Below are 56,325 nucleotides of genomic sequence, written 5' to 3' on the forward strand. Positions count from 1 at the left end.
CTTTCGAAGGCCAAAAAGGGAGCCTTTGATTTTAGGGTGGAGGCCATTCCTGCGGGCTTTAAAATGAGTCGCTTGGAATTCTGTAACACCTTCTTCTGTGGGGCATGCGATCAACCGGCGCATTCCCACAAAACAAAGCAATAAGGCCACCCCAGTTGGCGGCCTTTTCACTTATTCTTGCGATGCCATTTCGCCTCTTGGCACTCTTCGGACCTGCGGGAGCGGTCTGATGATGTCGGCTCATCGGTATCACCCGGACCTCGCAACTGCGCGCACAAGTCCGAAAATGCATCTGTCGAGCAACGTAGTTAGCGGGGCGGGTCAGTAGTTTGGTGGAACCAATAGACCCACCCCTGTACTCGCGCCGTCACTTCATTCCTTGCAAGTCTTATCAGCCATCAAGGCTGCTTGTGCTGACGCCTGTGTCGGATGTGCCGTACCGATGGCCTTCATGTTGCCGCCAGCGGCAGGCTGGGCATTGACAACGTGACACTTCATCGTCGCGGCATCTTGAGCCACGTAGAACGAGGAAGCGCCTGATGGTGGCGCTTGACCGGTAGTTTTGTCTTGCTGCGCGAATGAAGGCGCAGTGAATGCGATAACAGCAACCGTCGCCAAAAGAACTTTCGTCATGGTGTCTACCTCCTGGTTAGAGACAGGGGGCAAATAGAGCCAGGCGATAAGAGGTTCCTGCGATACTGGATTTATTTCATATGCGAGTTGGAGTTGCTTTCGTGCGGCTTCGGTTAGCTTTTCCGATGTGAGCAATATTGACCAGCCCCGCATTGACGTATTGGGCTAGACTGGGTCCATCGCCGTCCGAATAGGCAGTTATCGGCGACAGAGAGATCGGTAATGCTCCCGCCTAATACAGGGAAGGCATGATGTCATCTGTCCAGCCAAATCCGCTATACAGCCGCGCGGAGATCGGAATTCTTCCGTGCTCCAGGTGTGGCAAGCCTATGCGGTTGGCTTGCATCGAACCTGCTCAACCCGGTCATGAAGTCCGCACCTTCCAGTGCCCGGAATGCAAGACGACTGGAAGTTTTGCAGTTGCGATCTAGCCGCCACTCTAGTCGGTGTTTGAGACCAGTTGTGTCCGGCTCGCCTGCTGACCGTTCCATCAGCTTATCGGCAGCCGGGTGCTCCCATCCTGGCTGCGAAAAGCTTCCATTGTGCGGCACTTTTACTTCGAACGTCGGAGGCTGAATGGTAAGCTAGGTGTCCCACCGCGCGGGACGAAACGGGACATGCCAGAAAATACCAACCACGCAATATTCGATCCTAAGGAGTTTCTCGCCAAGGTAGGCGAAGGGAAGACCATCCTCGCATTTCGCAAGGATGAGATCGTCTTTGCGCAGGGCGACGTGGCAGATACGGTTTTCTATATCCAGAAAGGTCGGGTCAAGGTTGTTGTCATATCCGAGCAAGGCAAGGAAGCCGTGGTCGGCATTTTGGAGCCCGGCCAGTTCTTTGGCGAAGGCTGCATGAACGGCCATTCGCTGCGTATCGCGACGACGACAGCGATGGAGGAATGCCTGGTGACCGCGATAACGAAGACCGCCATGGTCGCGGCATTGCACGATGAACCCAAATTTTCCGAATTGTTCATGGCCTATCTGCTGACCCGCAACAGCCGGATTGAAGAGGACCTGATCGACCAGCTCTTCAACTCCAGTGAAAAGCGGTTGGCGCGCCTGCTGCTCCTGCTGGCGAATTTCGGCAAGGAGGGCAGCCCTCAACCGATCAGTCCAAATATCAGCCAGGAGACATTGGCCGAAATGATTGGAACGACGCGATCCCGCGTCAGCTTCTTCATGAACAGATTCCGCAAGCTCGGCTTCATCAGCTACAACGGAAAAATCGAGGTCAACAGTTCATTGCTGAACGCGGTCTTGTACGACAAGCCCGAGATCAAGCGCGAATTGTAAAACGATAAAACTGCGCCTCAAGCGTCGCGGGCCAACGCCAACCGCCGCGTCGTTAGGGGCGACTAAACTCTTCAGAGCCAATTGCATAGACGCGCCGGCATCGCTCCGGCCCTTCCTGTATCTGGACAAGGGCACACCTGCTGAACATGGCGCCGCCCTCAAGCACACCATCGTGCAAGGCTGGCTGGAGATCCACGAGAGCGGGACGTACGTGAAGATTCTCCCGGCCGGAAACGACCTGTTCGCCTGAAAAGAAAAAGGACCGCGTCAAGCGAATGAGGATCCTTTAAAGCACCTTGCGCGTTGAGGTCCCATCGAGGGGCTGAACCTGAAGGTGGGTTATGAGCGACGTTCCTCGGGATATTCAAAGAAAGTTCGAACGGCGGTGGGCCGCCAGATTTGCGCGGCCAGTGGAAGCGCGCCGGCCCGAAAGGCATCAGTCTAAAAAGCCGGATCAGCGCCTCGCCGCTCAACCCAGAGAAAAACCCGCCGAATTGAACCGGCGGCCTTGAGGCGTGCGAGCGCGGGGCCGTAAGCCGCACCGTTGCACCGCTTGCCAGCTGGCAGCTGTTAGTCGAGCGGTCGAGAAAGCGCCGCAGATGAAACCTCTTTGCATTCGCCACTCAGTTGGGCGTGGGCCAGCCGTCAGACTACACGCGGCAGTCGCGCCCAAATCGTTAACTTCTTTTCGAGAGTGATCAAAATTGACCAGCCTTGGAACGTCGGCTGTTCCAACCTCCGGCCATCACCGCCCTGTAACGGCGTCTGCCGGTGACTGAGGGCGTTCGGGCTCCCCGCCCAGAGACAAAGGGAGCGTGGCATGATCGAACAACCCCATCTCGATTCATATTCAATCCCAGCACGCGTCAGTCTTGGCATTGCTATTTTCGGCGGCACACTGCTTATCGCGGTGATGCTTACGGGTGCCTTCATCGTGCATTGAGGCCGCCTCAGTTGTTTTCCGTGATCTTGCCCTTGCCGTCAAAGGCTTTGCATTTGACCGGATAGATTTTGTGGCCCGGCTTCACCGACTGCACTACGGCCGGGAAGCCCGTTCCATTGCAGGCCGGGCAGATACGCTCTTTGATCTTCGGCCGCATTTGAAGCCTTTCCGGCCGCCTCCAGTTGGGGGCCACTATTTGTCAGGCGCGATCACCGGAGGCAGGGGCTGCGTAGGCAGGATGTTCGTCCGCCGCTCACGCGACATCGCGAGAGCCAACGCCAAGACGCCTACGGTTATGATGATCGCCCGACGCATGCGAGCATCTTGGTCTCTCCGGACAATATGCACAATCTGACTGAAGTCGAAGGTCGCCTCAGTTGGTGGCTACTTCCGTTTTGCTTAAGTCGCTTGTTGGCCCTTTGCTGGCTTCACTTAGGCATCCGTCGATGTCTGCTTTAGAGGGCAACTCGAACCTCGCTAATCCCGCATGCGGGTACCAGATTTATGAGTACACGCCCTTAGTTCTCTGCGAGCATTGTTATTGGGCAGAACTATTTTTGTCGGCGGATCGACTGTCTTTTACGCGTTCTCAATCAGCATGCGGACCCGCTGGCGTTCTACGCCGGCTCTCTCGTGGCCGAGAGTCAAGAAGATCGGGGAGCTGAGACAATTGGGGATGCGGCTCGGTGGCTGGTTCGTTTTGGACTCTAGCCCGGCGCCGGCCGCTGATCACAAGGCCAATCAGGCCGACCACCACCAACGCGGCTCCTGCGATCATCAGCCAATGCGGCAATTGTAATGATAACACCAAGTCTCTTGCCATGACTCACTCCAAGACATCGTACTCAAATGCCACGCCCGCTGGGTCGTTTTCCGCGAACCATTTCTCCGCGGCTTCGATCGTCGCGAAGACCTTGATGTGGTCCTCTAAGTGAGAATGTTTGCCCGTATTTCACCGGATTCTGCTGCAAAAGCGAAGGACGGCAATATTGCGGATACCGGGGCTAGATTTGATCAAGATCAGTATTGGCTCGTCTAATTGCCTTCTGGCACGCCTGCCAAGCTTAGGCCCTCGTAGACGATCTCGCGCTGGTTCAGGAAGGTCGGGTTTTCACTGCGCCGCTCGTTGCGAAATCTAGCGACGGTAAAGTTTGGGTCGAGCCGGAGGCCGGCATTCCGCGCCTCCCGCGCCTCCGCAGCGCGGCCGCTCAGCGCTGAGGCCGCTGCCAAGAAGAAATAGGGCATGGCGACGTTTGGATTTATCTCGACTGATTTACGCAGCCGGTCCAGGGCTGATCCGAGCCGGCCGAGGAACAGGTCGGCGATCCCGAGCAGTGCGTGCCAGCGATCCAGTCCCGGATCGCGCGGGCTCAGCCGCATTGCGTTTGTGAGATCGGCTTCTGCCTCTTCAGCACGCCCGAGTAGCACCTTCAAGAAGCCTGCGTCGGCATGGGCCCACGCCAGATTGCGATCCAGCGTGATGGCGAACTCAAGCTCGCGCAGCGATCGTTCTGTCGCGCCCGAAACATGCAGGAGATTGGCGTGGACGAAATGGGCTAGCGCGTTTCCCGGAGCAAGCGTCAGTGCCTCAGTGATGGCCATCTGGGCGATACGTAACTGTTCGTCTCGGTTGGTCGAGGCGAAGGTGCGAAGGTCGTTCCCATGATAGAAGGCGAGACCGACCAACGCCTCGACATTGTGATTATCCAACCGAAGCGCCGCGTCAAACAGATCACACGCCGCGCGGTCGCGGCGCAGCGACAAGGGTTGGTTGAGGATCGCCCAGCCGCGCATGGCCAGGTCCACAGCATCCATGTTGTTCGGCCGTTCGCGCTCCGCCCGGCGGCCTTCTGCGGCGACGAGCTCGATACCGACGGTCCGGGCGAGGCGCGTGGTGATCTCGTCCTGCATGTCGAAGATGTCGGCGCGCGGCTTGTCGAAACGCTCGGCCCAGAGGTGTGCGCCGGTTTCCGTGTCGATGAGCTGCGCGTTGACGCGGATGCGGTCGCCGCCGCCCTGCACGCTGCCCTCCATCACGTAGCGCACACCAAGTTCGCGGCCGATTACGCGGACGTCCACTGGCTTGCTTTTGAAGGTGAAGGCAGTGTTGCGAGCTATGACGAAGGCGCCAGGAATGCGCGACAGATCGGTTGTGAGGCTTTCAGTGACGCCGTCGACGAAGTAATCCTGCTCGCTGTTGCCATCGAGGTTGATGAAGGGCAGGACAACGATAGACAGCCGAGGCGCGACGGTCGTGTGCGGCACCGCTGCTGCGGGATGCGCGGGTGAAAGCGCATAGACCTGCACTAGATCGGCGATGTTCTTCAGTTGCTGCTGACCGAGATCCCGTGCGGCGATATCGATTTTGCCACGCACCTGGTCATAGGCCGCACTAGACAGGCAAATGCCACCAGGCTCGGCAATGCCCTCCAATCGCGCCGCCACATTGACGCCATCGCCCATAAGGTCGCCATCGTCCTCCACGACCACGTCCCCGAGATTGATGCCGATGCGGAACTCGATCCGCCTATCCGGTGCCAGGCCGGCATTGCTTTCAGTCATAGCCCGTTGCGTATCGACCGCCGAACGAACTGCATCCACAACCGAGGCGAACTCGGCCAGCAAGCCATCTCCAGTGGTCTTGACGATGCGTCCGCGATGGGCGGCAATCACAGGATCGATCAGGTCCTTGCGAATGGCCCGGAGCCGCTCGAGCGTGCCTTCCTCGTCAGCTCCCACAAGCCTACTGTAGCCAACTGCATCGGCCGCGAGGATCGTCGTCAGCCGTCGGTTTGGCCGCTCGCTCGCCAAGTCTTCCTCCTGGATCGGTCGAGGCCAGTCTACGCGTTTGGCAGCAGGTGCCAAGGGATTCGACGATGAGGGCGCAATCGAGATCTCCGTTTATGTCCCTTTCTTAAGTGCCGCGCTGGCTATTGGAGTCCGATGTCGGGGGTGAAGCGGCGTCACGTTGCACGCTCCGATTTTCGGGTTTGACCTATAGCGGAAGTGGCTCAAAGTTTACCGGACACGGTTTAGCCGCGCGGGACCGAATTTGAGCCGCTTTGTCGGCCGGGAGATATTCGAGATTTCGCTGTGAAGCGCCCACTTAAGCGCCGCATCGCAATCTGTAGGAACCTATCGTCTGCTCGGTACTTGTTTACTCACCAATCCCCACTTTAGGAGTTTTCATGATTTGCCGTTTTGCTGCCGCCGCTGTTGCTGTCGCCGTCTTATTTCCCATTGCAACCGAGGCCCAGGGTGTGCCGGGAGGCGTCGAGCGGGGTGCGCGGGATGGTGAGCGAGCAGCAGGGCCGGTCGGTGCGGTTGTCGGTGGAGCAGTCGGCGGCGTGGTAGGCGGCGTAGCGGGAATCCTTGGTGTTGATCAGCGTCCTCGCTTTCATTCCTACGTTGTCGAACAGAGAGGCCCCTCATACCAGTATCGCGAAGATCTAAGAGTTGGGGCGGTTCTTCCAGAAGAGGGCGTGACCTACTACGATGTGCCGCCCGAGTATGGCGCCCGTGAGTATCGCTATACGGTGGTGAATGGTCGCACCGTATTGGTCGAACCGCGAACACGCCGGATCGTCGAGATTGTCGAATAACAATCATGGGCCGTCTTTCGAGACGGCCTTTTCGTTGGTCGACAATAAGGACCGCCGGGGCTCGCTGCTCGTGTACGTAGGCCATGCGAATGCCGCGCTCGAACGCGCATTCGTCAAATCATTCCGTGACAACCGAAGCTGGGCCAGCAGATGATGCCTGTGATCAGGCAGCCGTTCAAAGCACGTACAAGTGAAGAGCTTGTGGCCTTGCTCGGCACGGTGGCCGCTGCGATCCTGACTGTCATCATAGTTGCGATGCTCTATTTCGGGCGCGAAATCTTCGTGCCAATCGCATTGGCAATTCTTCTCAGCTTTGTCTTGGCACCGGCCGTCTTGATATTGCAGCGCATCCATGTGCCGCGCGGATTGGCAGTCGTGAGTGTAGCTCTGCTTGCCTTCGCACTCATTTTTGCGATGGGGAGCCTTCTCGCTACGCAATTGACGCTGCTCGCCGGAGATCTCCCGCGTTATCAATCGACGATCAGCGAAAAGATCCAGTCGTTTCGGGATACAAGAGCCGGGAGAGGGACGCTTGAACGTGCCTCCGACATGTTGAAAGATCTCAGTAAGGAGATCGATAGGCCGAAGGAGTCCGCGACCGCGCGGGGGCTGAACTCCTCAATAGTCAATCCCGGTGCATCGCAAGCCCCCGTCCCGGTGGAAGTCCGCCAGCCCGATCCCGGTGCGCTGGAGAACCTGCGGACTTTGATCTCGCCGCTCATTCATCCTCTCGCAACAACCGGCATCATCATCATCTTCGTGATCTTTATACTTCTTCAACGCGAGGATCTCCGTAATCGGCTCATTCGGCTGGCTGGCTCCCACGACCTGCAACGAACCACAGCGGCGCTGGACGACGCGGCGCTACGCCTTAGCCGGCTGTTCCTGACCCAGCTCATTCTGAACAGCGCGTTTGGCGCGGTGATTGGGTTGGGCTTATGGCTCATAGGCACACCAAGCGCGATCCTGTGGGGCATTTTGGCCGCAGTCCTTCGTTTCGTGCCTTATATCGGCGCCGTTATCGCGGCCGCGTTCCCGCTTGCTCTGGCAGTAGCCGTCGATCCTGGCTGGTCCATGCTGCTATGGACGCTCGCGCTCTTTTTTACTGTCGAGCCGGTCGTCGGCCATGTCATCGAGCCGATGGTCTATGGCCATAGTACAGGGCTTTCCCCAGTAGCCGTGGTTGTGGCGGCGACGTTCTGGACCGCACTTTGGGGACCCATTGGGCTCGTCCTCGCGACGCCTTTGACGGTATGCCTTGTCGTGCTTGGGCGCCATGTAGAACGCTTGGAGTTTCTTGACGTCATGTTCGGGGACCGCCCGGCCCTTTCTCCACCCGAAATCTTCTATCAGCGCATGCTGGCCGGAGACCCGGCAGAGGCTGCCGAGAAAGCCGAACAATTCCTAAAAGAACGTTCTTTGGCGTCATACTATGACGAGGTCGCCTTGAGGGGTTTGCAGCTGGCGCAAATTGATGCCGCGCGCGGAGCGCTCGACCCGGAGCGTCTCACGAAGATTCGAGATGCCGTCGCGGAGTTTGCCGGCGACGTTGCCGATCAAGATGACAGAGCGCCGGCGAAGGTTAATGTAACCACCGATGCAGAAGCCTCGTCCGCGGTAGAAAGCGTCGCGGAAAATGCGGCCCACGAAAACCTACCCATTATTAGCAAGGAAAACCTTCCGTCCGATTGGCTCGGTGAGTACCCCGTTCTTTGCCTAGCTGGACGCAGTCTCATCGATGAATCGGCTGCGATAATGCTCGCTCAGCTTTCGACTGCACACGGTCTCACAGCACGGGTCGAAGGCGCGGACGCGCTCTCTAACGCAAACGTCTTCCGACTTGATGGTACAGGTGTTGTGATCGTCTGCCTGGTCTACCTCGATTCGAGCGGACCAGCGCATATGCGGTATTCGGTTCGGCGCCTAAGGCGGAAGCTCCCGAAGGCCCTTATAATCCTGGGCTGTTGGGTCAAGGACATCGATCCAGACGCGCTGGAAGCGTTGCGCGACAACGCCAAAGCCGATCTCGTAGCTGCGAGCCTGGGTGAGACTGTCAAGCTTTGCATCGGGGCTACGGGGGTGACGGACCATAACATCGCAGGCTCCACGCAGGAAAACCCACTACCGCCGCCGCTTGAGATAATCGCTTGAGATCGAAAAAGATAAGGCCTCAGTTGGGGACTTTGACATTATGCGCGGTGAAAAAACCGACGCGGGTGAGCAGCGCAAGGCTGCTATTGATGCTGTGGACTGTTCCTCCACCCGGCACGTGAGTGCAATGGATTTAGAGAGCTGATAGGCCCCTCACGATCTGGAGGAACTCCCCATGGAAATGAACACGACAATCGGTCTGGATATTGCGAAGTCGGTCTTTCAAGAAAGCGGATCAATGGGGTCGGCGATTGCACTCAGTCGCCCGATGGTCACTTCCACCAAGCAGAAGGCTGCGGTGACGCCGTGCGATCAATCCTCCATGCGCGGTCGCTTCGAGCACGGCGAAAAGTTGTACGCAGCGCCTTCCCGGCCTGATCAGCCACCCTTCTAGCCGTCTTCCAGACTGCGAGCGATTCGACCTTATCCATCATAGCTCGCCAATACCGATATCCCCACGCAAATGATGGGATCGACAGCAGCTTCTTTTTATTCAACTGAAACAGCCGTTCCACGAGGGTAAGCTTCAAGACTTCCGCAACAATAAAAATGACAGCTCCTGCGAAAAAATGCCCGGTCCCGATCAAGTAGCCGCTCAAAGGTTTTGCTGGCTCAAGGATGATGATCGGTACCAAAATAAAGGACAAGCGAAGGATACGGCGGCAACGAAGCAACCCAAAGCCGCGCGCGTTGCAGCAGCCTCTGTCTGGCCATCCAAACGGTGATCGGCCGTGTGACATAGGAAAAGACGGCGTCCGCGACGAAGTAGACGAACGCGACCATGAAAATCGGTGTGTTCCAAGCGCGGGTCATGACACCTCCGGCGGGTCAAAGCGGGCCTGGAGGATGTGTTCCTGGAAGCCGGCTAGAAAATTGGGGAACCGGGCGCAAGTCCTTGGGGGTGTTGAGCGAAGCCACCAAACAGACCATCGCGCGCATTAGGCACTTAGCAGTCGTTCCGCCACGTTGAACGGCGCCAAGCCCCGGCTTCCCCTTCGACCCGCAGCTGAGCCCTAGCGACAAATTGTGCATGGGACGGAGAGGCGGCCGCTCCGACGGTCATTCCCTTGGTTGCAGGGACCGTACTTCGAGCGTCGTCGGGGGCACTCGAAAACTCGGTCATCGTGACCTCCTCCAGGAATGAGGATGGTCATTCTCAATCGAGCAACCTTCCAAAACTATCGGCTTGTGATCACGCAATTGCGCAGCGTTAAAATAAGCAGACAGACCAAAGAGCAGATGTACAGCGGGGCGAGATGAATGCAGTCGCTGCACGCGCTGGAAGACTTCAAAGCTGCAATTTAGGCGCATCTATCCTGCGATCGGTCCAAATAATAATCCGGGGCCTGTTAGCGGTTTTACGTGCCGAAACGTCGTCCATGTAGCGGCCTGCTTGCGTTGTTTAGTCAAATCATTCGCCCCGGGAAATACGAGCCTTCTCATGGCCGTTGGAACCAGCAAAACTATTAATCCGCTCAGCGAAACTCCCGGATTGGATGATCGTACATGTTGTGGGCAGTGCGTGTTCTTCCGTTTTGGAGTTTTAGTCATGCATAAACTGCTGCCTCTGATGTCGGCATTGCTGCTCGTGCCAACCTCTGCGCCGGCGGCGCCGCTCGATTCTCCCGGTACCGTCTATATCGATGGATTGCCATGCAACCTTGCTTGCCAGGCTTACATGGCATGGTCTCGTCAGCTTCTTTCCCAGCCAGTTCCTATCACGCAGAAATCGGTAAACTCAGACACTAAGTCCAAGGCCCAAGAAAGCTCACGAGCCAAAGTCGCGCCCAAATCGTCTCGCATCGCCAAAAGAACTGCGCCAGCGCTCGCGCCAATGCCGACTGCTGGTGCCGCTCCAACGGCCACTAACGGGGCGCCGCCAGGTTCTCATCCCAGCGACACTGGAGATATCACGTCGTCATCGCTTGCAACGGCCAAAGCAGGTCAAGACATTCCGTCCGAGAACGAGAAGGTGTTGTCTCCCTCGGCTATCGCGGAGACAGCGACTGTCCCTGCCGAAGAACCGGCAAAAGAGTCTGCTAATAAAGCGACCGCGAACAAAAATGATCAACCCATGAGTTCGACCGAACCTCAGGGATATAGCGACAATTACGTCGCGATTCTGTTGGTTCAACCTGAAATCAAAACGGTATCCGATCTTAGAAACAATATCATTGCGATCGACGACACGCCGTCGAATTATTCCGTCGAGGAAGTGAGGAGTGCGATCGTAGCAGCGGCAGGTGTCGACATTCAGATGAGTGAAGAAAGCAAAATGGCGGTAATTCGCGTGGTAGACGGAGACGTGCGAGCCGCTGTGGTCACGATACTCAATGAAACTGCAGCTGAGGCATGGAGAGCCAAATTTCCAGGGTTTAATGTCTTCCGAATATCGCTGCCACCCGCAGCGGAGAAGGCAAAACGAGGATAAGCCAGTCGCAATATTAACTGCCGCTCTGCAGGCCTAAGGATAGACCGCGACCTAGCCCGACAAGCTAGCGCTCGTCGAGCCAGTATTTGGCCCAGCAACTCGCCTCCCTGAGCGGCTGTTCAGCCGAAGTGACTTGCAGCAAAGAAAAGGCCGCCCGAAAGCGGCCAAATCTCAGTCATCTCGATTGCTTACTTTTTGAGGGCGTCCGCGGCATTCCGCGCCGCATCCTTCATATCTCCCGCTGCGTTGTGGACGGAGCCCTTGGCCTTATCAATCTTGCCCTCGGCTTCCAAATCCTTGTCGCCGCTGAGCTTGCCAGCGCCTTCTTTGATGGCGCCTTTTACCTTGTCGGCTGCACCCTTCACATGTTCGCGATCCATGATCGTGTTCCTCTTGTCTAGGATACGGGCCAACGAAAGTGTTGTGCAGCAGTTCCTACGAGAATATGCGTCTGTCTTGCGCAGGGTGACTTCTCAGTTCTGGCCTATCGCGCCAGCCAGCGTGCTGCAACGACATCTCCGAAGCTGAAGGCGGACCGGAAGTAGCTGGCTGACTTTATAAAAGACGCGATTGACCCTATCCGTTCAGGCTTTCGAATATTCGGGCGTAATCAGCTTTTCCAGAGGCGCGCTGAGCGTGCAGACCAAGCCATCCGGTTTGAAGTTTAGTACCACTTCGCCCCCGAAATCGTTCTTCAACAGTCTTTCGATCAAGCGCGTTCCGAACCCTCTTTTCGACTGCTCGGGCTCGACGACGCGAGGTCCGCCCTTCTCAACCCATTCGAACTGAAAGCTGGAATTTGATGCGCTAGCGTTTGTCTTCCACAGAATCGTCACTTTGCCTTCACTGCTGGAAAGCGCGCCGTATTTCGCGGCGTTCGTAGCAAGTTCGTGTATCGCAAGTGCGATTGCCAAGGCAGGTTTTGGCGGCAAGAGCATTTCGGGCCCGCTGACATCAATGCGGTCTTGACTGGGTCGATGAGGGGCTAGGGCTCCCTCGATTACGTCCTTGATCGGCGCACTGGTCCAACTCGTTTGAACCAGAATATCGTGCGCATGGCTCAGCGTAATAAGCCGCGCCGTGAATGCTTCTCGGGCCGCCTCCATGTCGTTGCCGCGAATAGTCTGATTTGCGATAGCCGCCACCATCGCGAGAGAGTTTTTGATGCGGTGTTGCAATTCGGCGGTTAGGAACTTCTGTTGCTCTTGGAATTCGGCAAGTTCGGTAATGTCCCGCGAGATTGAAAGAATTTGCGATGGTTTCCCATCTTCGCCGATAATGGGCGACACATGAACTTCCCAAAATCTCGGATTTCCTTTTGCTGTGTTCGCCGCTCCCCTGAACCGGGCGGTGCCACCTGCTTTCGCGGTCTCGACCGCGGCCCGTGCATCCGCGTTTCCAGCGCCAGCCCAGAAGTCAGGCCAGGGACAGCCTTTAAGCTTCCCGAAGTCCTCGACTTCCATTACCCGCTTGCCGCCCTCGCTCATGAACTGCAAATGGCCGTCCAAGTCCAAAATCTTGATGCAGTCGCCGCTGCCCTCGAGGACACCGCGCAGAAGATCATCATTGTCAGCCAAGCCAGCGCCAGCCGCGCGTAACTCTGCTTTTAGCGCTCTGACGGGCGAGGTGGGTCGTTTTGACATCGGGACTAGACGCTACTTCCTTGGTTTGCTTCGGGACATTGAGCACGGGAACATTTCACCAGCTATTGCAATCGGCTCTGAAGCAGTTGGTTCCGGGCCCGACACTCCTATAAGGAGTCGCTGGTCACCTCGCGCAACATGCTAACGATTTCTCGCGCGCTGTACGGTTTTCGAAGAAAGCGGCTGCCAGAGGGTAGATCGTCAGCGCCCAGGTTCGCTCTCCCAGATGTCGCAACGATCTTAATGGGCGGCCATCGACCCCTAACGGCCGCGGCCAACTTCAGACCGTCCATGGAACCAGGCATATGGACATCCGTGAAAATAACTGTGATGTCGGGGCGGTGCTCAAGAATTTCGATAGCCTCGTCAGCGTCTTTCGCCTCGACGACTTCGAAGCCGCCGGATCTGATCATATCCGTCGCATCCATGCGGATGAGGAATTCGTCCTCGACAATCAGGACCACGGTTGGTCGCTTCTGGGAATACGCCAAATCAAGTACTACTCCTGAGCAATGAAGCGTTGGCGGGATCATTGGTTCCTCACCGCGCCCCTCTTAAACGGCGGGGACGTCACGGCGCTCTGACTTCGGCGTTTGACCCAGAGCGGACGTGAGACGGTCAATCTCACTGCCTGCTAATGACCCGAAGCGATTCTTGTTCGCTAGGCGGCGACGTTTCCGGCTAATATCACCTAGTCAGAAAGAGATTGAATTCGTCGAAGAAGCGAGCGCTGGCAGGTTCGTGCTTCAGAAAGAGGTGGTTTCGCCCGGGAAGTGCAACAAAATGAGCCCCAGGGATTGCGGCCGCCATTTGACGGCCCGCATCGATGGGAGCCATAAGATCTCCGCGTACATGCATGACGAGAGTTGGAACGCGCACCTGCGGAAGCAATTCGCGCACATCGAAGTCCGCTACGACTTCAAAGTATCGAGCTGCGCATTCGGGTGATGTGGTCTTCCGTTGAAGATCATTGAACCAATCAGCCTGTTCCTTTGTGCCTTCGGGAATGAACTGCGACGTGAACATTTGACGGAATGCCGGATCATCCATGCCCCAGCCAAGGCGGATCAAGGTCCCCATCGCTTTCCGCTTCTCAAGCTCCTCCGGCGATCGCTTGTTGCGGCCCAATGCAAAACCGCCATATAGGATCAGGTGAGAAAGGCGCTCTGGATGTCGAACAGCGTAAGCGATGGATATCGCACAGCCTTGGGAGACGCCAACAAGCGGAAAACGCTTAATCCCAAGGGTATCGACTACGGTTTCTAAATCACTGACCCATGCATCCAGAGAAAGCTCATCGACATCCCAGTCGGACAGGCCGTTGCCTCGAGCGTCGTATCGAGCCAGCGAATGATTTCTCGCCAATCCCTCCAGCACATGATGCCAGATTGGACTTTCCCAGTCGTATTCAAGGTGATTCATCCAGTTCGCCGCTTTAACTAAGGGGGGACCATGCCCTACGGTTGCATAGGCAAGTCGTACGCCATCGGGTGCTCGGCAATATTTGATTTCCTGCGTCATGCTGACTGAACTGAAGTTGACCGAATAGACCTCGACGGGCTTCGCGATATTTTTTAGGTTTCGAAGTCCCAGCTTCGCGCAGGTGAACGAGAGTTTTTCGAGCAAGTGATCGTGCGCTTGGCGCGAAATGTAGATTCCACCCGGTTCGGCTATACTTTCAAGCCGCGCGGCAATGTTCACGCCATCGCCGTAAATATCATCGTCGTCGCTGATGATGTCGCCGAGGTTTATACCAATTCGAAACTCGATCCGCTTGTCGACGCTTGCCGTTGCGTTCCGCTCGCTCATCCCGCGTTGGACCTCAACGGCGCATCGGACTGCGTCAACCACGGATGCAAATTCAACCAGCATGCCGTCCCCCGTGGTCTTGACAATACGTCCCCGATGTTCCTCGATTTTGGGATCGACTAGCGCTTTCCGGTGCCCCTTCAATAGCGCGAGCGTGCCTTCCTCGTCGACGCCCATGAGACGGCTGTAGCCAGCCACGTCGGCAGCTAAAATTGCTGCGAGTCTACGCTCCATGATATGTCCTCCAATAGCAGTCCTCTAATTTCATAAGCCGTTGAAAATGTCCTTCTTCCGCTCCGAAGCAGAGGCTCCATGGCGAAGAACTCCGCTACGCCGTGCCAAACTTCGATGCATCAAACGCGACATGGGCCGTTCGCTTTCAAAAGATAGGGCGGACCAACCTCTACTGATCCGCAATTGTAACCTTCGAGTCACTCAATGTCAGCAGGTCGGTCCCCGGCCATAACCGACGCACCACCAGTTCTAACCGATGCCGCCTTATGGCCCTTGGCAGGACTTCAGGACCTTGTTTGGACTTAAGAGGAACCGTTACTCAAGCTAACTATTGGTCCGTTGCGACTTCATTCTGGAACGGTGCAACATGGACAAGGATCGGATCGTCGGCCCGGCGAAGGATTTTGCCGGTAGGGTCGAGAGCGCTGTCGGCAACATCCCTGGCGACCCGAAAACGGAGGCAGCGGGCCAACTCCGCGATGGGAAGGGCACTGCGCAGAACCTGTACGGCCAGGCTAAAGACGCGGCGCGCCAAGCCTCAGACGCCGCCGTCGGCTATGCGAAGGACACTTACGAAAATAGCGGCGATGCATTCCGCGACGGCACGCAGGCAATTGCGAATAAAGTGGAGGAAAATCCACTTGGCGCGATGCTGGTCGCAAGCGCGGTAGGCTTTGCGCTTGGCCTGTTGTTGACGCGACAGCCACAGCGCTCGCCGCCTCGGACGCGCTATCTCGGCTAGATAACCCAGACAAACCGGCGCACCATCTAGCGCCTTGGGATACAGACCATGAGCGATGATGATAGCCCGAAGCCACCTTATATCTACGACGGCTTGGATCCCGTTCCAGAGACGAAATCCACGTTCGCCGAAGTTTCAGAGGTCGTGAAAGATACTGCCAACCGAGTGAGTGGCGCGATAGAGGCTGGTCGTCGCCCGGGAATGCCGTTGAGTATACTAAGTAATATCGCCCGCGAAGCGCCCCTTGGTTCGCTGTTGATTGCTTTCTTGATTGGAGTTGCTGTAGCCCGGCGTCGATAAGCGTGCTCCGATTTGAGGTGTTTGCATGCGTGCGACTATCTCGACGTGAGCACAAGCAGGGTCTACCGTTCTAAAAGCGAGTTGCAGCTTCGACGTAGGGTGGGAATTGATTCACGTTGGTCTCTGTGACGTCATCGCTTTCGTCACTCAGCTTGTCAGTAGATACTGAAAAACGTTCGAGTTGAGCGAAACCATAGGCGGTTCAAATCGCGAGATCGCCGGCGTTGCTGCCTCACGCAATCACAATCCGACCGATACGAGGATGATTGTGACGGGGGTCGAATGTGTACGATTGACCACCCAGAAAAGCTTCTCACTAGACACTGAAATCAATCGGAGCGGAATGGCGTCGAACTCCGATGTCTCCTCATAGCCGGTGCCACAACGAGCGGGATGTTTATGCAGCGGCAAAGCGTGGGCCAAAGCTCGGCAGGCCCCGATTCTTCCTCGCGGCCCTCGGCTGCCGGTCAATCGCGTCGCGAAAGCCTTTCAAATCCCCGATAAGAGAATGTCGACGCTCCGCATGTGGATTGGAACGGGTTTGATCGCGCTCAAAACCGCGCGTCGGATCCTGCGTCAGAGTGTCCGGCATCGCCCACGCAGCAGAACGCCAGTCTGAAGCGAGCGACAAACTATCCCTTGAAATTGCCCGAACGGGACACATTTACCATCCAGTGGGCATCCATATGGATGGTTGAGGTATTATTATGCCGAGTAACGTCCGCGACTTGCGACCCAGGATACCTGACACGGAGAAAATCACGGTCAATCTTGGCTATGTCGATCTTGGCCACGTCGATCTGATGGTGCGGGAAGGGTTCTATTCGAACCGGACCGATTTCATACGGACAGCGATCCGCAACCAACTCGAGCGACACGCGGACGTCCTGAGGCAATCAACGGTTCGGAAGAATCTGGACTTGGGGCTTAGGAATTTCAGCCGCGAAGATCTCGAAGCGGCGCAGCGCGCTGGTGAGACGCTCCATATCAACGTGCTTGGCTTGGCGACTATCGCTGAGAACGTCACGCCCGAACTCGCCCGCGCCACGATTGCTTCAGTTTCGGTGTTGGGGGCTTTCCATGCCACTCCAGCGGTCAAGGCCGCGCTCGTCGACAGAATAAGGTGATGAGATGCTAAATCAGCAAATAATTCGCGAGGCGACGCGTCTCACACGTGCGGGCCAACTGGTCGAGGCTACCGCGCTGCTGCAGCGTATGCTTGGCGACGAGAGCGCCCCACAACCGCTCAGCAGCGCCGCCCATGCCACACCCACCAGGCTCGAACCGCCAACCATCGAGTTGAATGCCAACGTCGTCGAGGAGCGCGACAGCGGACCCACGCAGGCTTACCCGGGTGTTCCGCGAGCCAATAGCCGGGCGCGCTTCGACAGCATAAAAGAACCATTGCGGCTTCGTCTGCGGGAGCCCGCCGGGCGTGCTCCGCGATCCGCGTGGGATATCGCGCCCAATGGCGCAAGCTTCATCGAAGGCACGTTCAAAAGCGCCGAGGGAAGCCGGACCTACAAACTGTTCATCCCAAGCCGTTATGAAGGACAGGCAACTCCCCTGGTGGTGATGCTTCACGGCTGTACCCAGTCGCCCGAGGATTTCGCGACCGGCACGAGGATGAATTTCCTGGCGGAAGAGCAGAATTGCTTCGTGGTCTATCCGGAGCAGTCCAGTGGGGCCAATCAGTCGAAATGCTGGAACTGGTTTCGTACAGGCGACCAACGGCGGGGCGGCGGCGAACCTTCGCTGATCGCCGGTATTACCCGCCAAATCATGCGGGACTATTCAATTGACCCGAAGCGCGTTTACGTTGGGGGGTTGTCCGCTGGCGGGGCCGCTGCCGCTGTCATGGGAGCGACGCACGCCGACTTGTACGCGGCAGTCGGGATACATTCCGGTCTTGCCTGCGGAGCCGCCAGCGATCTTCCCTCCGCGTTCCTCGCCATGCGGCAGGGAGGGAGGGCGGAAGCAACAACGGATGATGGACTTTCTGTACCGACCATCGTTTTTCATGGCGATCGCGACGCCACAGTACACCCGATCAATGGTGACCGAATTCTACAACAGGCAACCAAGGCCACCAATCTCACAACGAACGTGATTCGTGGAAGAGTGCCCAATGGGCATGGTTATACCCGCACTATCCTTACCGATGCGGTCGGACGGACAATTGCTGAGCATTGGAACGTTCACGGTAGCGGGCACGCCTGGTCGGGAGGGAGCCCCGCCGGCTCCCACACCGATCCTCGAGGACCTGACGCCACGAGGGAAATGCTGCGTTTCTTCCTGGAGCATTCACTCGCGGGTTAGCGGGATTCACTCGGGCGTTGGTGACGATTGCGTTCGATTAACCAAGTGACATCGTGAATGTGAAGCGGTTTCCGCCAGCGTCGATGTCATGCTAAGAGCGCAGTCATCCGCTTCCGCGATTTGGGAAGTGATATAAAGGCCCAGCCCGAGTCCCAGTCTGCTCGCGCGGGCTGACGCGGGTGATGTCGTACGAGATGGACGGCGCGAAGCGCGCTGGCAAACTTGCGATCGTGCTGGAGGAGCCGCTGCCGGTCCATATTGTCCACGCGCCGCGGAAGCTGGTACCGATCAAGCAGCGTGCATTGTTGAATTGGATGACGCCGCGCCTGAAAGCGCGCCTTGCGATGACCTAGTTGCAGCTCCGATCAGGGGACGCGCTTTCGGCTGGGACGATCGTTATTGAGCTAGGCTCCGATGCTCTCAGCGTGACAACTTCTGCTCATGCCCTCAGCGGACGTCGCACCGGTCTCGGCTCGCGTGAGCTTCTGACCAAAGACGACTTCGCCGTACCATCGCTAATGCTAAATCGGCTACTTCGGGCGAAAATGAAGGACGCGCCCTCGCGGCTCACTCGTGTTAGAACGCCGACTCTGGTAGCTTAATAGTCGCGATCTTCGCCTCCTTGGGACCAGCCGAGCTTACGAAATGACGCAGCCGGTCCTTCAGATCAAAGAGCTCGTCAAGAGGCACGTTGAGGAAGCAGTAGAATTCGCCCAGCATCTGTTCGGTTCGCCTGCGAAGCGCAGCGCCTTTAGGCGTTAAGTCAACGAGCACGCGCCGTTCGTCTTCTGCCTGCCGCCGCCGCGTCACCAATCCCTTGGCCTCAAGACGTTTCAGCATCGGCGAGAGGGAGCCGAGATCCATTTGCAGCGCGGAAGCCAAGTCTCCGACGCCCCGCGCCCCGCGTTCCCAAAGCACAACGAGGACCAGATATTGCGGATAGGTGACGCCGAGCTTCTTGAGGAACGGTACGAATAGGCGCGTCATGTGGTTGCTTGCAGCATAGAGCGCAAAGCAAAGGTGGTTGTCGAGCCCCGGCATCTCAACTGGCGCAATGGAACGCTGGTTGCCTTGGTTCTTAGCGTCGCGCCGCGCGTTCATCGTTTGTGTCTTCATCCTGCCTGCCCATTCAAAACAAATCATCCCTTAGGCGGAATCCTAACGTTAGCAGTTGCATCAGCCAAGTCTCACCGGCCGCAATATTATAGCGCTTGACTATATAGCATCCAGTACGTTTGACTCTCATTACTTTGTGTGCAAAATATATGCACCTCATCAATATGGGGTGCCTCCGGCAAACGTATTTCGTCACCGGATTTGCAAATGAAAACAAAACCAGAGGGGAGGAATGCCATGTCCGACATGGATCGCCGTGCGTTCGTTGGAACTGCTGCCATCGGTGGTGTTGCGGCCGCGGTTTTTGCCGCTTCACCGGCAGAAGCCGTGGGACAGAGTGGCTATTTTGTGATCGCGGAGATCGTGTCCAAGAAGGACAAGGCGGACGATCTACGAACGCTCCTCGTGCCCTTCGCCGAAAGGTCGGCCAAGGAGCCTGGCTGCGTCGTCTATACGCTGATGGAAGTCATTGGCGAGCCCGGGCGGTTTCTCACCTTCGAGCGCTGGTCCGATAAGTCCGCGCTCGACGCTCACATGGTAACGCCCGACATCAAGGCGATTGTGCCCAAGCTTGAGCCGGTGTTGGCAAAGCCGTTTACCCAGCTCTTCCTCGAAGCGCGAACGGGCGGTTAGTCGAAGGGCTCTCAGAGTCGCTCGATAGCGGCACATTACCAGCGGGTCGCTCTCTTTCGGAGGGGCCTGGACGACGCCCATTCGACAATTCAAACACAAGAGGGAGGGAAAGAAATGCGTGGCCTAATTTATGGGCTCGGGGTGGCACTCGCTTTTGCTGCCCCGGCGTTTGCAGGCGATCTGACGAGTATTGAAGTGGATCCCAGCGGGAAGGCGATTGCTGTCAAGAAGGATCCTGGAAAGCTCGCGCCGATACCGGATATCGGCGGCATACCGAACAAAGGTTTCAACTATGCGGCAATCTATCAGGTGCCGCCTAACAGCGTTGATATCGGCAAGGGCATCAATGTGATGCGCGGGCATGTTGATGCCAACGGCTCGATTGCGCTTCACGAGGGAGCGGAGGAACAAACCTACGTTCTTTACGTCATCAGCGGCACTGGCACGATGACCTTGAACGACAAGGCTGGCAAAAAGTACGGCGAGATCACTTACAAGCCTGACGACGTCATCCTGTTCCAACCGCATACGTGGCACGGCTGGGTCAATGGCGACACGCCGTTCGAATTCCTTGGCTTCGACATGCAGGCGCAGCGAAAATAGGAGTAGCTAATTTTCTGCACTCAAATGCGTCCAGCTATCGCTGACCGTCAGGCTCGGCGATAGCTGGAAGTTGGTGGCTCGGATTTTCTGGAGTCTCCGTCTCGCGGAATGCCCACGAACAAGCTCTCTCGAGCCGAGAGCGGATTCAGCCGGTTTGTATATCTGCAGGATAACACGGGGAAGGAAAACATATGTCAGAGATCATCTTGCATCACTACGCACTCTCGCCTTACTCGGAAAAGGTACGGCTCGCCTTGGGTCTCAAAGGCGTCACATGGAGCTCTGTCGACATTCCCATCTGGACGCCGCGCCCCAAGCTCACGCCGATGACGGGAGGCTACAGAAGAACCCCGATTCTCCAGATCGGATCCGAATTCTATTGCGACACTCTGCACATCATTCAAATCATCGAGAAATTGGGTCAGTCAGGCGCGCTTTATCCAAAAGGGCAGGAAGCGATGACGAAGGCTTTCGGCTGGTGGATCGAGAAGGGCTCTTTCTTCAACGCCGTGTGCCTGACGATCGGCAACATGCCCGGGATTCCTCAGGAGTTAATCGATGAGCGGCGCCCGTTGTTTCGCGTCAACCTTGATCCCGGTGAACTGCGCCCCAAGCGCGCGCTTTACTTGCAGAGGTTTGACGCCCACCTCGCGTGGCTTGCCGAAGCCCTCGCCGACGGCCGCAAGTTCATACTTGGAAACGAGCCTTCCGCCGCCGATCTGTCGGCCTACCATCCGATTTGGTTCGCGCGGCAAAATGGCGGCAGCGAAGTCAACGACCTGCTCGCTTTCGCAACCGTGATCGACCCCTGGTACAAGAGAGTTGCTGATCTTGGCCACGGAAAATTCTCGGAAATGACGCCCGACCAGGCGATCGAGGCGGCCCGGGCAAACCAGCCAAGCGAGCCTGACGATTGGTTGCCCGAGGCGGCGAACGTCGGGCTCCAGCGCGGCGATTGGGTCAGTGTGACGCCGGATGACTATGGCAACGCCGTACATGGAGCACTGCTGGCGTGGACCGCAGACGAGGTGGTGATCCGCCATGAAGACCCCTCGGTGGGAGAAGTGAACCTTCGTTTCCCGCGCGTCGGCTTTGACACAGTTCCAGCGGAGAGAAAGGCCGCTTGACCATCCACGTCATGAGGCTAATCCGAAGGCGGCGGATCGGGCTTGCGCGTACACTGGATGCCCTTCTTCTGGGCGCCAAGTGAAAATGAGGGAGGCTGAGCACGGTAGCGATTGAGGTCACCTTCTACGCGCAACCGTAACGTCCGCTTCACTCCCGACATCGGACATTGCAGCGTTATTTAGGTGGAACCAGCTGCTATCGACCACGCGCGCCAGTGCGCATCCGTTCAGATGGACGGGTGACCGGAAAAGCATCCTTCATGAAATCCGCGAGCATGTCGCAGAACGCATTGGCGTAGCGGGGGAGGGTGCGCTGCCGATCCCAGAACAATGCGATCGGCTCGCGCAGCGGCTTTTTTTGAAACGTGACACCGGCAATTCTCAACTTGTAGCCCATTGCCCGCACCGCGGAGGGAATGATTGCAACGCCGTGCCCATCCTCAGCCATTGCCATCAGCGTGTGCGGGGTGCGACTTTCGAATTTGACGTTGATCTCGAGGTGGGCGAGACGGCAGGCAGCGTCAAACGTTCGGCGGAACACGAAATTGTTGTCCAGCAGCAACAAAGGATGGGATGCCAGTTCCGCAATTTCGATCGTTGCGGACTTGCGGATCGCAAGCGTCGGATGAAAGGCCGCAAGCTGATCCACGGGCTTCAGGGTGACACTTGCGTAGCGCGTATCCCCCTTGGGCACAGCACTGAGAAGATTCTGACCGAGATGAATGTCGCCACGCTCCAGCAGGTCGCGGATATGCGGCCAGCCCAGCGCCTCGATCATCACCACGTGGACGTTGGGATAGCGCTTCGTATACTGGTGCCAGAACGGCGAAATAACCCCTTCGATGAATTGCGGTGAAGCGGCGAGGCGTAGCACGCCTGTTTCTCCGCTTCGCAGCACCTCCGCACGTTCACGGATCACATCTGCCTGGTTCAGCAGCGCGCGACAGTCGCCGAGCAGTTGTTCTCCTTCGCCCGTCAACGTCAGCCGCCCGCGGATACGATCAAATAGCTTGAGGCCGAATTCCTGCTCAAGATTGGCAATCTGGCGCGAGAGCGCGGGCTGCGCGATACGAAGTTGCTGAGCGGCTTTTGAGACGGTGCCGGATTCCGCGACTGCAACAAAGGTGCGGGCGTGCCTGATGTCCATGGCCCAACAGTATGCTGCTGCGGCATAGGATGCTAGATCAATTAGCTATTGGACGTATGGACGGGCCTTTGTGACGGTGGTCGCCGTTCGCCGATGCGAACGGAAAGGCTTTCGATGATGCCATGAACCCATTGCGTCTGCTCGCTTCCCCAACCGTTGCATTTGCCCTGATTGCTTCCACCGCCGGCGCCGAAACTTGGCCGGTCAGGCCGATCCACGTCATTGTGCCGTTTGGGGCGGGCACGACGACCGACATCGTTCCGCGCATTGTCTTCGAGCAAGTCTCGGCCCAACTCGGCCAACCGGTCATCGTCGAGAACAGGCCGGGCGCCGGTACAACGACCGGCGCCAGCGCCGTCGCAAAGGCCAATGCGGACGGTTACACGCTGTTGGTCAATTTTTCCGCTCATACGATCGCCCCTTCGCTCTTTCCCTCACTCAGCTACGACGTATCGCATGACTTTGCAGCGATAGCGCCGCTCGGCCTCGTGCCCAGCGTCCTGCTCGCGTCGCCCGCGAAGGGTTTTACGCACGTCTCCGACCTTGTGGGGGCAGCGAAGGCAACACCCGGTTCACTCAATTTCGCGTCGGCGGGCATCGGCACTGCGACCCATCTGAGTGCGGTCAGGTTCAACAACAGCGCTGGAATCGTATCCGTCCACGTGCCCTTCAAGGCCGCGCCCGAGATATTGGGTGAAATGATGGCTGGCCGGATCGACTATTTTCTCGCGCCGATCGCGATCGCGCTTCCGTTCTTACGCGATGGCAAGCTTGTGGGATTGGCGGTCAACGCGCCGGCGCGGCTGTCGGCCATTCCTGATGTGCCGACGCTTTTGGAGGCAGGGTTTTCCAACGCCGATTATTCGTTCTGGATCGCAATCTTCGCACCCGCGAAGACCTCCCGCGCCATTATCGACCGGCTTGCGGTCGAGACGCACAAGGCGCTTGCCGAGCCGAAGGTGCGAGACAAGCTTGCCGCGCTCGGTATTGAGCCCATGCATTTGATCCCCGAAGCGCTGGATGCAATGGTAGCCAGGCAGATCACAATCGATGCCGAGTTGGTGCGCACCGCCGGCCTCGGGGCAAAATAGTGGAGGGGAGACGATGGACCGCGCACCGACACAGGCCTTCCTGGCGAATGACGGTGACGCTTACGAATTGCAGATGGGACGATGGAGCCGACGCCTCGCACCGCTGTTGATTGACTTTGCCGGGATCGATCGTGCCGCCCGTGTACTTGACGTCGGCTGCGGGACCGGAAATCTCGCCATCTGTCTCGCCGGCAATCCCGCCATCGGCAGCATCACCGGCCTCGACCTGGCACCCACCTACATCGAACACGCAAGGCGTGGAAATAGCGATCCGCGTCTCACATTCGAGGTCGGCGATGCCTGCGCCTTACCGTTCGCGGACGCCTGGTTCGATCATTCGCTTTCGATGCTGGCGTTGCAGTTCGCTCCCGACACCGATCTGGCGATACGCGAGATGAAGCGGGTGACCCGACCGGGCGGCACCATCGCCGCCGCGACATGGGATACGCGCGGCGGATTTGTGGCTTTCCGGATGATCTTCGACGCCGCAGCGATGCTCGATCCACGCGGGTACGCGGCGCGGGCGCGCGCCTACACTCGGCCCTTGAGCCGGCCCGGAGATCTGGCGCAAGCGTGGTGCGCGTCCGGTTTGAACGAGGTCGAGCAGGATATGCGAACTATCAGGATGGACTATGCGTCTTTTGCCGACTTTTGGACTCCCGCAGACGGCAGCGAAGGACCGATCGCAGCCTTTGTCGGCTCGCTGGATAGCGCTGCGAAGGCCAAGCTACGCGAAGCTGCACAATCGGCCTATCTCGACGGTGAGACGGACGGTCCCCGCTCTTACGCAGCTACTGCCTGGGTCGTGAGAGGTACGGTGCCGTAGGGAGCCGACTTCTGGCCCTTAACGGACATCGCACACCCCTGAGTTTACGCCGGCTTTTGACCCCAAAGCGGACATGGGACGGGCTGTGAGCGACGTTCGCCTCTGATCGCAGCGGTCGAGAAGCCGCGCTGTCTCGCCAATGACTGCGCCCCGTCATTGCCAAGCCCACGAGCTTCAATCAGACTTACTTCAACAAAAAAGCACTTGGGAGGAAGCCGATGTCCATTCGCGTCACCGCGCTAGTCGGCGCGGCGTTTGTTCTCGTTGCTCAGCCGGCGCTGGCCGAGAAGAAGTACGGGCCGGGTGTCAGCGACAGCGAGATCAAGGTCGGTCAGACCATAGCCTACAGTGGACCGGCATCGGCATACGGCGTGCTCGGCAAAACCGAGGCGGCTTACTTCAAATGGTTGAACGACGCCAGAGGTGGCATCAACGGCCGCAAGATCACATTAATCAGTCGGGACGACGCTTACTCGCCGCCCAAAGCGGTCGAGAACGTCCGAAGCTTAGTGGAAGGCGACGAGGTAGCGCTGATCTTCGGTGTCCTTGGCACGCCGCTGAACATGGCGATCCGCCCCTATCTCAACAAACAGGGCGTGCCGCAGCTGTTTCCGGCCGCAGGCTCGTCGGCTCTCAACGACCCCGAGCATTTCCACTGGACGATGGGATGGCAGCCTAACCTGCACGACGAGGCGAAGTTCTATGGCAAGAGCTTGCTTGCCCACAATCCGCATCCGAAGATCGGAATCCTTTATCAGAACGACGATTTTGGCAAGGACCTGATCGCCGGCCTTAAGGACGGGCTCGGGCCGGACGCCGACAAGATGATTGCCAGCGCCCAGAGTTTCCAGCCGACCGATCCGACCATCGATAGTCAGATGGTGATCTTGCAGAACTCCGGTGCCGACGCTCTGTTTCTTTTTACGTACGCGAAACAGGGGGCACAGGCGATTGGCAAGATGTGGGATTTGAAATGGAAGCCGGAGACCTTCCTGCATCTCGGCGCGGCCTCGATCGGAGCGACCTTCAAGCCCGCCGGGCTCGAGAAGTCGGTGGGCATCATGACCGCCGGATTTATTAAAGATGCGACCGATCCCCGATGGGCCAACGATCCCGATATCGTCGCGTGGAAGGCCTGGATGAAGGAGAACATGCCGGGCACGGACACCAATGACAGTCTGACAGTGGCCGGCTACGCCGTAGCTCAAACACTGGAGCAGGTGTTGCGTCAGTGCGGCGACGATCTGACCCGGGAGAACATAATGAAGCAAGCCGCGAACCTGAAGAACTTCCGCCTCGGCCTGCTGCTACCCGGCAGCCTGATCAACACCAGTCCAACGGACTACCGGGTGGTGACCCACGTCGTACTGCAGAAATTCAACGGCACCAGTTGGGACGAAGTGAAGTAGAGCGGATAACCTTAGATCGGCAGCCTGGGTCGCGACTCCTTGACGGGGCGTAGATGGCAGTCCGGATGTCGCGCAGCAACCGCGCCTCGAGGGGCGTCCTTCCCCTCGGCGCGCCCTTGCTTATGCAGTTTCCGTCTCACTTGCTCGTTGAGCTCAGAAATGGGCAATCAACCTTGCAATTTGAATTACCTAAGTATTATCAAGGTATTAACTTGCCGGCTCCGAGTATGTTTTGTCCCCGGTTCTCTCCATCCGCCACTTTGCCTCGCCACTTCGTACCTCCAAACGGAGACACGCCCGAGAGGCGTAGGGTGATGTTTTGGAGCCATGAGCGGCATTTTCCCGCCAAATCGAGCGGGCGGGAAGCCGCTAGCAGTTGTCGATCGTGCGACGCGTCGCACAATCGATGGGTCAATCGTTCTCCGGTCGGATGAGCCAACTAGTTTCCGACAGGAACGAAGCGTGTTTAGCAATGGTTGTTGGATGTCCGGTGCCGTTCGGCCTAGGGCGGTGCTGGATGATGACCAAAGTGAAAACTCGGCCTCAGCTTGCCCCCCTCGCTGGGGCCATTTTTTTCGCGCGCCTTGTCATCGTCTTTTCGGACGTGAGCATGAGGCCCTCTCAGCCGCCGATGGTGCCGAAGTCTGGTCGCCCGAGCCTTAGTCGTCCAGGTTCGTTCGCCGCATGAGCTGCACTCAATAATGTGCTCGTGTTTCCCGGTGCGTACGTTGAGGATGGTCCGGACCAAATCTTGGGGCCTGCCGCACCGACAGATTTTGACCGGCGGCTGTTCGATCTCTTGGATTCTCTGCCCGATTGCGCGCATGGACTTGCCCCTCCAGCGAGGCGAGTCCTTAAGTTAAAAACAACGAGCCGATGCCGCGATGGTCGAATTGAAGCCGGCTACCCACGCCGCTCCAACTGCCAAAGCTGCGCCAGCCAACGTGCTGGCGACTATTCTTCTCATCGTGGCACCTCGGGAGCCTTCCGCCAATCTAGCTATCCGCATTCTGCGTCGCGTGGCGCGATACCGTGGATTTTGACCGTGGCTTTTCAGCCTCTCTCAACAGACCGCAACAAAATCAACATTGTGTAGAGGAGGGGATGTCCGCGCGGGCTAAAAGAGCGAGCGGCAGCAAAAATGCCTATGCCTGTCCGCTTCAGTGTTCACGATCGATAACGTCCATTATCGATGCTTGGCCGCGATGTAAGCGCATTTTTTCCTGAGGCGTGCCTCAGCGAAGGGCTACCAACGGACAAGCTGCGCTATTCGATAGCCTTGACGGCGTCAGGGTGCAGAGGCACCAAAGTAGCCGTGCTCAGCCACTCACGCCGCTTTTCTTCGGCGCGTTGCGATGGCGCAGGAAGCGGCCGAGCAGTCGGCGCTTGCTCTTGCGTGGAATCAGGTCGATATCGCTGACGAGCTTGGCGCCGCCCTTGCGCCGCTCCAGCACGATCTTGCGGCTGTGGAACGCTTCCAGTTCGACGCGGTGGGCGACGCTGACGATGGTGGCTTCGGGCAATTCCTTGATGACGATGTCCATCATCTTGTCCTGGCTCTTTTCGTCGAGCGCGGACGTCGCCTCGTCCAGCACCACGATGTCGGGGTTGTGCAGCAACAGCCGCGCAAAAGCGAGGCGCTGCTTTTCGCCGCCCGACAGTGTCTGGTCCCATGGCGCGTCGTCCTCGATCTTGTCCCTAAGGTGATCGAGGCCGACCTTGTGCAGGGCTTCGCCGATCTGCTCCACGTTCCAGTCGTCGGCCGCACCGGGATAGGCGACGGCGCGGCGCAGCGTGCCCGAGGGTATGTAAGGCCGCTGCGGAAGCATGAACAGCCGCCGGTCAGGATGGAAATTGACGCTGCCGGAGCCCCATGGCCAAAGCCCGGCGATGGCGCGCACCAGCGTGCTCTTGCCTGATCCGGATTCGCCGGCAACCAGTAACCGCTCGCCGGGCTCGACCACCACCTCGGTCTCGTCGACCACGGCCGTGCCGTCGTCGAGCGATACCTTGAGGTCGTTCAAGGTGAGCATGGCCTCACCCTCGTTCTTGCCACGCCGGATCCGGCCGAAGCCGTCGGCCTGCTCGGCGCGCTCCAGTCCGTCGAGCGACATCATCAGCGAGGCAATACGGCGCGCACAAGCGTTCCAGTCGGCGAGCCGCGGATAATTGTCGACCAGCCAGCCAAAGGCGCTTTGCACGATGGTGAAGGCGGACGCGGCCTGCATGACCTGTCCAAGCGTCATGCTGCCGTCAAGGAACTTCGGTGCGCAGAGCAGGATCGGAACAACCGGAGCAATGAGGCTCGATCCCTGCGACACCAGCGTGGTGCGCATGTGTTGGCCCGCAAGCCGCGCCCACTGCCGCAGCACATTGGCAAAAGTCTTGTCGATGCCGTCGCGCTCTTCGTCCTCACCGCCAAGCAGCGCAATACTCTCGCCATTCTCGCGCAGGCGCGTCAGCGTGGAGCGGAATTCGGCCTCGGCTTGGTTCTTGTCCTCGGAGATCTGCACGAAGCGGCGCCCGATCACCATGATAGAGCCGGAGGCGATGGCGGCATAGACGAAGGCCGCAATAACGAGAAAGCCGGGGATTGTGAGCGTCGAGCCCCCGAGCGTCACGGTGAGCGCGCCGCCAATGCTCCAGAGCACGAGGATGAAGGTCGAGGCCGAGAGAAAAGCCGATGTTACGCCGGCGATGAAATCGACGGGCGAATCGGTCGCGATCCGCAAGTCCTCGGCGATGCGATATTCGGGGTTCTTGTGGTCGCCACTGACAAGGTTGAGCTGGTAATAGCGGCCATTGGTTAGCCAGCGCGAGATGACGGAAGTGGTCAGCCAGGTGCGCCAGCGCCGCTGGATGCTCATGCGGGCGAACACCTGTGCGACGCCGAGCGCGACGCTGCCGATCGCGAGCGGAAAGAAGATCGCGGTGAGACGAAATACCGCGGCCGAATCGCGCTTCTCGATGGCATCGAAGATCGCGCGATTCCAGATATTGATGCCGTATTGGAAGCCAACTGTGCCGACAATCAAGACCAGCAGACCGATCGAGAACGGCCAGGCGAGGCGATCGCCCTTGCGTCCCCAATAGCCGCGGGCGCTGATCCAGAAGCGAGTGAGGAGGTATTCCTTGCGGACTTGCTCCGCTTCTTCCGGCGTGAGCTCCGGGTCAGGCTCGACGACCTCTGGCGGCGGCGGTTCGACCTCGCCGCCGTCCTCGGCGACGACCTCCGCGATTGGAGCCTTCGCCGCGCGCGATTTCTTGTTGTCGTGCAGGCTTTCGCCGTCGCGCGATTTTGGTTCTGCGACAATTCCGATCATAACCTGATAACATGTGTGATATCAGAAGGTTCCTTATCGCCTTTCCGGGTTGCCCCGCGGATGAACACGGGAACCGCGGGTGGATTTATATGAGCGCCGGCGGTGGATCGAGCTATGGCGGTGACGGCAATGACGTTGGCGTCGGATCGGCTGAATGGACGTCTTCAGCGGGGACGCCGGCGATGATGTTCTCTACGGATATTCGGGCAACGATTATTTCTACGGTGGTTTCGGTAACGACACGATGTACGGCGGCGACGGCGTCGACGTCCTGATCGGCGGCCCCGGCAGCGATTATTTCGACGGCGGCACGGGTGTGAATTACTATTTTGACGGGAGCGGGACACCCCGTATCGGTGCCGACACATACGTCGTCAACGATGTACCCAGCGTCCAGGTGGTGCAGGACTGGAACGCGACTACCGATATCGTTCAGATGAACGGGTCTGGTTTTACGTCCTTTGCCGACGTTCTGTCGCACTCCTATCAGAACGGTGCATACTTCGTCGTTCAGGTCGATGGCGATACGGCAGTGTGGCTCAACGGAGCTAGCGCCAGCACTCTCACGGCTTCCAATTTCTCGATAGTGAGCTAGGTGCCAATCCACAACGGCGACGCCTTCGGCCTGATGCGCACCCATTGCGGTCACGGCCGGCGCGGCGCCGCCGCCGCGCGAGCGCTACGGACGAAGCTCGGCATCGGGTGGTGGTTCTTGTCGCATCCGGGGAACAGTGGCGTCGCCGGAGAGGTGTTCCTGATTCTATGGCTTTGAACTTGGCGACGGTGCGGGAGTTTGAGGCGCCGGCGCGGGTTGATCCAGAGAGGTGATTGGCTGATCCGTCCCCGTATGCGGAATGCAGGTCCCGGCATTCGCGAGTTTTCCGGCCGCGTCCTCTCGAGCTCGGCGGTGGTGGCGGCCACGGCGCCTGTCGAACTGGTCGTCATCCATCATCGAGCGTAGACTCAAAGCGCCGTAGGCGTTCGCATAAGTCTGTCGCAACTGCTGCTCAGCGGTCAGGCAATCCGAGAGCTTCTCGAACACAATATCGGTTTGAATTGGTGCTACGCCACCAACCAATACGACTAGAATCCATTTCATGTCTTCGCGATCTCAACATCCGAACCTGCGCGAAAACGCCGTGTAGATGAAGGAGTTCCTGCTGCCCTGCGGCTTTTGCTTGTAGAAGTAATCAGAGACATCGAAGGACAGGTTGCCGAGTTGGATAATCGCCCATATGGGCACCAAGTCTGGCAGATGGAAAAGGCCGCCAACGTGGCGGCCTTAATAGTTAAAAGAAGCTAGTCGCAACGGCGGACCCTGCGAACGGACCCGTCGTCACGCTCGATCGTGACGGTGCGGCAATCGCGATAGCCGCGATCGTAGCCGTAGGCACGATAAGCGGGGCGATCGTAGTCGCGGTAATAGCCACGGTTCGGTCCCACCGCCACTCCGCCAAACGGGGTCTCAACTGCAACTTGAGCTGATGCGGGTGTTGTGATCATTGGCGTGACGAGGGCAAGCCCGGCAACCGCCAATGCGCCAGTCAAAAACAAAGTCCTCATGGTTCTCCTCCTGGGTCATCGAATTGGCGTCTAACATCACAGGTAAAGCAATGTTCCTGCGACCAGGCCCCGCAGTGCGTTTCGGATTCGAATAAAACGCAGCGGGTTGCGCTGGGAACTTTCGAGACCGGCCCGGCTTGAAGTGCAGAACTGAAACTGGAGGAGGGATTGGTTATGAATGGGATTATTTACTTGATCGGTTTGATTGTCGTGATTGGCGCTATCTTATCATTCATTGGCTTTAGGTAAGCGGCCGATGAGGACTTGCGCGAAATCTGTTTGGTGCTGACTCACAAAACCGCTCGTCCCCAAGCGAGAAAATCATTTCCAGCCCGATGATAGCGTCAAAATTCAATCCGAATGGATGAATTTTGATGCTGAACGAAGCGGGCGGCTACGGTACGGGCGATGAGGGCGAGCACGAGACGCCGTCCGATGCCGAACAGATTTTTGACAAGCTCCAGAAGTGGTGCAAGGCGGATTTCAACAGCAAGGGTCAGGTCAAGTGGCGCCGCGAGGCCCGCGAGGATTTTGACTTTGAGGCCGGTGAACAACTCTCCGAAGATGACAAGCGCATTTTGGAGGATGCCAATCTGCGCACTTGTCCTCGCGCCAGTGTGGCCGGGCGGTGGAACTCGCGGGCGCGACCGACAGTCGTTTCTTGGCCGCGGCAGCGGTAACGAATAGGAGAGTACGTGAACCGACGCCAGCTTGTTCAAGGGTCGGCGGTGCTGCCGGCGTTGCTGCTCGCTTCGCAGAGCGGTTTCGCCGCCGCTCGTCCGTCGGATGAGGCGTTCGGGCCGTCCACGGTGAGGGACTTGGCCCGTATGCTGGCGGGCAAAACGTACGAGGCCCCGGACGAGAGGCTGCCGAGCGGATTGAACGACCTCGACTACGATCAATACCGTTCGATCCGCTTTTTGCCCGAGCGCGCACTTTGGCGCGGCAAGAGCCTTCCGTTTGAAGCGCAGTTCTTCCATCGCGGCTTCTTCTACAAGAACAGAGTGAACATCTTCGAGGTCGCGGACGGAAAAGCGACCGAGCTCAAGTACCGCAAGGCGGATTTCTCGTTCGGCGCGAAGGTCCCGGCGTTCGACGACGTCGATCTCGGCTTCGCCGGCTTCCGCGTACACGCCCCCATGAACCGGGCCGACTATTACGACGAGGTCTGCGTCTTCCTGGGCGCAAGCTATTTCCGCGCCGTCGCCAAAGGACAGACGTACGGGCTTTCCGCTCGCGGGCTTTCGATCGATACGGGTGAAGCCAAGGGCGAGGAATTTCCGCTCTTCAAGGCCTTCTGGCTCGAGCGGCCGGCGCCGGGTTCGACATCGTTGGTGATCCATGCGCTGCTCGACAGCAAAAGCTGCGCAGCGAGCTACCGGTTCACAGTGCGGCCCGGGGAAACGACGGTCTTCGACGTCGAAATGTCTGTCTACCCGCGCGCCGAAATGCAGCGGGCCGGGCTCGCGCCCATGACCAGCATGTTCTTCTACGGTCCCAACGACCGCAACGACATCGACGATTTCCGTCCATCCGTCCACGACTCCGACGGCCTTGCGATCTTCAACGGGAAGGGCGAAAGCCTCTGGCGGCCGCTCAGCAACCCCCGCGACCTCCAGATCAGCACTTTTCAGGATCTCAATCCCCGCGGGTTTGGGTTGATGCAGCGGGAGAGAAACTTCTTCGCCTACCAGGACATCGAATCAGGTTTCGAGAAACGACCCAGTCTCTGGATGGAGCCGATCGGGGACTGGGGCGAGGGCGGCGTCACGCTGTTCGAGATCCCAACTAAGGAGGAGGTCCACGACAACATCGCCACTTTCTGGCGGCCCAAGAACCCGCTGCAGGCCAAGGGCGAACACAACTACACCTATCGGCTGCACTGGGGACCGGACAGCCCGAAGGAGCATTCGCTCGCCCGTTTCACCCGTACAGGCATCGGGGCCAGGGGCCAAGACGACCGCCTCTTCGTCCTCGACCTGGTCGGCGAGAACCTGAAAGGCGTCGACCCTGCGGGCGTCAAAGGCGTCGTGACTGCAGAGAAGTCCGAGGTGAAGAATATCGTCACGCAGCCCAATCCTTACACCGGTGGTTGGCGGCTGAGTTTCCAGTGCCAGGTGAAGGGGGAGCCGATCGAGCTGCGGGCGTTTCTGGCGGAAGGCGACAAGCCCTTGTCGGAAGTCTGGGTTTATCGATGGGCACCCTGAGCACCGCACCGCAACCGATCGCCGGTGATATCGCAAGCCAAAGGCTCTTGCCGCGCGAGTCCCCCCTTCCCATGGCTCCGGGCGATCTCGGAAAGAACCGGGTATCGGACCGCGTTCCTGCGCCGGTCGCGACCACCATGGTATGGCGGCGCAGCATCATCCTCCTCTCGACGGCCGCGCTCACCGGGGCGGGCGGGTATGAGATGTATCGTGTGCTGCAGGTCGGCGGCGTCACGGTTCTCGAAGCAATGGTGCTGGCGCTGTTCCTGATCCTGCTCGCCTGGGTCGCCTTTTCATTCTCGTCCGCGGTAGCCGGCTTCTTTGTGCTGCTGGCCTACCGTCCGGACGAGGACGCATTAGCGTCTGCCACCGAACCGCCGGCCATCGCAAGCCGCACCGCGATGCTGCTTCCCACCTACAACGAAGATGCGCATCGGTTGACGGCACGGCTGCGCGCGATCATCGAATCCTTGAACGCGACCTCGCACGGAAAGCTGTTCGACTGGTTCGTTCTGAGCGACAGCACCGATCCGGACATCTGGGTGGCCGAGGAAAAAGCGCTTCTCGCGTTGCGAGAGGCCGTTGGAGGGCCGCGGCTGTACTATCGGCATCGAGCCGACAACACGGCGCGGAAAGCCGGCAACATCTCCGAGTGGATCACGCGGTTCGGCGCCAGCTACGACTTCATGATCGTGCTCGATGCCGACAGTCTCATGACCGGGCAGACCATCGTACGGTTAGTCCATGCCATTGAGGCCAATCCGACCGCCGGCCTCGTTCAGACTCTGCCGATGATCGTCAACGCAAGAAGTCTTTTCAGCCGTGTTCAGCAATTCGCAGGCCGCCTGTATGGACCGATAATCGCCGCCGGCGTCGCCTGGTGGCACGGCTCGGAAAGCAATTATTGGGGACACAACGCGATCATCCGCGTGAGGGCATTTGCTGAAGCAGCCTCGCTACCGCAGCTGCGCGGGCGCAGGCCGTTCGGCGGGCACATCTTGAGCCACGATTTCGTCGAGGCCGCGCTGATGCGGCGCGCTGGGTGGGGCATCTACATGCTGCCGACGCTCGGCGGAAGCTACGAAGAGGTGCCGCCTTCGCTCCTTGACTTCGCCGCGCGCGACCGGCGCTGGTGTCAGGGCAACCTCCAACATCTCGCTGTGGTCCCTGCACGAGGTCTCCATTGGGTGTCGCGCCTGCATTTCATGGTGGGCATCGGGGCCTATCTGATGGCGCCGCTTTGGCTTATGTTCCTGCTGCTGGGAATGCTGATCTCGCTGCAGGCCCGCTTCGTCCGACCGGAGTATTTTCCTAAGGGTTTCTCGCTGTTTCCCACGTGGCCGGCCCAGGATCCCGTGCTCGCAATCTGGGTGTTCGTCGTCACCATGGGTCTGCTGCTGTTGCCAAAGCTGCTCAGCCTGGCCCTGCTATGGACGCGGTGCTCGGTACGGAGTCAATTCGGCGGGGCATTGCGTGCCTCGGCCGGAGTTTTCGCGGAGATTGTGTTGTCCGCCCTGATGGCGCCCGTGATGATGATCTTCCAGTCCATCGCGGTCGCCGAGATTCTGGCCGGCCGCGACGCGGGGTGGCAGACGCAGAGGCGCGATGACGGCACCGTGGAGCGCCGCGAACTCTATCGAAAATACGGCATTCCGACCTTGTGCGGCATAGCGATGGCGGCAGGCGCGTACGCCGTTTCGCTGCCACTTCTGCTCTGGATGTCGCCGGTCATCGCAGGGCTGCTGTTTGCCGTTCCCATAGGCGCGCTGACTACCAGGCCCACGACCGGCAAGTTGTTCGCCACCCCCGAAGAACGAGCGCCCCCTCCGGTCCTGCTTCGGGCGAACGAATTGAGCGCGTCGGTGGATGTAGGAATCAAACCCGCGTTGGTGGAGTTACGAGAAGACGCCGCACTCCTAGCCTTCCACATCGCGCAGCTGCCGCCTCCTCGCGCCGCTCGACCTGACACGATCGATGCAAACCTGGCGGTCGGCCGTGCCAAGGTCGAAGCGAGCGACACGTTCGAGCAGGGCGTTGCGCATCTCTCGTCCCGGGAGGTTTTTTCGATCCTGAACGACGACACTATGCTGTCGGCGTTGTTGCAAAAGCGATGAACAAGCGCCGGGCGCACGGAGACGAGGCCTGGGCTCGAACTAGGATAGAAAGTAGTCCGCTGCTTTTGCATTGAACTCCACCGGATCGATCGGACCCTCGACCCGTCATGGGAGGAAAATCAATGTCCCTGGCAATAGCGGCCGATGGGCCTGGTAGAGATTCGTGTTCCCGGAGGGCGCCTATCGGCGAGATGCAACGGTTGGACCCGAAGCCTTTGTCTGATCCGTGGGGCCGCTCAGCAGCGTCGCTCGCCTTTCGGCGACGGCATGATCGTACAGTTCAAGGACCAGACCGAATGCCGCCAGGTCCTCTTGTTCGAGCGTTCCATCATCGTAGCACTTCAGCGTCTCGCCGATGATCGCATCGACTTCGCGCTGCGACGCCAGTAGGTCATGTTCGGACTCGGCATCGCGAACCTCCCGGACTACGGCCAGAATGCGGTTGCGATGGCTGGTGGTGTCGTCCCGGTCGTCGCGGTTCAGATAGCGACGCAGCCAGGCGGCTGCCGAACCGATCCCGGAAAGAAGAAGCAAGGCAAACCAGAAGTAGTCGCTGTACTTGTCCAGAAAGGTCCGCTCGGTCCCGTTGATGACCGCCGCGGCGCCCCGGTGCACGGAGGGCTCCGCCTCCTTCTCCGTCTCGGGCTTCGTGACGTGCGCGGCGCCGGCAACGCGGTGCGCGATCGTGTCGCGGACAGCGAAAAGCTGCCGGTAGAAGGCCGCCGCCTTGGCTTCGGACAGTTCTTTCCTGGCCAGGATGAGATGGTTGACGCTGATGGTGTCGACCTTGTCCTCGGGCCAGGCCGGTTTCGCATTGAAAACACTGCCCGGAATCTCCTCGGCTTCGTAGCGGGCGTGCTTCAGAGCGATGGCCTCGGATGCTTCGACCGGAAGAAACTTCGGAACTCCGCGCGATCGCGAAGTCGCGGCGATCGCGGCCGCAGTGATCCGGCTGTCGAGCGGGCCGACGGCGAGATAGGCGTCGAGAGCGGGGTCCTGCGCAAGCTTTTCGATTTCGTCGGTCCTGAATTGGACCGTCGCAACCTTGTCCGGCTCCACGCCGGAGGCGACAAGAATAGTCCGTAGCAGTTCGAGGTTGGCTCCGGTCCTTCCGATGATGGCGACCTTGCGACCCGCCAGATCGGCGATCTCCCCGATCTTGCCGCTGGCCTTCTTCTTGGAGTCTTTGCCCGGTCGCCCGGAGGGCGACCACAGGACAACGTAGTTCTTCCGCAGGACCGCCAGTGTCTGCGCGTCGGCCGGCATGCCAAGGTCGCCGCGACCTATCGCCAGGTCGGCTTTGCCGGCGCCGAGCAGAGCCAAGGATTCGGCCGCTCCTTCGGTCGTGATCGGGGAGAGCCTAACGGTCCTGCTTTCATCGCCGAAAGCCTCGGCCATCGCTTGGACCACCTGATGATCGTCGCTCCCTGCGGGTCCGACGGCGATCGAGAGGGTCTCGGGCTGCAAGACGTAGAAGAGGGCGGCCGCAGCGGCGCCGAAAACAACAAATCCCAAAGCCAACACGAGCAATAGCCTTCGTTGGCGTCGATCGTGAGCACTCCTGAATGGATCGGACGGTGACATCAGCAGAACCTACGTGAACAAACGCCTGCTTGGGAGCTACAAGTTCGCCGCCCGGAACTTGGGCGAACCAATGTCCGACCGGAATGTTCCGACGCGCGAGAATGAGTTCACGAAGGGCCCGGATTCGACTGCAAAAGATCACTTCCTCGGGCGCCGATTGCGGAACCTTGCCATCATTTCGAAGGTTCTCGATGCTGCCTGATATGGCGGCGGGAGAAAAACATGAACCAGCTTCTACTGACGACCGCGATGGCGATGATCTCGGTGGGCGCGATGGCGCAGTCCACGGTCGTAACCGCCACCGGCACGGGTCCTGCTGCCGCCGTGCAGATCGAGCCGGAATATCGCACGAAGATCCGCTCCGACGTGACCGAACACAAGGTCCGCCCCGTGCAGACCCGCGTTAAGATCGTGGTGGGCCAACCCGTGCCGCGCGAGGTCGAGCTCGAGGCCGTGCCTGCCGATTGGGGTCCGTCGCTCACCAAGTACCGCTACGTCTACTCGGGCGAACGCGTGAGGCTGGTCGATCCGTCGACGCGCACGGTCGTACAGGAGATCGACTGAATCCTTCGAGGCGGGAAAAATCGGCCCACGTGCCGATCCGGTCCCGGCCTATTTCCAGATCTCTTCCTTGCGAGCGCCCGTCCATGCCCATCATCCGATACTTCGCCTTCGTCGGCGGACTGCTGCTGGCGCTGCTCTTCGCGGCGGACCGGTATCTGCCGGCTCCCGTCGAGCATGCCGGCGCAGCCGATCCCGATAGGACCACCATCCGGATCAGCTCGGCGACAAGTCTTCCGGAGAAGATCGTCTTCGACACGCGTCCGTGCGCCGACGCCCTGCAGATCGTGCAGGCCGAGCCGACGAGCAACGAACCGCAGCAGCCGATGCGGGAGGTGATGGCAGCCCTCCCTGCAGCGCCTCCTTCCGAGATTAACAAAGAAACGCAGACCAGGTCCCGGGCGGAGCCGCGCTCGCGTGTCAAGCGGCTGACGAGGATGTCGAGAAGAGCTCCCGGTCGGCTGGCTTTCGAACGCCACGACCTGTTCTTCGGAGATTGGTGAGCGGAAGACGGGCCCCATTGCTAAAAGGCCGCGCCCTTGGTGCGCGGCCTTCGTTGCGTTTGGATGGACTAGTTTCACCAGTGGTGGTGGCGATGCCAGCGTTGACGCACGACCGGATAGGATCCGCGGTAATAGGCGTAGGACGGGCGCACGACGCGGCGATAACGGTAGCCGTAGGATACGGGCGCCGTGTAGTAGGTCGTGGTGTAGCCGCCGCCCGAGCGATAGGGTTCGTCGTAGCCATAATCGTAGGCGTAGGGACCGCCATAATTGCCTGCGCCATAGTAGCCGGCGCCACCGTAATAGCCGTCGTCGGGTCCCCAGCCGTACGCCGAGGAGGCAAGCCCGCCGATCACGGCGCCCGCGACCAGGTCGCCGGCAATACCCGGTCCCCAGCCGCCCCAGCCACCTCGCCAGTGAGCTTCGGCCGGAGACGTCGTGGCTACGAGGCCAGACCCAGGGCGCCGACCGTCAGCGCCGACATTGCAATCTTCTTCATCGGGACTCCTTTCATATTGCGCATGCCCCGCCGATAACGGGAAAAATAGGCAATGGTTGCTGCTGTCCTCGGCGGAGAGCGGCAATGGGAGCTCGGCGCCGGGCACCGTCGTTCGAAGCTTAGCGCTTAAAACACAACGCCTCCACGCAGAGGAGTTCGGTCCGGAATGCTGCGGCGCGAGAAGAGCTGCACAAAGAGGCATCTGAAGTGGCGGCGTTAACAATGTTGAATTCGCCAACTGAGTTTTATGATCGCCTTTAGCGGTTTCATGTTCGATCCGGGCCACGACTGCGCTTCTGCGCGCCGTATTCGACGAGGTTTCCGAAGACATCTCGCATTTCGAAACCGGCGCTCGCACTCGCGTCGCTTCAAGGACTCTGGAAGCTACCGCCAAGGGCGCCGGCGCGCTGCGGCATGGGCGCGAGCGCGTGCGAAGGCGTCCTGACTCCTCCTCTTCGTCCAGGACTGGGAAAAACCGGAAACTTTCCGGGCCGCCTTGAGTTGCCAGCGATTGAATGCGGTCGCCGGAGCGCGAAGATGGTCGACGAAGTCGTGTTGAAGATAGCCGCGGAGACCGCGTGGACGATCTACTGCTCAAGGGACCCCGACGTCGATTCCCTGGATGACCGGCGCTTCCTGCTGGAGCGCCACCCTGCAAAGGAGATGGGAAGAGCGACGGAGCGATTCCGAAGAGTTCGCCAGCTTCGGGATCGCCGACCTGGACCGACTTCCCCGCGACGAATGCTGAGGGCGATGAAGATGCTCGTCGTGCGGGTGGCCCGGGTAAGCACCAGGCCCAGTTGGACGCTGCTTGCGATGTATTCGCTCGTTTCCGCCGCCATCGTGATGGTCCTGCGCTGCGCTTTCGGGGCCTAGACCGATGCGGATCGCCCAGCTAGCTCCGTTGGCCGAGAGCGTCCCTCCGAAACTTTATGGCGGTACGGAGCGCGTGATCGCCTGGCTGGTGGACGGGCTTGTCGAACTCGGACACGACGTCACTTTGTTCGCGAGCGGCGATTCGAAAACGAAGGGAAGTCTTCACGCGGTATGGCCACGCGCGCTGCGCCTAGGGCAGGGGCGTTGATCCGAACGCCGCCTGCGCGCTGCTGATCGAAGCGATTGCCGCGCGGGCGAGCGACTTCGACGTGATCCACTCTCATGTCGACTGGCTGTCCCTTCCGGTGTTGAGCCGGACGGGCGTGCCCTATCTCACGACGATGCACGGACGTCTCGACCTTCCTGGGCTGGCCGAGGTAATCGGGGCCTTTCCGAATGCGGCCTCCGTGTCGATCTCGGACAACCAGCGTCGGCTGCTCCCGGACGCGAACTGGATCGCGACGATCCAGCACGGTCTGCCGAAGGACCTCTTTCGTCCCTCCTATGAGCGCGGTTCATACCTGGCTTTTCTCGGTCGGCTGACGGCGGACAAGGGACCCGAAGAGGCCATGCGCATTGCACGTGCTGCCGGGATGCCGCTGCGGATCGCCGCCAAGATACCGCGCGCGGAGACGGCCTACTTCAAGAAGAAGCTCGAACCGAACATCGACGGCGAAGAGGTCCAACTTGTCGGCGAAGTGAACGAAGTGAGGAAACAACCGTTCCTCGCCGGGGCCGCCGCGTTGCTGTTTCCGATCAATTGGCCGGAGCCTTTCGGGCTCGTCATGATCGAAGCGATGGCGTGCGGGACGCCGGTGATCGCCTACCGCTCGGGCTCGGTGCCCGAAGTGATTGAAGACGGCGTTACCGGCTTTATCGTCGACAACGAGGAGCAGGCGATCAGGGCGGTGAACGATCTGGGCCGACTGGACAGAAGAGCAGTCCGCGCGCGGTTCGAGGATCGCTTTACGTCGAGCCGGATGGCACAGGACTACGAGGCCCGATATCGCGAGCTGGTCGCTCGCGCCAAAGATCCGTCCTGAGCTCCGCCCGATGCGGAACGGCTTCGCCGCCCCGTCGTTGAGTTGCTGATCAACGAGGCGCGCATGAAATCCATTTTCTCAACGACGGCCGTTTTGATTCTTCTCGCCGCGCCGGCACTGGCGGAAGAAGCGCCTGTCCAGCTGCCGAAAGTCCGGACGAACGAGGCCGCGAAGGAAGCGGAGGACTGTTCGAAGCAGGTGTGGCCACATTTCACGCAGGCCTGCCTACGCGCCGAAGGTAAGGGGATCGCTGCCGTCCGCCTGGTTACCACCGAACGTCGCTAACGATTTCGGATCCAGGGTCTGCGCTCCACTCAGGAACAAGTGGCAACGGGGAACGTTGGAGGGGCGGGCCTCCAAAGGGCTGCCGGCTCACGTTGGAGGAGATGACCAATGAAAAGCTTTCTTGCCGTTGCTCTGATTGGGGCTGCCGTGATCGGCGGCTCTGCGTTCGCGCAATCCACTCAGGCGGCGGATCGCGTTGCGCCGGCAGCGACCAGCCGGCCGACCGACGCCAAGATGGCGCTTAACGGAAGCTGGCGCGCCTCGAAGCTGATGGGCCTGAATGTCTACAACGAGGCTAACGAGAAGCTTGGCGACATCAACGAGCTGCTGGTCGATAAGAGCGGCAAGATCGAAGCCGTGGTTATCGGCATCGGCGGCTTCTTGGGAATGGGCGAACACGACATCGCCGTCTCCATGGACAAGTTGAAGTTCGTCGAAGAGCCGGTCCGGACGAGCTCAACCAGCAGCTCGACCACCGCGCGCGATACGACCACGGGGACGGCGTCGACCAACACCTCGAATCGCAACGCGTACGATTGGGCGCCTGACCACGCCGTCATGAGCGGCAACAAGGAACAGCTGAAGGCGCTGCCGCAGTTCAAATACTCGGATTACAACTGAACAGAAGCAAACGCTCGCGTTCAGGTTCGGCACCTATAGCTGGTGATCGACGATTTTCGGCAGGGGCCCGCCTCATGACACGCGGCCCCTGCCGTTCGCCGCCGGCGAACATCCCAATTCAGGTCGCTTGGACGTTCGAAGCCGGCATTATCGTGAAGGTCTAGAGGAGCACCGCATGGATGCGGCGGTGGGTTACTTCGGCCGCTGGAGTTCGGAGGATCGCAGCCGCTCGCCCATATGTGAGCTGGTTTCAGTCTGCAGGGCTTTCTTCAGATAGCTTCCCGATCAGGCCCAAGCGCGAGCGCGTCGGCTTGCAGGCGGAGGTGTTGCGCCTCATCAGCTAGACGTTCTTCCAACGATTGGGTTTGCTTGAAACGACGCCGCTGCATTCACGCTGCTCCCGCACTGTTCTCTCCATATTTGATATGATCAGGATTCAAGCGGTCCACCGGCGAGCCCTGCGCCGCCGCGAGGAACCCACCTCTGTGAGGCCGCTTTGCTTCCCATTGACAGGAGCGAACATGAGTCAGGAAACACCCAAGGACGATCCCCGGCAGCGGTCCGACAAGGCCTCACGCAAACAGACGGACAAGCCATGGGAGGGCAATCCGGAAAAGGAGCAACGTCACGAGTCCGATATCGATCTGGAAAAATGGCATCGGACCAATACCCATTAGGGAGCGCCCTGACGGTGCTGACTCCGTCATTTTCGGCGGCGCAAGCGGTGGAGCATTACGAGATCTTCCGCTGCGGAACCCGCCAGCTTGGCCGCATGGACGCGGTCAAGCTGATTGACCCGACGCTGGCTGACGAGAAGAAGGCGGACGAAACTCTCAACAAGATCGCCGTCACCGCAGTGAACGCCCAGGCGGCCTAGAAGCGTAGTGAGCCTCAAAGCCGCCCCGGTCGATTGTCGGGGCGGCCATCGCTTTTGGAGCAGCAACATCCCAGCCGTTAGCGCTTTGCAGGCGGCCCGCTCTTGTTGCCGGGCAAGCCTTTTACGTTCGAGGGATCCTGCTGCTGTACGTGCTCGTTCTGAGGATTCGACCCTACCGTGCTTCGGCCCGGCGCGGGCCCGTTCTTGTTTCCCGGCGAGCCGGATATGCCGGTGCCGGAATTTTGCGCGCTAGGTGCGTTGCTGACTCCGGCCGGATTGCTTGCTGTGCCCGGACGTCCCGGAGGTGTTGCGGCTGCTCCAGGACTATTCTGGTCTCCCACGTACCCGGACTCACCGGAATTACGCGTCTTCACGCCCTTGTCGGCTTCACTCTGCTGGTTCTGGGCGATGACCCGTTCAGCCGTCATCGGACCGGCTGCGGCAATGCCCGCGACGAGCAACGCAATGGTACATGTTCTCGTGAGCTTCCTCCTGAAGGTTGCCCCATCTCTACAACTCTCTCGGGCGTGATCATTTCCTACAGATGAAGTAACCGTTCGCGTTAGTCACTCGGAAGCCGTGTTCGTCCTCCTCCAGTTGCGCAGCCCGAACGAATAGGACCGACCTTGCGTGTTGGAACGGAGTGCATCCTGATCTGTTGGATTCTTGCATCGTAGCCGCGATTTCGTTTGCTCTAGGCCCCCCTGCAGACGCCAAGGGATGCATCAAGGGTGCCATCGTCGGCGGGGTTGCCGGACACATGGCCGGAGGACACGGTAAGCTCGGCGCTGTAGCCGGCTGCGTCGTCGGTCATCACGAAGCGAATAGGGCGGACTCCAACAAGGCAAACGTCCAGGCGCCTGCGGATCAAAAGTGACCGGCTTTCGCTTTCGCCCGGCAGGCCGGCGCGCGGCTTTTGGAGGCATTTTCATTTGGCTCGCGCTGGCGACGAGTTCCGCGCTCGGTGCGGAAATCAAGGCTGCGGCGATCGACATCGCCCAACCATCGAAGAAGAACCTCTCCAATGAGAAGCCGACCCCGGCGGGGGGCAGGCTACAGGTCTTGCTTGACCGAGCGCACTTCTCACCCGGTGAGATCGACGGCAGATTTGGAGAAAATGCGAAGAAGGCGCTACGTGCCTACGAGGAGGCGCAGCAATTGTCACCCTTGGACGACATCAGTCCCGACGTTTGGGCAAAGCGGCGGCGGACAGTCGTCCGGTGACGATGAACTACACAATTGCGGAGGAGGACGTCACAGGACCGTTCCTCAAGAAGTTTCCGGCGAAGATGGAAGACATGAAGGACATCCCGAAGCTGTCCTATACTAGTCCGCGCGAAGGTTTGGCTGAGAAGTTTCATATGAGCGAGGACCTGCTGTCTGCCTTGAACCCGGGTCGGCACTTCGACCGCGCCGGCGAAGCCATCGTCGTGATCGATGTCGCAGCCGAGAAGAGTTCGGAGAAGGCGGCGAAGGTGGAAGTCGACAAGAGCCGCCAAACGGTGAAGCTTTTCGACAAGTCGAATTCGCTGATCGGATTCTACCCCGCGACAATCGGTAGCGAAGAGAAGCCGTCTCCTTCCGGCACATTAAAGGTCACGGAAATCGATCGCAATCCGACATACAGATACAACCCGGAGTACCACTTCAAAGGCGTCCATTCGCACAAGCCGTTCACCATCAGGCCGGGCCCGAACAATCCGGTCGGCTCAATGTGGATCAATCTTTCCGCGGATGGCTACGGAATCCACGGTACGCCGTTTCCGGGAAAGGTCTCCAAGTCGGAGTCGCACGGCTGCGTCCGTCTCACGAACTGGGACGCCGAGCGGGTCGCGGAACGGCTTTCCAAAGGCACGCCGGTAGAATTCGTCAACCGTGTCCAGTGACGTTGCGGCGCCTTCGCTTCAGGGCGCGAGCCGAATCGACGGCCGCGTCTTAATTCGGCAATCGTACAAAGGCAAGATGGAAGTGATGGCGCGCGCGCTCGGCACCTCGGGCTGGCATTACGACTCTTGGCGAGGACCGTTTTATCCAAGGGATCTACCGCTCCGACGCCGAAAACTGGAGCTCACTGAAGGGAGGACGAGGCGTGTGCGAACGCGGGCCGGTCTGTTGGGACGACGGCACCACGACTACAACCGGAACGCCGTCAAAAACACCCGTACGCTGGGTGGTACGCCAAGGCTAAGCGATGCGGCCGATCCGCGGCGGACGCGACTAGGCCTCGGACTTGAGGGCCCGAAGCCGTTTGTGGAGGAAGGCGAGAACCATGATCTCGTCCGAGGTCAGCTTCGCGTACTGTCGCTTGAACTTCTGCGCGATCTTGGCGTCGATCATCTTGATGAGGTCGCCGGACATATAGGCGGTCAGGATCTCCGGATGGACGTAGCTCTTGCGGCAGATGGCAGGTGTATTGCCGAGTTGCTTGGCCACCTTTTCGATGGCCGCGACGACGTTACGCTTGGCTTCGGCCTGGCTGTCGTACTTCTTGAACTCCGAGAGTGCGAGGGCCGCAAGCACCGTGCCGGCCCAGGTACGAAAGTCCTTGGCGCTGAAATCCTGTCCCGTGATATCCTTGATGTAGCCGTTGACCTCGCCGGAATCGACCGTTCGGGATGCTCCATCGTCATCGAGATACTTGAAGAGTTCGTGCCCTGGAATCTCCGCGCAGCGCTTCACGATGGCAGTGATTCGCCTGTCCTCGACCTGGAGCTTCCATTGTTTGCCGGACTTGCCGGTAAAGTCGAAGCGCAGCACGCCTCGGCCGATCGCCACGTGCTTACGCCGCATCGTGGTGAGCCCGTACGATTTGTTCTTCTCGGCGTATTCGGCGTTGCCGACGCGGATGAGCGTCTTTTCAAGCAAGCTGACGATCGTCGCAAGCACCTTCTCGCGGGGGAGACCGTCCAGCTTCATGTCCGAAACGACGCGTGCACGCAAAGCCGGCAAGGCCGCCGCGAATTGCATGATATGTTCGTACTTGTTTTGCTCCCGAAGCTCTCGCCACTTCGGGTGATAGCGGTACTGCTTGCGCCCGCGCGCATCGAGGCCCGTCGCCTGGATGTGCCCGTTGGGAGACGGACAGATCCAGACGAACTCGTACGCCGGAGGGATGCCGATCGATTTGATACGGCGGACCACGGTGGCATCGGTGATGCGCTTGCCGTCTTTGTCGTGGTAGGTGAACGAGGTGCCTTTCCGTCTTCGCCGGTAGCCCGGCGTCGCGTCGCTCACGTATCGCAGACCTTCTTCTGCGATGGCGGCGGCGACATCGGCCGTGCGGTCAACTAGCCCCTCGTCCTTACCTTCTCGCAGCATTGTTCGTCCTTGCCGTCAGCCGAGGACCGAGGCCCCCAATAGGAAAAGTCGGATCCATCGTTTGGTTCCGACGCTCCGAGGGAGGCGCGCTATGGCCGAGCCTTCGGCCGTTCGCGCACCACGTTCTTCGCCTTTTGTCGGACCGCAGACCTAGATAGACGGGCTGGCGAAGCTCGCCGTTCTTCGTCCATTCCGCGAACGTCACTTCAGCGACCAGAGACGGCCGGACCCAGGTGGTGGCGTGCTCGTCCTTTACCTTGTCGGGGAAGCGCGACTTCGTAACCTTCAACCTTGTGAGCTTGCCGTGGAGCTCTTCGAGGGTCTGATGGCTGAAGCCAGTACCGACGTGCCCGATATACCGCCAGGCGTCATCGTCCCGCACCGCGAGCGCAAGAGCGCCAAAGAACGGCCGGGTGCGGCGAGGTGCCGTGAAGCCTGCGATCACGACTTCCTGCCGCTGCCCAATCTTCACCTTGAGCCAGTCGGCAGTCCGGCTGCCGGAGGCGTACGGGCTGTCAGCGCGCTTGGCTATGATACCTTCGAGGCGCTTGCGCTCGGCTTCGGCGAAGAACTTCTTTCCGCTGCCTTTGCGGTGGTTGCTGAACGCAATCAGCTTATTGCGCGGAAGGATTGCCTTTAGCCGCGTCTTGCGTTCGAGCAGCGGCAACTTGCGTAAGTCCTCGCCATCCAAAAACATCAGATCGAACGCGCAATACAGGAGCTTTGCTTCGTGACGTAATGCGTTCTGCAGCAGTTGGAAGTGCGAAACGCCGTCCTCGCCGATAGCTACCAGCTCGCCGTCGATGACCGCGTCGCTCTTCACGTCTTCGAGCGCCTTCGCGACCTCGATGTATGAATGGCTGATGATCTTGCCGTTGCGGCTGTAGAGCGCGACCTTACTGCGGCGGATCTCCGAAACCATGCGGAAGCCGTCGTACTTGTCCTCGAACACCCAATCGGGGTCGTCGAACGGGGCGTCGGTCAACGTCGTCAGCATTGGCTGCAGGCGTTTCGGCAGTGTGGACTTGCGATTCATCTCCGCGCGGACTTGGGGGCAAGGACTGGCTTGGCGGCCGGGGCTGCGCGCTTCCAAGAGGAAGACGCGATCGGCCTTCGATCGCTGCGAAGGCCGATCGAAGTTTTGAGGATCCGCCATACGCGCGTTCGGACGAAAACGAACCCTTCCCAGAGCTTGGCGAACCAGGGAATCATCAGAAGCTTTGGCTTCACGATCACGAAAAGCTGCTCGACGACCAGGAGGCTGAACGCGTAGCAGGCGACAATCATCGCCGTGCCGGCGATCCAGTGACCTTTTCCGGCTACAGCTACCGCAGCTAGCTTCAGCGGCTCGACGGTGGCGGTCGGCACCGCCAGCAGGAGCAGGGAAGGATAGGGTCTCAGACCTTCGATCGTTCGTCTCAGCCTCATGCGAAAGGCCTCCATCGGCGGTTAACCGCAGCAGCCCCCTTATGTTCCGCAGAAGGAACATCCGGCCTCTCAGCTGGTTTTAAGCGCGCGGAGAATTTGAGAGGAGACGAGATGCACGCAACGATCGATCGGAAGGGTCAGAGGGTGGCCGAATCCTCAGATTTGGAGGCTGAGGTCGAGGCCTGGCGGCGCAAACGCACCCGGCGACGGATTTCCGTGTCCTGCGACGTCACCGTCCGCATCCGTCGGCACGTGCGGCCGGCGTCGTTGTCTGGATCGTCGGCAGATCGCCCGCTCTCACCCACAGCGGGTTAGCCGCCCCACGAGGGCGTTCTGGAGAAGTGCTGGGAGGGCGGAAACGGTGAAGCGATGGTTCGATGATGAACGCGAGGTATCAACGTTCCTTGCGGCGCTAAACGAAGTCCGACACCAGGCGACGAGGGTGGTGTTATCACCACGTCCAAGCCATCATCGTGGCGATTGACCGGTATGCGGAAGCCGCAACTGGTAACCGGTGGTACTTTCTGAATAAGCCGGTTTCGATTGGAGGAATTCGGCAGGACGCTTCACACTAAGCGTCGGCGAATTCATGCCGCCCATCGCGCGGTCGTGCGTCGAGGAACGAACGCTAGCGCGAAGAGTCTGCTCTGCAGCTCCCGGCCTCTGCCCTATCAGCTCACTGGGAGTAGCGATCTTCGGCGCCGCAAAAATTTCCGGTGCCGGGGGTCGCTGGTTGGGGCGAGGAAGGTGGAAATAGGACCGAGCTAATGCGCTGATCGGTAGTCGTAAGTCCGGCGCCATTCGGTAGCGGCGCTGGGACGACCAAAGTGGAAACTGGGCCTCAGCTTGCCCCCCTCGCTTGGGCCCTTTTTTAACCCACGACTCTCATGAGTTCATCAACAGTGCGCCCCAGCACTTCAATGGTGAAGGGTTTCTCGATTGCCGGTACATCGGCAAATTCGGGTGGAATCCCACTGGCGCCGTAGCCGGTTGAGAAGATGAAGGGAAGCTTACGTGCTCGGATGATCTCAGCCACGGGTGAGCTCGATCTGCCGGAGAGATTTACATCTAGCATGGCGAAGTCGAACTCACTACGGTTTGCCAGATGAACCGCCTGCTCGAGGTGACCAGCTTCGGCCGCGACGGTGTGACCTAACTCCTCCAGCATTTCCACAAGCATCATCCTGATCATCGTCTCGTCCTCAACGACGAAGACTGAATAGGCCGGTCGGGTCATCGTGGAATGTCTGCCTTTTTGTCGGGCCAAATTGGGTTCTATAAGCATAACCGGCCGCGCGCTCATCGTACCTTAATTCGGCCGTTAAGCTTGATGTCTGTACTGCAGGCAAAGTCCGGAACGGACTTGGACTTTTAAGGCGAATTGGCCAGGGCACGGCTAGGGCCGCGCCGATCCTTATTTCGGCGAATTTTCCTCGGGACGGAACCCGCATTTTCATTGGTCCGCGTGGTCGCGCACGCCCGCGGGTTGCCCGATGGAGCCGACGCGGACGTCGTTGCAGTAGATGTCTCATTTCTTCCGCACTGCCGCCCTGTCACGCCGGCGCGCCAGCTCGGTCATGTCTTGTCTCGGATTGGACAGCGTTGCCGCAGCTGCAGCGGTTCGGCGGCTGTCCGCTTGCCACTTTACTGCATATCACGCAGCGCAGGCGGTTGGCGAGATCATGAACCCTGGTCGTTCGCACGTGGCGCAGCGCGGGCCAGGCTGACCGCCCTCGGCGTCTTGCAACGTTAGCACTTGATCTCAAGCCACGGATAGCCGGCGTCGATAGCCTGGTCGATCGAGGGTGACGGATCGATCGGTCTCCCGTCGGCGCACATCTTTTCGTTCCAGCTCTAGCGGAGCAGATCGTTAGCCTCGCGCATCGGCGTTCTTTCCAAGGTAGGTCATTGACGCAACAGTTCCCGTATGCGGCCCGCCAGCCCGTCCATGGCAAACGGTTTGGTAAGGATAGCCATCTCCGTGTCCAATGCGCCTGTGTCCATCACTACCTTTTCCGCATAGCCCGTAATGAAGAGGATTTTCAGTGCGGGTCTCGCAGATCGTCCGAAATCCGCGAGCTGTCGTCCGTTCATTCCCCCGGGTAGCCCGACGTCGGTCACAAGGAGGTCGATGCGTGTATCTGACCGCAGAACCTGCAAAGCGCTGGATCCATCGGCCGCCTCGATCGCCGTATATCCAAGCTCGGCGAGAACTTCAGCAACGAGCATGCGCACAGAAGATTCGTCGTCGACGATGAGTACAGTTTCGCCTGCTCCGGCACGCGGGGCCGTTGAGAAATCGGCTGAGCTTACGGTGGCCTCCTCTCGCTCCGAATGTCGCGGCAGGAAAAGGTGGACAGTAGTGCCACGGCCGAGAACTGAGGAAATACGGACTTGGCCGCCCGACTGCTTGGCGAAGCCGTAGATCATGGAAAGGCCAAGCCCAGTTCCTTGGCCGAGCGGTTTGGTCGTGTAGAACGGATCGAAGGCGCGCTCGACGACTTCGTCGCTCATGCCGGTCCCTGTATCGGTCACGCTCAGGCACACGTAGTCGCCAGGTCGCATCTCGAACGAGAAAGCATCTACGCTATCCACGGTCCGGTTGGCCGCTTCGATTTTCAGCTTGCCGCCATCTGGCATTGCGTCGCGAGCATTAATGCAGAGGTTTAGAAGGGCGTTCTCCAACTGGTTCGGATCGACCAGCGTCGTCCAGAGCATCGCTCCGGTGGTCATCGTCATCTCGATTTCCGGGCCCAATGTATTGTTGATGAGGTCCTTCATGCCGGCGATGAGCCGGTTGACATCGGTTGCCTTCGGGTCGAGCGTCTGACGTCTCGAAAAAGCCAATAGTCGATGGGTCAATGCCGCTGCCCGGCTCGCGGCGCCTTGGGCGGTCGATATATAGCGTTCAACGTCCTTGTAACGGCCTTGGGATATCCGGATTTGGAGAAGTTCAAGCGCGCCCGAAATGCCCGTCAGCAAATTATTGAAGTCATGGGCGAGGCCGCCGGTAAGCTGACCAACAGCTTCCATTTTCTGCGCTTGTCTCAGCGCGTCCTCAGCCTTATCCAGGGCTTCCTGTTGGCGGTGTTGCTCTGTGACGTCACGGGCTACGCAGTAGAGCAATCCATCGACGTTCACTGCTGTCCAGGCCAGGTCGCGGAAGTCACCATCCCGGGTCCGGAAGCTGCTTTCGAATTCTGCGTTCTGTTCCGGCAACGCAAGTGAGGCAACAGCATCGCGCATCTTGCGCCTGTCGTTCGGATGCTCCAGCCATTCCGATGTTTTTCCTCTGATCTCGTCGATCTGCCATCCGAGCACTTTTGTCCACGCCGGATTGACGCTGATCCAGGTCCCATCAGACAAGGCGACGCCGAGCATATCTCGGCTGACCCGCCAGATCCGGTCGCGTTCTTGCGTGCGTTCTTCAACGCGCTGTTCGAGGCTCGTGTTCAACTCGCGAAGAGCCTCTTCCGCAGCATGCCGTTCAGTAACGTCCCGCAAAATGGCGGTTACGAACATGCGACCGTCGCTCGTCCATCGAGATGCCGATACGCCGAGGAAGATGCGCGATCCATCCTTGCGCCGTGCAACAATCTCGATCGGGCGCAATGAGCGGCCCTCGGAAAGCACCTTATCAAAAAGTTCGTCCCATTGGTGCGGCTCTTCGAACAAATGCCCGAGGGCGCGACCGACCAGTTCGTTCCGCTCAAAACCTGTTTCGCGCAACGATGAGGAGTTGGCGAACTGAACGAGGCCATTCGCGTCCAACGTGAGAATGGCATCCGACGCGCTTTCGACGACCGCGTCGTAGCGTGCGTTTTGACGCTCGCGGAGCACCCGGTCGCGGTGGGCAGAGCCGGTGACATCTGAAACCTGGAGCAAGCAGTACGAATAGGGTCGCTGGCCGAAGGGACGCACTGACACGTTGTGGATCAGCGGCAAGCCCGCCCTTGTCCGGAGAGGCAGCGGGTCGCGGTTCAGCAAATACGTCAGAAACGCAGAGGAGCCCAGGCTGAGCGCCTCCGAGACGGACATCGCGAGGCGGCCGAGAGGGCGGCCCGGGAAAAGCTCTGTCAGAGTCTTGCCAGCGGCCTGGGCCGAGGAAATCCCGCTCGCCGATGTGAACCAGTAATTCCAGTCGACGACGCGCTGGTCACGATCGAGCACAACGACGCCGGAATCCAAGGCATCGAAAGCTGCGACAAATTCCTCTATTTCAAGCCGGATCGTCAATTGAATGTGCCGTTTTGCCGGTCGCTCGTTCGATAAATTCGTCTAGAAGAAGCGTCAAAGCCGTGAGAGAGGGAAGATCCATGATCATCGCGATGTAACCACTGATGTCACGCTCGCGAATCGCGAAGTTTATGTAGAGAAACATCACGACGTCGCCGGCTTCCGGCGGTGGCGCGAGGTTGAAGAAAGTTGCGGCGCTTCCGCGGAGCACTTCCGGCAACGACATCTTCAAGCTCCGGTGGAGCATGTTGGCAATAGTCGCAAGGCAACTGTTGAGAAGGATGTTGCCCGTTTCAGCCAAAGCCTCCTGCTCCAGTTCTATGATGTCCTCCAGCGGAAGGTCACCGCCGGTGATGGCCCGGACGAGTTCGAGACTTTTGGTCTCGGGAAATATCAGGAGTGCTCGTCCCGTGAAGTCGCCTTCGAAGACCTGATGCACCGCGACCAGGTTCGAGACCTCCCTTTCAGCGAGGATGGCTATGGCCCGAGATCGGGTTTCGAGCGAAACGTTGGGTACTGAGAGATGGACCTGCGAACCGACCATCTCCCGTAGGCTTGAAGCCGCGCGGCTAACGCCGATGTTGACGAGCTCGGTGAGAGCGTCGAGCTGTAGCTCGTTGAGCAGATCCGTTTGCGTAGCGATCATGCTTGCGCCTGCTTGAGCCGCCGCACGGCATCTTCCAGGAAAGCGCCCAATGCTTGCTCGTTCAGCGGCTTGACAAGAAATGCGGCGCCAATCTCGCGGACGCGGCGCACGATCTCTTCCTGGTGGTTAGCAGAAACCACGGCAAGCGGCATCGACGGGCGGAGAGCCAACAATGCGGCCGCAAGCTCGAGTCCGTCCCGCCCGGGCATGTTGAAGTCGAGGAGGGCGACGTCGAACGCAGTGTTCTTGGCCAGCGAAAGGGCTTCGTCAGCATTCGACGCTTCCAGCCGACTCCAATCCGGCTGCAAACTGTTCAAGGCCTTGGCGGCGGACATCCGGGCGAGCTTGCTGTCATCAACGATCAGGAGCGTGTAAGACATAAATTCTCCGATTGTGGCTCCTTAGCTTGGAACCGAATTCTTCAATGGTTTCGCATCTTTGGCGGAGCGGCGAAAGATCAAACTTGACGGTTGGAACGCGCCAATGCAGGGCCGATAAACCGTTCTAGAAAAGGGCCGGCGGCGGGCCCCTGGACCGCACGACCGGAAACCAGAAGAACCTGGATCACCGTCGTATGGGCGCTTGCGCAGCCCTGCCAGTCGATCTGGGCCGTCGGATTGGTCAGCAAGTGCTGCAACAGCGTTTCGCCGTCCTCGGCGGGGCATGAGCCGATCAGCCGGATAACGTTATCATGCAATGCGATAGTCACGCGAACAGCTCCTGCAGATCCAATACGACCAACACGCGTCCGTCTCCCAGCAAGGTGGTTCCGGAGACCGACCTCATACCGCCCAGAAGCCCTTCCATCGGCTTGAGCATGACGTCCAGCCGTTCGCCGAGCCGGTCGACCTCCAATCCACCGATCTGTCCACTTGTGGACACAACCACGATCTTTGCCGTCTGCAGATCGGCTTCATCACGTGTAAGGCCGAGCGCTTCCGCGAGGTTGATCAGGGGGATGGCCCGTTCCCTGAGCACAAACGCTTGGCCCGATCCAATCGGGACGATTGCGCTGCGACTGACAATTGTTGTCTCCACGACGCTGTCGAGTGGAAGCCCAAAAGCCTGACCCGCGGCTTCCACGGTCATCACCCGGGTCATCATCAGGCTGAAAGGCAGAACCAAGCTAACCGTGGTCCCGATGCCGAGCCGGCTGCGGACCGCGGCCGTGCCGCCCAGGCGTCCCACGGCCGCTCTGACCGAATCCATTCCGACCCCGCGGCCGGACAGGTCGGTCACTGTTGCCGCAGTGGAAAAGCCCGCCGCGAAGATCAGGTCGACCGCCTCCGCATCCGTCATGGCTGACAGCGCTTCCTCCGAAGCAATTCCCCTCGCGGCGGCGAACGTGCGGATCCGGTCCACGTCGATGCCGGCCCCGTCGTCCTCGATCTCGATGAGGATGTTCTCGGCGTCCTGGCGTCCGCGCAGGATGACCGTGCCCATCGCCGGCTTGCCGGCAGATGTGCGCTCTTCCGACGTCTCGATTCCGTGATCGAGCGCGTTGCGCAGCACATGCAGCAACGGCTCGAACAGGGCGTCGACAATGGTGGCGTCGGCCTCCGTGCCTTCGCCTTCAGTGATCAGCCTGGCGGCCTTGCCGACGTCGCCCGCAATCTCTCGCACCAACCTCGGAAACCGACGAAAGACGGTTCGCAGCGGAAGCACGCGGATGCGAAGAACCGCACGTTGAAGTTCGGCCGTCAATCGGTCGAACCGTGCATGTTGATCGTGCAGGGCCGAGGCGATTGCTTCCGGACCTTCATGATTTTGAAGTTGTTTTGCCACGTGCCCGATCGTGTTTTTCACGACAAGCAACTCGCCAGTGAGTTTCACGAGCGCGTCGATCCGGTCCATATCCACCCGTAACGCACGTGGAGGGACGATCTGAACGGTAGGAATATTGGTCGATTGCTTTGACTTAGTTGCGGTTTCAAGCGTGCGCTCGATCGCAGCAATCAACGGGCCGGATTTTTCTTGCGCAAGCGCGATAGCCAATGCGGCCTCGATCTCACCAGCGAGCGCACTCCTGCCAAGGTACCGCAAGGTGTTGGCGGACGTGCGGCCCGCAGATGAAAGGCGGCCCAAAAGGCCCCCAGACGCGTCCTCACGCAATAGCCCGACTTGGGCTTCGAGGACTGCGGTCGCACGCGCGAGATGATCGGCATCTCGTGCAGGAATTCCGGATGGAATCAATGGGCAGATTTCTGCCCTGTCGCCGAAGCCATGAAGAGCCTTCCGGATTTCCACGATGGGGGCTTTTGTCAGCGCCAGAATTTCGAGGTTGCAGCTGAACGTGTTCATCGCTTCGAGCGAAATCGCCGGATTTGTCAGGACCAAGTCGACGATCAGCAACTCCGGGAGGTCCGCTATGGCCGAGAGCGGATCGCTTCCATGAAAGAAGGCCTCCGGATCCGGTGCGAGACGCACTGCAGTCAGCGTCCCGGAGAACTGGTCACCGGCGGCATTGCGCAACCTGTTCAGCCAATCGCCGCCAGGCGGAGCAGGAGCGGCGGGCATCTCGCTTTCGTCGATATCCATCGACCCGACGAGCCGGGCGATCATCTCGTCCGCGTCGGCCTCCGCAGCGGGAGGCGTCCCGCCATTCGCCTGCATCGCGTCCAGCCATCGCGACGTAAGATCGAGACAAGCCAGGCACTCGTTGAGGACGTTTGGAGCGACGGGCCTTGTCGAGGACCGTAAGAGCGCCAGAATGTCTTCGGCAGCATGCAGTGTTCTTGCCATGGCAGCGAATTCGACGATGCCGGCGGCACCCTTGAGCGTATGGAAAGCCCGGAATGCACCGTCCAGACTTTCTCTGTCACCGGGTTTCTCTTCGAGCGCCATCAAATCGTCGATCGCTTGGTTGATGAGCTCCCTCGATTCTAGGAGAAACTGCTCTACAAACTCGTTCATTGCGGAGCTCCGCAGAACACGGCTGCATATTCCGCCAGAACTTCCTGCTTGATTGGCTTTACGAGATAGTAGTTCGCGCCGGCGCGTCGCGCCGCCGCGATGTCCTGTATTCCGGCTTCCGTGCTGATCACCAGGACCGGTACGCCTGACACGGGAAGCGCCTTCGAGCGCAACTCGAGCAGAAACGTGATTCCGTCCATTTGCGGCATGTTGACGTCAACGATCGCGAGATCGAAGGGCTGCAACAACACCTTCTCCAGACCCTCTAGGCCATTGAGAGCTTCCTCCACGATGAAGCCACGCACTTCCAGGGCCGAGCGATAATATGTCCTGACGAGCGCGGCATCGTCGATGATGAGAATCCTTTTTTTGGAAGAGCCGTTCACGGGAGCAATTCCTCCGGCCTTCGATAAACGATCGCGCCTGAGTATCGGCAGACCTCGAACAGGGGCGAGATTCGACTCATCGACTCGGTATGCCCCAGACAGATGAAGCCGCCTGGGAGCAGGTTATCGTACAGGTTTTCCGCAGCGATGCGGCGTGATTCGTCGTCGAAGTAGATCAGTACGTTGCGGCAGAAAATCACATCGAACCTGCCCTGCGGCTTGGTTTCCCTGGTCTCAATCAGATTAACGCGGGAAAAGCGGACCGACTGGCGTAGGTCGTCTAGAATTTGCCATCGCTCGGCGTCCAGCCCATGAAAGTAACGGCCGATCAGTTCGGGCGACATTCTCATGAGCGCCCGTTTGCCGAAGATGCCTTCTCCCGCCGCTTGGAGAGCGCGGGTGTCGATGTCCGATCCCACGATCTCGATGTCGTAGGCGTCGACGTCCTTCCAGTTCTCCAGCAACCAGATTGCAATTGAATACGGTTCTTCTCCGGTCGAGCAGGGGACCGACCAGATCCGGATGGTGTCGCCGAGCCGCTTTGCTGCCACACGTTCCTTCAACAGATCCGCGCTGAGGCACGCAAGTTGGTGGTCTTCACGATAAAAGTAAGTCTCGTTGACGGTGAACGCGTTGATGAGATGCTCGACCTCGTCGCAAAGCTCGCTGCGGAGATAGGCGAAATAGGCCGCAAATGATTGGCTCGATGTTGCGTCTATTCGATCCAGAATTCGGCGTTCGACATAATATCGCTTCGTCTGCGTGAAAACCATGCCGGTCCGCCGATACAGAAATTCAGCGAGCTTCCGGTATTCGTCCTCGGTTATGTGAGGAGGTGCAGCAGACATTTGTCAGCGTGATCCGATGCGATCGCGCGCGACATTGATTGCAAATTGCAGAAACGGGTCGTCTGGAAAGCGGTCGGAACATCGTGCCAACACCGGCAGGCTCGTTGCATCGCCAGTCTCGGCCAAAACTTCGATAGCCGCCGCGCATACATTGGAGTTGAGCTCACGCTCGATCATATCTCCGAGCAGCCGGCTTGCGTCCTCAGTTGAAAGGCCGCGTGCAATCTCGCATGCGAGCAAGCGAACATCCGCGTCGGCATCACTCAATAGGCCAGGAAGATGCGTAGCCGCTGCAGCTGGCATGGCGCGGAGCGCATCAAGAACCGCGGTTCGCTGAGCCGCATCGTCGGAACGCAAGTAGGGCAGGGTAACCGCGGCGCTTTCCGGCGAGCCGATCCTGGCAAGGGCCGTCAGGATAGCCTCGCGGACTCGGGGTG

56 protein-coding genes and 3 pseudogenes (1 of these 59 running past the window's edge) are annotated in these 56,325 nt (G+C 59.4%); 32 read left to right on the forward strand and 27 right to left on the reverse strand.

The window, feature by feature from the left end:
- Window positions 1–372: 372 nt before the first annotated feature.
- Window positions 373–633 carry a hypothetical protein gene (locus G6P99_RS07395; protein WP_084518832.1) on the reverse strand — a complete coding sequence of 87 codons (261 nt, stop codon included), beginning with the start codon at window positions 631–633 and terminating at the stop codon, window positions 373–375.
- 617 nt (window positions 634–1,250) lie between these two features.
- On the opposite strand from G6P99_RS07395, the gene G6P99_RS07400 reads away from it, so the two are divergent.
- Entirely contained in the window at window positions 1,251–1,931 is a 681-nt protein-coding gene (locus G6P99_RS07400) for a Crp/Fnr family transcriptional regulator (protein WP_165127676.1), read from the forward strand.
- A gap of 820 nt (window positions 1,932–2,751) precedes the next feature.
- Window positions 2,752–2,874, forward strand: coding sequence for a hypothetical protein (locus tag G6P99_RS07405; protein WP_256375221.1), 123 nt, complete (start codon window positions 2,752–2,754; stop codon window positions 2,872–2,874).
- Between the two features lie 7 nt (window positions 2,875–2,881).
- Here G6P99_RS07405 and G6P99_RS07410 read toward each other — a convergent pair whose 3' ends face one another.
- Together G6P99_RS07410 and G6P99_RS07415 are read right to left on the reverse strand one after the other, a co-directional pair.
- Complete coding sequence (locus G6P99_RS07410) at window positions 2,882–3,031, reverse strand: hypothetical protein (RefSeq protein WP_156929075.1); 150 nt, start codon at window positions 3,029–3,031, stop codon at window positions 2,882–2,884.
- Window positions 3,032–3,909: 878 nt separating this feature from the next.
- Window positions 3,910–5,685 (reverse strand): adenylate/guanylate cyclase domain-containing protein, encoded by a 1,776-nt coding sequence (locus tag G6P99_RS07415; protein ID WP_165127678.1) that lies wholly within the window; start codon window positions 5,683–5,685, stop codon window positions 3,910–3,912.
- Window positions 5,686–6,062: 377 nt separating this feature from the next.
- On the opposite strand from G6P99_RS07415, the gene G6P99_RS07420 reads away from it, so the two are divergent.
- From G6P99_RS07420 to G6P99_RS07430, 3 genes are all read left to right on the forward strand, one after another.
- Window positions 6,063–6,476 carry a DUF1236 domain-containing protein gene (locus G6P99_RS07420; protein WP_084518815.1) on the forward strand — a complete coding sequence of 138 codons (414 nt, stop codon included), beginning with the start codon at window positions 6,063–6,065 and terminating at the stop codon, window positions 6,474–6,476.
- Window positions 6,477–6,626: 150 nt separating this feature from the next.
- A complete protein-coding gene (locus tag G6P99_RS07425) occupies window positions 6,627–8,627 on the forward strand; it encodes an AI-2E family transporter (protein WP_084518814.1) in 2,001 nt (666 codons plus the stop codon).
- 175 nt (window positions 8,628–8,802) lie between these two features.
- Window positions 8,803–9,021, forward strand: a complete 219-nt coding sequence (locus G6P99_RS07430) for a hypothetical protein (protein ID WP_165127680.1) — start codon at window positions 8,803–8,805, stop codon at window positions 9,019–9,021.
- A gap of 218 nt (window positions 9,022–9,239) precedes the next feature.
- Here G6P99_RS07430 and G6P99_RS07435 read toward each other — a convergent pair whose 3' ends face one another.
- On the reverse strand, window positions 9,240–9,440 hold the full coding sequence (locus G6P99_RS07435) for a hypothetical protein (RefSeq protein ID WP_165127682.1): 201 nt from the start codon (window positions 9,438–9,440) through the stop codon (window positions 9,240–9,242).
- A 628-nt stretch (window positions 9,441–10,068) separates the two neighbouring features.
- Here G6P99_RS07435 and G6P99_RS07440 point away from each other — a divergent pair.
- Window positions 10,069–11,058 (forward strand): hypothetical protein, encoded by a 990-nt coding sequence (locus G6P99_RS07440; RefSeq protein ID WP_156929065.1) that lies wholly within the window; start codon window positions 10,069–10,071, stop codon window positions 11,056–11,058.
- Window positions 11,059–11,246: 188 nt separating this feature from the next.
- Here G6P99_RS07440 and G6P99_RS07445 read toward each other — a convergent pair whose 3' ends face one another.
- The 4 genes from G6P99_RS07445 to G6P99_RS07460 form a co-directional block, all read right to left on the reverse strand.
- Window positions 11,247–11,438, reverse strand: coding sequence for a CsbD family protein (locus G6P99_RS07445; RefSeq protein WP_029084896.1), 192 nt, complete (start codon window positions 11,436–11,438; stop codon window positions 11,247–11,249).
- Window positions 11,439–11,642: 204 nt separating this feature from the next.
- Window positions 11,643–12,635 (reverse strand): sensor histidine kinase, encoded by a 993-nt coding sequence (locus tag G6P99_RS07450; RefSeq protein ID WP_165127684.1) that lies wholly within the window; start codon window positions 12,633–12,635, stop codon window positions 11,643–11,645.
- Between the two features lie 173 nt (window positions 12,636–12,808).
- Window positions 12,809–13,129, reverse strand: coding sequence for a response regulator (locus G6P99_RS07455; protein WP_051346797.1), 321 nt, complete (start codon window positions 13,127–13,129; stop codon window positions 12,809–12,811).
- 259 nt (window positions 13,130–13,388) lie between these two features.
- Complete coding sequence (locus G6P99_RS07460) at window positions 13,389–14,744, reverse strand: alpha/beta fold hydrolase (RefSeq protein WP_029084894.1); 1,356 nt, start codon at window positions 14,742–14,744, stop codon at window positions 13,389–13,391.
- Window positions 14,745–15,111: 367 nt separating this feature from the next.
- Between G6P99_RS07460 and G6P99_RS07465 the strand changes: the two genes are divergently transcribed.
- From G6P99_RS07465 to G6P99_RS07485, 5 genes are all read left to right on the forward strand, one after another.
- Window positions 15,112–15,486, forward strand: a complete 375-nt coding sequence (locus G6P99_RS07465) for a CsbD family protein (protein WP_029084893.1) — start codon at window positions 15,112–15,114, stop codon at window positions 15,484–15,486.
- Between the two features lie 48 nt (window positions 15,487–15,534).
- Window positions 15,535–15,786 (forward strand): hypothetical protein, encoded by a 252-nt coding sequence (locus tag G6P99_RS07470; protein WP_084518798.1) that lies wholly within the window; start codon window positions 15,535–15,537, stop codon window positions 15,784–15,786.
- A gap of 707 nt (window positions 15,787–16,493) precedes the next feature.
- Window positions 16,494–16,913 carry a CopG family transcriptional regulator gene (locus G6P99_RS07475; RefSeq protein ID WP_029084892.1) on the forward strand — a complete coding sequence of 140 codons (420 nt, stop codon included), beginning with the start codon at window positions 16,494–16,496 and terminating at the stop codon, window positions 16,911–16,913.
- Window positions 16,914–16,917: 4 nt separating this feature from the next.
- Entirely contained in the window at window positions 16,918–18,105 is a 1,188-nt protein-coding gene (locus G6P99_RS07480) for an alpha/beta hydrolase family esterase (protein WP_029084891.1), read from the forward strand.
- A 194-nt stretch (window positions 18,106–18,299) separates the two neighbouring features.
- Window positions 18,300–18,458, forward strand: a complete 159-nt coding sequence (locus G6P99_RS07485) for a hypothetical protein (protein WP_156929064.1) — start codon at window positions 18,300–18,302, stop codon at window positions 18,456–18,458.
- A 223-nt stretch (window positions 18,459–18,681) separates the two neighbouring features.
- Here the strand turns inward: G6P99_RS07485 and G6P99_RS07490 are convergent, their stop codons facing one another.
- Window positions 18,682–19,221, reverse strand: coding sequence for a MarR family winged helix-turn-helix transcriptional regulator (locus G6P99_RS07490; RefSeq protein WP_063618982.1), 540 nt, complete (start codon window positions 19,219–19,221; stop codon window positions 18,682–18,684).
- A 237-nt stretch (window positions 19,222–19,458) separates the two neighbouring features.
- Here G6P99_RS07490 and G6P99_RS07495 point away from each other — a divergent pair, with 237 nt between their 5' ends.
- The 3 genes from G6P99_RS07495 to G6P99_RS07505 all read left to right on the forward strand — a co-directional run bounded on the left by G6P99_RS07495 (window position 19,459) and on the right by G6P99_RS07505 (window position 21,584).
- Window positions 19,459–19,854 (forward strand): putative quinol monooxygenase, encoded by a 396-nt coding sequence (locus tag G6P99_RS07495; protein ID WP_051346627.1) that lies wholly within the window; start codon window positions 19,459–19,461, stop codon window positions 19,852–19,854.
- 114 nt (window positions 19,855–19,968) lie between these two features.
- Window positions 19,969–20,457, forward strand: a complete 489-nt coding sequence (locus tag G6P99_RS07500; protein WP_084518639.1) for a cupin domain-containing protein — start codon at window positions 19,969–19,971, stop codon at window positions 20,455–20,457.
- Window positions 20,458–20,648: 191 nt separating this feature from the next.
- A complete protein-coding gene (locus G6P99_RS07505) occupies window positions 20,649–21,584 on the forward strand; it encodes a glutathione S-transferase family protein (RefSeq protein ID WP_029083834.1) in 936 nt (311 codons plus the stop codon).
- Between the two features lie 196 nt (window positions 21,585–21,780).
- Here G6P99_RS07505 and G6P99_RS07510 read toward each other — a convergent pair whose 3' ends face one another.
- Window positions 21,781–22,731, reverse strand: coding sequence for a LysR family transcriptional regulator (locus tag G6P99_RS07510; RefSeq protein WP_051346626.1), 951 nt, complete (start codon window positions 22,729–22,731; stop codon window positions 21,781–21,783).
- A gap of 122 nt (window positions 22,732–22,853) precedes the next feature.
- Between G6P99_RS07510 and G6P99_RS07515 the strand changes: the two genes are divergently transcribed.
- The 3 genes from G6P99_RS07515 (at window position 22,854) to G6P99_RS07525 (ending at window position 26,057) form a co-directional block, all read left to right on the forward strand.
- Window positions 22,854–23,822, forward strand: coding sequence for a tripartite tricarboxylate transporter substrate-binding protein (locus G6P99_RS07515; RefSeq protein WP_029083833.1), 969 nt, complete (start codon window positions 22,854–22,856; stop codon window positions 23,820–23,822).
- A gap of 13 nt (window positions 23,823–23,835) precedes the next feature.
- The gene (locus G6P99_RS07520) at window positions 23,836–24,648 is read left to right on the forward strand and encodes a class I SAM-dependent methyltransferase (protein WP_051346625.1); all 813 of its coding nucleotides are present in this window, start codon (window positions 23,836–23,838) and stop codon (window positions 24,646–24,648) included.
- Window positions 24,649–24,866: 218 nt separating this feature from the next.
- On the forward strand, window positions 24,867–26,057 hold the full coding sequence (locus tag G6P99_RS07525) for an ABC transporter substrate-binding protein (protein ID WP_029083831.1): 1,191 nt from the start codon (window positions 24,867–24,869) through the stop codon (window positions 26,055–26,057).
- Between the two features lie 1,319 nt (window positions 26,058–27,376).
- Here the strand turns inward: G6P99_RS07525 and G6P99_RS07530 are convergent.
- On the reverse strand, window positions 27,377–29,380 hold the full coding sequence (locus tag G6P99_RS07530; RefSeq protein WP_084518638.1) for an ABC transporter ATP-binding protein/permease: 2,004 nt from the start codon (window positions 29,378–29,380) through the stop codon (window positions 27,377–27,379).
- Window positions 29,381–29,534: 154 nt separating this feature from the next.
- Between G6P99_RS07530 and G6P99_RS07535 the strand changes: the two genes are divergently transcribed.
- Complete coding sequence (locus G6P99_RS07535; RefSeq protein ID WP_165129274.1) at window positions 29,535–29,975, forward strand: calcium-binding protein; 441 nt, start codon at window positions 29,535–29,537, stop codon at window positions 29,973–29,975.
- 704 nt (window positions 29,976–30,679) lie between these two features.
- Here G6P99_RS07535 and G6P99_RS07540 read toward each other — a convergent pair.
- Entirely contained in the window at window positions 30,680–30,943 is a 264-nt protein-coding gene (locus G6P99_RS07540; RefSeq protein WP_156928861.1) for a hypothetical protein, read from the reverse strand.
- Between the two features lie 374 nt (window positions 30,944–31,317).
- Here G6P99_RS07540 and G6P99_RS07545 point away from each other — a divergent pair, with 374 nt between their 5' ends.
- From G6P99_RS07545 to mdoH, 3 genes are read left to right on the forward strand one after another with little or no spacing between them, the layout of a single operon-like run.
- Entirely contained in the window at window positions 31,318–31,623 is a 306-nt protein-coding gene (locus G6P99_RS07545; protein ID WP_165127686.1) for a hypothetical protein, read from the forward strand.
- A gap of 15 nt (window positions 31,624–31,638) precedes the next feature.
- Window positions 31,639–33,150 (forward strand): glucan biosynthesis protein G, encoded by a 1,512-nt coding sequence (locus G6P99_RS07550; RefSeq protein ID WP_165127688.1) that lies wholly within the window; start codon window positions 31,639–31,641, stop codon window positions 33,148–33,150.
- Complete coding sequence (gene mdoH / locus G6P99_RS07555) at window positions 33,138–35,264, forward strand: glucans biosynthesis glucosyltransferase MdoH (RefSeq protein ID WP_165127690.1); 2,127 nt, start codon at window positions 33,138–33,140, stop codon at window positions 35,262–35,264. The genes G6P99_RS07550 and mdoH overlap by 13 nt, the downstream gene beginning before the upstream one ends.
- A gap of 180 nt (window positions 35,265–35,444) precedes the next feature.
- Here the strand turns inward: mdoH and G6P99_RS07560 are convergent, their stop codons facing one another.
- On the reverse strand, window positions 35,445–36,848 hold the full coding sequence (locus G6P99_RS07560; protein ID WP_165127692.1) for a TAXI family TRAP transporter solute-binding subunit: 1,404 nt from the start codon (window positions 36,846–36,848) through the stop codon (window positions 35,445–35,447).
- A 13-nt stretch (window positions 36,849–36,861) separates the two neighbouring features.
- Here G6P99_RS07560 and G6P99_RS07565 point away from each other — a divergent pair, with 13 nt between their 5' ends.
- The 3 genes from G6P99_RS07565 (at window position 36,862) to G6P99_RS07575 (ending at window position 37,912) form a co-directional block, all read left to right on the forward strand.
- Window positions 36,862–37,050, forward strand: a complete 189-nt coding sequence (locus G6P99_RS07565) for a hypothetical protein (RefSeq protein ID WP_165127694.1) — start codon at window positions 36,862–36,864, stop codon at window positions 37,048–37,050.
- A gap of 20 nt (window positions 37,051–37,070) precedes the next feature.
- On the forward strand, window positions 37,071–37,412 hold the full coding sequence (locus tag G6P99_RS07570; RefSeq protein WP_165127696.1) for a DUF1236 domain-containing protein: 342 nt from the start codon (window positions 37,071–37,073) through the stop codon (window positions 37,410–37,412).
- Window positions 37,413–37,495: 83 nt separating this feature from the next.
- Complete coding sequence (locus G6P99_RS07575; protein ID WP_165127698.1) at window positions 37,496–37,912, forward strand: hypothetical protein; 417 nt, start codon at window positions 37,496–37,498, stop codon at window positions 37,910–37,912.
- A gap of 74 nt (window positions 37,913–37,986) precedes the next feature.
- On the opposite strand, the gene G6P99_RS07580 is transcribed toward G6P99_RS07575, so the two are convergent.
- Complete coding sequence (locus G6P99_RS07580) at window positions 37,987–38,268, reverse strand: hypothetical protein (protein ID WP_205751570.1); 282 nt, start codon at window positions 38,266–38,268, stop codon at window positions 37,987–37,989.
- A 680-nt stretch (window positions 38,269–38,948) separates the two neighbouring features.
- On the opposite strand from G6P99_RS07580, the gene G6P99_RS07585 reads away from it, so the two are divergent.
- The 6 genes and pseudogenes from G6P99_RS07585 to G6P99_RS07610 all read left to right on the forward strand — a co-directional run bounded on the left by G6P99_RS07585 (window position 38,949) and on the right by G6P99_RS07610 (window position 42,113).
- The gene (locus tag G6P99_RS07585; RefSeq protein ID WP_246709467.1) at window positions 38,949–39,287 is read left to right on the forward strand and encodes a hypothetical protein; all 339 of its coding nucleotides are present in this window, start codon (window positions 38,949–38,951) and stop codon (window positions 39,285–39,287) included.
- Between the two features lie 4 nt (window positions 39,288–39,291).
- Window positions 39,292–40,330: pseudogene (locus G6P99_RS07590) on the forward strand (glycosyltransferase family 4 protein).
- 63 nt (window positions 40,331–40,393) lie between these two features.
- On the forward strand, window positions 40,394–40,615 hold the full coding sequence (locus tag G6P99_RS07595) for a hypothetical protein (RefSeq protein WP_165127700.1): 222 nt from the start codon (window positions 40,394–40,396) through the stop codon (window positions 40,613–40,615).
- Window positions 40,616–40,723: 108 nt separating this feature from the next.
- Complete coding sequence (locus G6P99_RS07600; protein WP_165127702.1) at window positions 40,724–41,236, forward strand: PRC-barrel domain-containing protein; 513 nt, start codon at window positions 40,724–40,726, stop codon at window positions 41,234–41,236.
- Between the two features lie 521 nt (window positions 41,237–41,757).
- Window positions 41,758–41,913, forward strand: a complete 156-nt coding sequence (locus G6P99_RS07605) for a hypothetical protein (protein WP_165127704.1) — start codon at window positions 41,758–41,760, stop codon at window positions 41,911–41,913.
- A complete protein-coding gene (locus G6P99_RS07610) occupies window positions 41,889–42,113 on the forward strand; it encodes a DUF892 family protein (RefSeq protein WP_166460127.1) in 225 nt (74 codons plus the stop codon). Before G6P99_RS07605 ends, G6P99_RS07610 begins: the two co-directional genes overlap by 25 nt.
- A gap of 77 nt (window positions 42,114–42,190) precedes the next feature.
- Here G6P99_RS07610 and G6P99_RS07615 read toward each other — a convergent pair whose 3' ends face one another.
- Complete coding sequence (locus G6P99_RS07615) at window positions 42,191–42,454, reverse strand: hypothetical protein (RefSeq protein ID WP_414645585.1); 264 nt, start codon at window positions 42,452–42,454, stop codon at window positions 42,191–42,193.
- Between the two features lie 302 nt (window positions 42,455–42,756).
- On the opposite strand from G6P99_RS07615, the gene G6P99_RS07620 reads away from it, so the two are divergent.
- A complete protein-coding gene (locus G6P99_RS07620) occupies window positions 42,757–42,990 on the forward strand; it encodes a hypothetical protein (protein ID WP_414645555.1) in 234 nt (77 codons plus the stop codon).
- Window positions 42,991–43,085: 95 nt separating this feature from the next.
- A pseudogene (locus tag G6P99_RS47460) lies at window positions 43,086–43,999 on the forward strand (L,D-transpeptidase family protein).
- 331 nt (window positions 44,000–44,330) lie between these two features.
- Here G6P99_RS47460 and G6P99_RS07635 read toward each other — a convergent pair.
- The 12 genes and pseudogenes from G6P99_RS07635 to G6P99_RS07690 form a co-directional block, all read right to left on the reverse strand.
- Window positions 44,331–45,431, reverse strand: a complete 1,101-nt coding sequence (locus G6P99_RS07635) for a DNA topoisomerase IB (RefSeq protein ID WP_165127710.1) — start codon at window positions 45,429–45,431, stop codon at window positions 44,331–44,333.
- An 89-nt stretch (window positions 45,432–45,520) separates the two neighbouring features.
- Window positions 45,521–46,467, reverse strand: a pseudogene (ligD, locus tag G6P99_RS07640) (non-homologous end-joining DNA ligase).
- Window positions 46,464–46,874 carry a hypothetical protein gene (locus G6P99_RS07645; RefSeq protein WP_245284834.1) on the reverse strand — a complete coding sequence of 137 codons (411 nt, stop codon included), beginning with the start codon at window positions 46,872–46,874 and terminating at the stop codon, window positions 46,464–46,466. The pseudogene ligD and the gene G6P99_RS07645 overlap by 4 nt, the downstream one beginning before the upstream one ends.
- An 856-nt stretch (window positions 46,875–47,730) precedes the next feature.
- Window positions 47,731–48,096, reverse strand: coding sequence for a response regulator (locus tag G6P99_RS07650; RefSeq protein ID WP_029083826.1), 366 nt, complete (start codon window positions 48,094–48,096; stop codon window positions 47,731–47,733).
- Window positions 48,097–48,764: 668 nt separating this feature from the next.
- Window positions 48,765–51,095, reverse strand: coding sequence for a PAS domain S-box protein (locus tag G6P99_RS07655; protein WP_051346624.1), 2,331 nt, complete (start codon window positions 51,093–51,095; stop codon window positions 48,765–48,767).
- The gene (locus G6P99_RS07660; RefSeq protein WP_029083825.1) at window positions 51,079–51,738 is read right to left on the reverse strand and encodes a chemotaxis protein CheC; all 660 of its coding nucleotides are present in this window, start codon (window positions 51,736–51,738) and stop codon (window positions 51,079–51,081) included. Before G6P99_RS07660 ends, G6P99_RS07655 begins: the two co-directional genes overlap by 17 nt.
- Window positions 51,738–52,121, reverse strand: coding sequence for a response regulator transcription factor (locus tag G6P99_RS07665; RefSeq protein ID WP_029083824.1), 384 nt, complete (start codon window positions 52,119–52,121; stop codon window positions 51,738–51,740). Before G6P99_RS07665 ends, G6P99_RS07660 begins: the two co-directional genes overlap by 1 nt.
- 77 nt (window positions 52,122–52,198) lie before the next feature.
- Window positions 52,199–52,450: a hypothetical protein gene (locus G6P99_RS07670; RefSeq protein ID WP_029083823.1), complete on the reverse strand. Its 252-nt coding sequence runs from the start codon at window positions 52,448–52,450 to the stop codon at window positions 52,199–52,201.
- On the reverse strand, window positions 52,447–54,654 hold the full coding sequence (locus tag G6P99_RS07675) for a chemotaxis protein CheA (RefSeq protein ID WP_165127712.1): 2,208 nt from the start codon (window positions 54,652–54,654) through the stop codon (window positions 52,447–52,449). Before G6P99_RS07675 ends, G6P99_RS07670 begins: the two co-directional genes overlap by 4 nt.
- Complete coding sequence (locus tag G6P99_RS07680; protein ID WP_156928859.1) at window positions 54,651–55,040, reverse strand: response regulator; 390 nt, start codon at window positions 55,038–55,040, stop codon at window positions 54,651–54,653. The genes G6P99_RS07675 and G6P99_RS07680 overlap by 4 nt, the downstream gene beginning before the upstream one ends.
- Complete coding sequence (locus G6P99_RS07685; protein ID WP_198031232.1) at window positions 55,037–55,888, reverse strand: CheR family methyltransferase; 852 nt, start codon at window positions 55,886–55,888, stop codon at window positions 55,037–55,039. Before G6P99_RS07685 ends, G6P99_RS07680 begins: the two co-directional genes overlap by 4 nt.
- 3 nt (window positions 55,889–55,891) lie before the next feature.
- On the reverse strand, window positions 55,892–56,325 hold the 3' portion of the coding sequence (locus G6P99_RS07690; protein WP_165127714.1) for a HEAT repeat domain-containing protein. It continues 31 nt past the right edge of the window; only the last 434 of its 465 coding nucleotides appear in the window; the start codon falls outside the window, past its right edge; the stop codon is at window positions 55,892–55,894.

It is taken from the genome of Bradyrhizobium sp. 6(2017) (genome assembly GCF_011058295.2).
Classification (GTDB): Bacteria; Pseudomonadota; Alphaproteobacteria; order Rhizobiales; family Xanthobacteraceae; genus Bradyrhizobium; species Bradyrhizobium septentrionale.

Bases quoted from the DNA above. Each gene is read 5' to 3' on its own strand.
- G6P99_RS07605 (WP_165127704.1), top strand. From the start codon at position 41,758: ATGAGTCAGGAAACACCCAAGGACGATCCCCGGCAGCGGTCCGACAAG.
- G6P99_RS07610 (WP_166460127.1), top strand. From the start codon at position 41,889: ATGGCATCGGACCAATACCCATTAGGGAGCGCCCTGACGGTGCTGACT.
- G6P99_RS07500 (WP_084518639.1), top strand. From the start codon at position 19,969: ATGCGTGGCCTAATTTATGGGCTCGGGGTGGCACTCGCTTTTGCTGCC.
- G6P99_RS07410 (WP_156929075.1), bottom strand. From the start codon at position 3,031: ATGCGGCCGAAGATCAAAGAGCGTATCTGCCCGGCCTGCAATGGAACG.
- G6P99_RS07585 (WP_246709467.1), top strand. From the start codon at position 38,949: ATGGTCGACGAAGTCGTGTTGAAGATAGCCGCGGAGACCGCGTGGACG.
- G6P99_RS07535 (WP_165129274.1), top strand. From the start codon at position 29,535: ATGGACGTCTTCAGCGGGGACGCCGGCGATGATGTTCTCTACGGATAT.
- G6P99_RS07675 (WP_165127712.1), bottom strand. From the start codon at position 54,654: ATGAACGAGTTTGTAGAGCAGTTTCTCCTAGAATCGAGGGAGCTCATC.
- G6P99_RS07495 (WP_051346627.1), top strand. From the start codon at position 19,459: ATGTCCGACATGGATCGCCGTGCGTTCGTTGGAACTGCTGCCATCGGT.
- G6P99_RS07665 (WP_029083824.1), bottom strand. From the start codon at position 52,121: ATGTCTTACACGCTCCTGATCGTTGATGACAGCAAGCTCGCCCGGATG.
- G6P99_RS07520 (WP_051346625.1), top strand. From the start codon at position 23,836: ATGGACCGCGCACCGACACAGGCCTTCCTGGCGAATGACGGTGACGCT.
- G6P99_RS07540 (WP_156928861.1), bottom strand. From the start codon at position 30,943: ATGAGGACTTTGTTTTTGACTGGCGCATTGGCGGTTGCCGGGCTTGCC.
- mdoH (WP_165127690.1), top strand. From the start codon at position 33,138: ATGGGCACCCTGAGCACCGCACCGCAACCGATCGCCGGTGATATCGCA.
- G6P99_RS07525 (WP_029083831.1), top strand. From the start codon at position 24,867: ATGTCCATTCGCGTCACCGCGCTAGTCGGCGCGGCGTTTGTTCTCGTT.
- G6P99_RS07645 (WP_245284834.1), bottom strand. From the start codon at position 46,874: ATGGAGGCCTTTCGCATGAGGCTGAGACGAACGATCGAAGGTCTGAGA.
- G6P99_RS07490 (WP_063618982.1), bottom strand. From the start codon at position 19,221: ATGAAGACACAAACGATGAACGCGCGGCGCGACGCTAAGAACCAAGGC.
- G6P99_RS07505 (WP_029083834.1), top strand. From the start codon at position 20,649: ATGTCAGAGATCATCTTGCATCACTACGCACTCTCGCCTTACTCGGAA.
- G6P99_RS07470 (WP_084518798.1), top strand. From the start codon at position 15,535: ATGAGCGATGATGATAGCCCGAAGCCACCTTATATCTACGACGGCTTG.
- G6P99_RS07400 (WP_165127676.1), top strand. From the start codon at position 1,251: ATGCCAGAAAATACCAACCACGCAATATTCGATCCTAAGGAGTTTCTC.
- G6P99_RS07435 (WP_165127682.1), bottom strand. From the start codon at position 9,440: ATGACCCGCGCTTGGAACACACCGATTTTCATGGTCGCGTTCGTCTAC.
- G6P99_RS07475 (WP_029084892.1), top strand. From the start codon at position 16,494: ATGCCGAGTAACGTCCGCGACTTGCGACCCAGGATACCTGACACGGAG.
- G6P99_RS07600 (WP_165127702.1), top strand. From the start codon at position 40,724: ATGAAAAGCTTTCTTGCCGTTGCTCTGATTGGGGCTGCCGTGATCGGC.
- G6P99_RS07510 (WP_051346626.1), bottom strand. From the start codon at position 22,731: ATGGACATCAGGCACGCCCGCACCTTTGTTGCAGTCGCGGAATCCGGC.
- G6P99_RS07455 (WP_051346797.1), bottom strand. From the start codon at position 13,129: ATGGATGCGACGGATATGATCAGATCCGGCGGCTTCGAAGTCGTCGAG.
- G6P99_RS07485 (WP_156929064.1), top strand. From the start codon at position 18,300: ATGGACGGCGCGAAGCGCGCTGGCAAACTTGCGATCGTGCTGGAGGAG.
- G6P99_RS07515 (WP_029083833.1), top strand. From the start codon at position 22,854: ATGAACCCATTGCGTCTGCTCGCTTCCCCAACCGTTGCATTTGCCCTG.
- G6P99_RS07545 (WP_165127686.1), top strand. From the start codon at position 31,318: ATGCTGAACGAAGCGGGCGGCTACGGTACGGGCGATGAGGGCGAGCAC.
- G6P99_RS07420 (WP_084518815.1), top strand. From the start codon at position 6,063: ATGATTTGCCGTTTTGCTGCCGCCGCTGTTGCTGTCGCCGTCTTATTT.
- G6P99_RS07480 (WP_029084891.1), top strand. From the start codon at position 16,918: ATGCTAAATCAGCAAATAATTCGCGAGGCGACGCGTCTCACACGTGCG.
- G6P99_RS07425 (WP_084518814.1), top strand. From the start codon at position 6,627: ATGATGCCTGTGATCAGGCAGCCGTTCAAAGCACGTACAAGTGAAGAG.
- G6P99_RS07460 (WP_029084894.1), bottom strand. From the start codon at position 14,744: ATGGAGCGTAGACTCGCAGCAATTTTAGCTGCCGACGTGGCTGGCTAC.
- G6P99_RS07445 (WP_029084896.1), bottom strand. From the start codon at position 11,438: ATGGATCGCGAACATGTGAAGGGTGCAGCCGACAAGGTAAAAGGCGCC.
- G6P99_RS07570 (WP_165127696.1), top strand. From the start codon at position 37,071: ATGAACCAGCTTCTACTGACGACCGCGATGGCGATGATCTCGGTGGGC.
- G6P99_RS07440 (WP_156929065.1), top strand. From the start codon at position 10,069: ATGGCCGTTGGAACCAGCAAAACTATTAATCCGCTCAGCGAAACTCCC.
- G6P99_RS07405 (WP_256375221.1), top strand. From the start codon at position 2,752: ATGATCGAACAACCCCATCTCGATTCATATTCAATCCCAGCACGCGTC.
- G6P99_RS07575 (WP_165127698.1), top strand. From the start codon at position 37,496: ATGCCCATCATCCGATACTTCGCCTTCGTCGGCGGACTGCTGCTGGCG.
- G6P99_RS07560 (WP_165127692.1), bottom strand. From the start codon at position 36,848: ATGTCACCGTCCGATCCATTCAGGAGTGCTCACGATCGACGCCAACGA.
- G6P99_RS07650 (WP_029083826.1), bottom strand. From the start codon at position 48,096: ATGACCCGACCGGCCTATTCAGTCTTCGTCGTTGAGGACGAGACGATG.
- G6P99_RS07635 (WP_165127710.1), bottom strand. From the start codon at position 45,431: ATGCTGCGAGAAGGTAAGGACGAGGGGCTAGTTGACCGCACGGCCGAT.
- G6P99_RS07685 (WP_198031232.1), bottom strand. From the start codon at position 55,888: ATGTCTGCTGCACCTCCTCACATAACCGAGGACGAATACCGGAAGCTC.
- G6P99_RS07465 (WP_029084893.1), top strand. From the start codon at position 15,112: ATGGACAAGGATCGGATCGTCGGCCCGGCGAAGGATTTTGCCGGTAGG.
- G6P99_RS07395 (WP_084518832.1), bottom strand. From the start codon at position 633: ATGACGAAAGTTCTTTTGGCGACGGTTGCTGTTATCGCATTCACTGCG.
- G6P99_RS07595 (WP_165127700.1), top strand. From the start codon at position 40,394: ATGAAATCCATTTTCTCAACGACGGCCGTTTTGATTCTTCTCGCCGCG.
- G6P99_RS07430 (WP_165127680.1), top strand. From the start codon at position 8,803: ATGGAAATGAACACGACAATCGGTCTGGATATTGCGAAGTCGGTCTTT.
- G6P99_RS07530 (WP_084518638.1), bottom strand. From the start codon at position 29,380: ATGATCGGAATTGTCGCAGAACCAAAATCGCGCGACGGCGAAAGCCTG.